Raw genomic sequence first — 56,651 nt, 5'->3', positions numbered from 1 at the left:
ATCGAGCGGGCGGCGCAGGAGGAATCCTGCGCCGCATCCGTTTGACGGCCACGCCCGCTCGGGCCTTAATTCGGACAAGGCGTAGGGGGACGCGGCCCAGATTCCCCACGCCATAAAAAGAGTGGGCTGGGAGAAAACACACATGACGAAAGCCGAACTCGTATCGGCTATGGCCGATCGCGCCGGTCTCAACAAGGCGCAGGCCAAGGAGGCGCTCGACGCCTTCATTGCCTCGGTATCCACCACCCTGAAGGCCGGCGACGAGGTCCGACTGGTCGGATTCGGCAGCTTCGTGCCGGTGAAGCGGGCGGCGGGCACAGCCCGCAATCCGCGCACGGGGGAAAAGGTCAAGCGTCCGGCCAGCCAGACCTGCCGTTTCAAGGTGGGCGATTCGTTGAAGAGCACGCTGAACAACTGACGCGTCTCATCGGGAGAGATGAAAGGGCGGCCGTACGCGACGGCCGCCCTTTTCATTGCCCCTCTTTTCCATTGCGCCGCTCCGGTGCGGCGGGGTAGGGCAGGGCTGTCTTCGGGGAGTAGCCGTCCGCACCACAGCGGAGCCCGCGTCAACAGACTTGCTCCTCCTGGGGCATGGCGCGAGCGGCGGACCTTTCGGGTCCGGATTGGCGAGACCGGCGATGCGGCCTCCTTAGCCCACGGGCGCGGCGGAGGTGTTGCGTCGTCGTCGTCTCTGCCGCGTCCCCATCGGTGTCACCTTGGAAGCCTTCCTCGTCTCCACTGGCCTCGTGGCTATCGCCGAGATCGGCGACAAGACCCAGCTCCTGGCGATCATGCTGGCCGCCCGCTTCCGCCGGCCGATCCCGATCATCCTGGGGATACTCGCCGCCACCCTGGCCAACCACGGCCTCGCCGCCGGCCTCGGCGTGCTCATCGCGCAGTGGCTGACCGGACCCGTCTTCCAGGCCGTCGTCGGCCTCGGCTTCATCGTGATGGCCGGCTGGGCGCTGATCCCGGACAAGGAGGACGAGGGCGCCGCGGCGGCGACGGCCGGCGGCGTGTTCCTCACCACGCTCGTCGCCTTCTTCCTCGTCGAGATCGGCGACAAGACGCAGATCGCCACAACCTTGCTGGGCGCCCGCTTCCACAACCTCCTGTTCGTCACCGCCGGGACCACCTTCGGCATGATGCTGGCCAACGTCCCGGCCGTCCTGCTCGGCGAGGCCGCGACGAAGGTCGTCCCACTGCGCTACGTCCGGATCGGCGCGGCGATCGTGTTCGCGCTCATCGGCCTGTCGGTGCTCGTCGCGGCCTTCCTCAAGCCGGGTTTTTCCTTCTAAGGTCCCGCGGGGTTTGGAGATTCCCATGACCGCAGCGACCGTCAAAGACGGCGATACCGCCTTCCTGGGCCATCCGAAGGCGCTGGGCTTCCTGGCCTTCACCGAGGCCTGGGAGCGGTTCTCCTACTACGGCATGAATACGCTGCTGGCCCTCTACATGGTCAACCAGTTGCTGCTGCCCGGCCACGTCGAGAACGTGGTCGGTCTGCCGGTCCTGCAAGGCATCCTGGAGAAGGGCGGGCCGCTCAGCCCGCAGGCGCTCGCGGTCGCCATCGCCGGCCTCTACGGCGCCTGCGTCTACCTGACCCCGCTGCTGGGCGGCCTCCTGGCCGACTGGCTCCTCGGCAGGACGCCGACCATCATCCTCGGCGCCCTGCTGATGGCGGCCGGCCACTTCCTGATGGCCTTCGAGCAGCCGTTCCTGCTGGCGCTGCTGTGCCTGATGCTCGGTTCCGGGTGCTTCAAGGGCAATATCGCCAGCCAGGTCGGGAGCCTCTACCCCGAGGGCGACACGCGCCGCGCCGACGCCTTCCAGATCTTCTACCTGGCGATCAATGCGGGGGTGATCGTGTCGCCCCTCGTCGTCGCCCGCCTGGCGCATGGCGTCGGCTGGCACTGGGGCTTCGGCGCCGCCGGCGTCGGCATGCTGATCTCGATCGTGATCTACCTGTCCGGCCGCCGCCTGTTCCCGTCCGACCCGCCGCTCCGCAAGCGCGGCGAGATGAAGGTCGACCGTCCGGCGATGGTGCGCAGCGACTGGAACCGCGTGCTCCTGTTGGCCTTGATGGTGCCGCTGCTCGCCGCCTCGGTGCTGGGCAACCAGCAGATCTTCGTCACCTACCTCGTCTGGGCCGAGAAGAGCGCCGACCTCCAGTTGTTCGGCATGAAGCTCCTGGCCGAGGACCTCGTCTCGGCGGACGCCTTCGTGTCGGTGGGCTGCCTGGCCGCCATGGTGGTGTTCTGGCGCCTCTGGGCCAAGCGCTTCAAGGAGCCGGACGAGTTCGGCAAGATCGTCATCGGCTGCCTGTTCGGCGCGGCCGGCGTCGCCTGCCTGGGCCTCGGTGCGATGCTCACCCCTGAGGGCGGCAAGGTCTCGGTCTGGTGGCTGCTGGCGTTCCATCTCTTGAACGACATTGGTTTCGCCAACGTCCTGCCGGTCAGCCTGGCGCTCTTCGCCCGCGCCGCGCCCAAGGCCATCGCGGGCTCGGTCATCGGCATCTACTACCTGTTCCTGTTCGCCGGGAACGCGACCGCAGGCTGGCTGGGCACCAAGCTGGAGGGTATGGGCTCGGTGAGCTTCTGGCTGATGCACGGGGTGATCGTGGCGGCCGCCGGCCTCGTGATCCTGGCGATCTCGCCCATCTTCCGACGCGTGCTGAACGCCGAGCCCACGCCGCGGCCCGCGACGGCCTGAGGGAGGTGGTGGGCGGCGACGGGTTCGAACCGCCGACCCTCTCGGTGTAAACGAGATGCTCTAACCAACTGAGCTAGCCGCCCATCGCGGCGGTTCTTAAGGAGCCCGGATTGCGTTGGCTAGTTGCGATCCTTGCGGTGCTGACCGCCATGCCGGCTGAGGCCGAGGCGGCGCGCGCGGTTGGCCGGCCCTGATGCGCCGCCGCCCGCTCGGCCGAACGGGCCTCACGGTCTCCGAGCTCGGCTTCGGCTGCGCGAGCTGGTGGGGCAAGCCGCGGTTCGAGGAACGCACCGCGCTGGGCCTGGTCCATGAGGCTATCGACCTCGGCGTCACCCTCTTCGACACCGGGGCCAGCTACTCGGCGGGCGAGGCCGAGCCCCGCCTGGGCCGCGCGCTCAAGGGCCGCGACACGTCGGGCCTCGTCGTCGCCACCAAGGCCGGCACCTTCCATGCGGGCGGCGGGCGCATCGCCCGCGACATGACCCCGGCCGCCGTCGTCGCCAGCGCCGAGCGCAGCCTGCGCAGCCTCGGACTCGAGGCCCTGGGCCTCCTGCAACTCCACGGCCCGTCTGCGGCCGAACTGAACGACAAGATGCTGGCCGCCCTCGAAAGCCTGAAGGCGAGGGGCCTTGCCCGCGCCATCGGCCTCAACAGCTTCGATCCCGCGGTGATCGGGCACGCCATCGGCCTGCCCGCCATCGACGTCGTCATGGTCGACTACAACGTGCTGCGCCCCGAGCGCGAGCCGCTGATCGCCCGCGCCGCGGCGGCAGGGAAGGGCGTGCTGGCCGGCATGCCGCTCGCCATGGGCCACACGCGCCCGCTGCTGGCCCGTCTGAAAGGCCCGCGGGACCTCTGGTACGCCGCCCGGGCGCTGGCGAACCACCGCGGCGAGCTCGCGCGCGGCCGCCGCTTCCGCTTCCTGCACGAGCTCCCGGACCTCACCGGCTCGCAGGCCGCCCTCGTCTACGTGCTGGCCAACGCGCACGTCAGCGCCGCGGTCTTCGGCGCCACGCGGCCTGAGCACCTGCGCGAGAACGCCGCCGCGTCCGGCCTCGCGCTCCCCGCCGACCTGATGGCCCGCATCCGCGCCGCCCAGGGCTGACGCCGCTTGGCGAGCCCCTGACGCCACGTGAGGACTTCCGCCGCCGCGCGCCGGGGTCCATTCTCCGCGGATAACGGAACAACGATAAGTCAGGGCAGGAGCGGATGCCGCAGACCGTCGCGCAGATCGAAGAGACCCTGAAGGACGCCCACCTGCCGGCGCTGATGTGCGCCATGGTCCAGATGACCGGCGACGCCGACTGGCTGAAGTCGGAGTGGACGCCCGTCTACAATCCGCTCTCCCGCGGCGACACCGGCATTCCCGAGGCCGAGCAGGCGAAGATCCGCAAGCGCGCCGCCGCGGCGATACACGCCCACCTCGAAGGCAGGCCGCTCGCCCTCCAGGCGCCGCCCACCGAGACGATCCGCCGGCAGATGGACTTCGTGGCCGGCGCCGAGATCCCCGAGCAGTACGTCGATTTCCTGGTCGACGAACTGGTCCTGAAGGGCCGCAGCTCCAAGGACCCGCATTTCGAGGCCCCGAAGCTCCAGGACGCCGCCCGCCGGCTGAAGGTGCTGGTGGTCGGCGCCGGCATGTCGGGCCTGCTCACCGGCATCCGCCTGGCCCAGGCCGGCGTGCCCTTCGAGATCGTGGACAAGAACGCCGACGTGGGCGGCACCTGGTACGAGAACACCTATCCCGGCTGCCGGGTCGACAACTCGAACCACATGTACAGCTACTCGTTCGAGCCTAACCACGCCTGGCCGCAGCACTTCTCGCCGCAACCCGTGCTGCTCCAGTACTTCCAGGGCATCGCCCAGAAGTACGACCTCAAGAAGCACATCCGCTTCGAGACCCTGGTCGAGACCGTGGCCTGGGACGAGGCCCGCAGCGTCTGGCGCGCCACGCTGAAGGGCAAGGACGGCAAGACCGAAGTGGTCGAGGCCAACGCCGTGGTCACCGCCGTCGGCCAGCTCAACCGCCCGCGCTTCCCCGACATCGAGGGCATGGGCAGCTTCGAAGGCCCCGCGTTCCACTCGGCCGAGTGGCGCCACGACGTCGACCTGAAGGGCAAGCGCGTGATCGTCATCGGCACGGGCGCCTCGGCCTACCAGTTCGTGCCCGAGATCGCCCCCGACGTGGCGAACCTGAAGGTGTTCCAGCGCAACCCGCCCTGGGCGCTGCCCGTGCCGCACTACCACGAGGACGTGCCCGAGGGCATGAAGTGGACGCTCGAGCACGTGCCCTACTACGACAAGTGGTACCGTTTCTGGCTGTTCTGGATGACCACCGAGGGCTTCCTGCCGATGGTGAAGTCCGATCCGCAGTGGAACGGCGGCCCGGGCGCGGTCAGCGAGATGAACGCCGGCCTGCGCGACATGGCCATCGCCGGCTTCGCCGCCCAGCTCGCCGAGCGCCCCGACCTGCTGCCCAAGGTCACGCCCGACTATCCCGTCGGCGGCAAGCGCGCGGTGCTGGACAACGGCGTCTGGTTGGGCGCGCTCAAGCGCGACAACGTCGAGCTCATCACCGACGGGATCGTCAGGATCACGCCGAAGGGTGTCGTCACCGCCGACGGCCAGGCGCACGAGGCCGACGTGCTGATCTACGGCACCGGTTTCCAGGCCTCGAACTTCCTGTCGTTCCTGAAGATCAGGGGCCGCGGCGGCCAGGATCTGCACGAGGCCTGGGGCGGCGACGCGCGCGCCTACCTCGGCATCACGCACCCGCGCTTCCCGAACCTCTTCACGATTTACGGGCCGAACACCAACATCGTCGTCAACGGCTCGATCATCTTCTTCTCCGAGTGCGCCGTCCGCTACATCGTGGGCGCCCTGAAGCTGCTGGCCGAGACCGGCGCGGCGGCCATGGAGCCGAAGCAGGCCGTCTACGACGACTTCAACAGGCGGGTCGACGAGGCCAACGCCGGCTGGGCCTGGGGCTCGCCGCACGTGTCGAGCTGGTACAAGAACCAGTTCGGCCGCGTCAGCCAGAACTGGCCCTTTGGCCTCATCGACTACTGGAAAGCCACCCTGGAGCCGAACCCGGACGACTTCGTCCTGGAGAAGGCGCACGAGGCGGCCTGAAGGAGAGGACCATGACCGAGATCACCGGCGGCTGCGCCTGCGGCAAGGTTCGGTTCGAGATCACGGCCGACCCGGTGGGTGGCGGCATCTGCCACTGCCGCGCCTGCCAGTACGCCGCGGGCGGCCCGCCGACGCACGTGCTGCTCGTGCCGCGGGCGGGCTTCAAGGTCACCAAGGGCAAGCCCAAGGTCTACACGACCAGGGGCGACTCCGGCGCCGACATCGGCCGCGCCTTCTGCACCGAGTGTGGCACGCCGCTCTACTCGATCCCCGGGCCTATGACGCCGTTCTACCCCGTGAAGGTTGGCGCCCTGGACGACCCCTCGACCTTCACGCCCAACCTGCACCTCTACATGGACGAAGCGCAGCCCTGGCACCTGACCCACGAGGGCCTGCCGCAGTTCCCGAAAATGCCGCCCATGGCCCCGCCGGCAGGCTAGCGAGCAGGCTAATGGGCTGGCGGCGCGTGCTCTTTCCGCCACGCAGCCTTCGCCGCGTCGATCTGGCCGCGGTTTGCGGCGGGCAGGGCGCCCAGCGCGCCGTCCAGGATCTTGCGCGCGTTCGGGTCACCGCCCTGTTCGGCGAGCTCGAGGTACGCCCGTCCGGTGGCGGGCTCGGCTGCGCCGCCTTCCCCTCGCGCCAGCATCGCGCCCAGCCCGCGCAGGGCGTGGACGGATCCCTTGTCCGCCGCGCGTCGGTACCAGGCTCGGGCCTGAACCGCATCGGCCGGGACGCCTTCGCCCAGAGCCAGCATCACGGCGATATCGATCATCGCGTCAACGTTGCCTTGCTGGGCGGCTGACCGGAAGGCGGCCATCGCCGCGACTTCGTCGCGCTCGACGCCATCGCCGTTCAGAAGCGCCATGCCGACATAGCGCTCAGCCCGGTTGTCACCCAGGCGGGCTCCTTCCTTGAGGTGGCTGTAGGCCTTCGCGGGATCGGGCGCCACGCCGCCCCATCCGTTCTGGTAGGCGCGTCCGACGAGGTACCAGGCATCAGCGCGGCCGGGGTCGACCTTCAGGCTCGTCTCCAGCGTCGCCACACCGGCCGGCATGTCCCGCGCCGTCCCGATGCCCAGGAGTTGGGCGCGCCCGAGGGGCCACAGGGTCAGCGGTTTCACCTTCTCGTCCGCAGAGGCCTTGCGCAGCAGGGCGTAGCCGCGGGCCTGCTCCGTCGGATCGTCGGAGAAGTGCAGCCGCACACCCAGGTTCAGTTCGGCGACGGGCAGCCCGGCGGCGGCCGCCTGCTCCAGCAGCGCCCTGGCGCGCGCCGGATCTCTCGGGCCGCCGACACCGTTGTCCAGCATGACCACTAGGTTGTTCAGCGCCATCGGGGCGCCGCTCTTGGCGGCCTCCTCACCCAGGCGGCGCGCCGTCGTCTTGTCGCCGCGTTTGAGCGCGGCCACGGACTCCTCGATTTGAGCGTCGAGCGCCGGCGAGCCCGTGGACTGAGCCCAGACGGGCGAGGTCAGGCTCAGCAGAAGGCCGACGGCCAGCACGGCGCGGATCATGCCGCAGCTTGAGCGCGTTCTCGTGCGGTCCGCAACCGCCTTAACCGGCCAGCAGCGCCAGCAGCGCGAACGAGGCCAGCCAGTGCTCGCCCATGTAGTCGCCGGCCACGTGGGGCAGGGCGGCGGCGAGGTGGGCGCGGGCGGCCTCCTGCACGATGGGGCGCGCCGGATCGTCGGAGTCCAGCTCGGCGGCGATCTCGCGCCAGCACCAGGCGCGCGACAGGTTCAGGCCGTCGAGGTGGGCGATCTTGCCGTCGGAGCGGTCGGTCGGGCTTGCGGGCGCGAACAGGCTGGCCGGTTGGCGCTGCGCCAGCCGCGGCAGGTAGGCCGCCAGCCATAGGCGGTACTCCGGCGGCGGCAACAGCCGGCGAAGGCACTCCGCCGTCATCAGCGTGGCCGACAGGAAGTCGTCCAGCGACGGCTCCCAGGCCTGGGCATCGCGATCCTCGGCGTACCAGCTCAGCGCCCGGTCGTGGAACAGCTTCAGCAGGGCCGCGTCGTCGGTGGCGCGCGCATAGTCCGCGGCCAGCGCCAGGGCAAACGCGGTCGAGGAGTGGACGCCCGTGCGGATCGGGTAGGCGGCGATCGGCAGGAAGTCGCGGAAGCGCTGCGCGAACACGTCGGCGAGCGGCTGGTGCGTTGCGGCCCAGGGCGCATCGTGCGCCAGCAGCTCGGCCTGGAGCTTCAGGAGCCACGCCCAGCCGTAGGGCCGTTCGAAGCCGCGCGAGGCGGGGCGGGCGGCGTAGGCGGTCTCGCCCGCCACGTTCGCCGCCGTGAAGCTCGCGTCGAAGAGCGCGCGGATCGCGTCCGCCTCGGGGATCTCCGGGTGCAGGCGCAGCACCGTCGCCAGCGTCCAGTAGCCGTGGACGCAGGAGTGCCAGTCGAAGCTGCCGAAGTAGATCGGGTGCTGCTGGCGCGGGCTCTTCACGTCGCCCGGCCCGGTCAGGACCGTGTCCATCTTGTTGGGATACTCGCGGCCGACGTGGCCCAGCGCGATGCGGGCGAACCGGGACGCGAGCTCGGGCGTCAGCCGATCAGAAGGCGAGGACATACATCAGCACCACATTGGCCACGAGCAGCGGCAGGGCCGTCGGGATCTGCGCCTTGATGACGGCGTAGCGGTCGGGCAGTTCCAGCAGCGCCGCCGGCACCAGGTTGAAGTTGGCCGCGAGCGGGGTCATCAGCGTGCCGCAGAAGCCCGAAAGCATGCCGATGGACGCCACCACGGCGGGGTCGCCGCCGAACCCGCGGATCAGGATCGGCAGGCCGATGCCGGCGGTCATCACCGGGAAGGCCGCGAAGGCGTTGCCCATGATCACGGTGAAGCCCGCCATGCCCAGGCAGTAGACGGCCACGGCGGTCAGCCGCGCGTCCATCGGGATGTGGCTCGTCACCAGCCTGCCGATCAGGTCGCCGACGCCCGCGAGCGCGAAGACCGCGCCCAGCGCCGCCAGCATCTGCGGCAGCAGCGCCGCCCAGCCGACGGTGTCCATCAGGCGGCGGCCCTCCTGCAGCGGGCTCATGAGCGGCTGGCGCAGCAGGATGAGCCCCGTGGCCGTGGCGACGACCGCCGCCAGCGCCAGCGAGATCAGCGTGGCCTGCTTCGGGTCGAGCAGTGGGGCGCCGGCGAGTTCGATGGGCTTCAGCACCAGCACGCCGAAGATCACGACCACGGGCAGGACCAGCGCCGGAACGAAGAGCTTGCCGCCGAATCGCTCGGCCAGCGCCTGGCGCTCTTCGGGCGAGGTGGTGGCGGGCTGCCCGCGGCCCAGCAGGCCGAAGCCGGCGATCAGCGCCAGGCCCAGCACCAGCACGCCGTTGCCGAGGTCGCCCAGGAGATCGCCGGCGAGGAAGCTCGTCGCGACCAGTCCCCAGAACACCGCATTGCCGAAGCGCTTGCTGTTGTTGCGATCCACCGCGCTCAGCACGGCGAAGGCCGCGAAGACGAGCCCGGCCAGGACGTAGACGGCGCCGATCCGGATCATGCGGCCGCCCCGCGCCGCCGCGCGCGGTCGAACAGCAGCAGCCGGGCCGCGTGCAGGAGGAAGGCGACGATGGCGGTGGGGATCGCCCAGAGCGACAGGTGGATCGGGTCGAGCGTGATGCCCGCCGTCGCCAGGAAGCCGACCATCAGCAGGATCGAGCCGATGGCGACGAAGATGTCCTCGCCGAAGAACAGGCCCACGTTGTCGGTCGCCGCGGCCATGGCCTTCACCCGCTGGCGCTCGGCGTCGTCCAGCGTCCCGCCGTGGCTCTCGACCGCGCCCTCGGCCATCGGCGCGACGATCGGGCGGATGCTCTGGGTCTGGCCGGCGATGGAGGTGAGACCCAGCGCCGACGTGCCCTGCCGGAACAGCAGGTAAGCGATCAGCAGCGGCCCGACCGAGACGCCCCTCAGGCGCAGCATCAGCTTCTTCGCCTGTTCCTGGATGCCCGCCCGCTCGACCACGCCCACCATCGGCAGGACGAGGTAGGCCACCGTGATCAGCCGGCTCTCGTTGAACGCCTTGCCGAACGCCTCCAGCACCGCGACGGGCGTCATGCCGGCGGCCAGCCCCGTGACGAACGCGGCGATCACCACGACCAGCAGCGGGTTCAGCCGCACCGCGAACCCCACCACCACCGCGGCCACGCCCAGCAGGGTCAGCATCGCGCGTCCTTCATCCACCCACCTTCAGAACGTCATGGCCGGGCTTGTCCCGGCCACCCATGAACACCGGATTCGGCGTGGCCAGCAGCGGCGTCGACGCTGCCCTATCTGCACCCCCGGCGTCTATTTTTAGCTCCGCTCATCTCCCTTCCTCCCCGCTCATCCCCACATCCGCTCATCCCCGCGAACTCAGGGGACCCAGACTTGTTTTTGGAGGCTGGAGCTCCCGCGAACGTCGCAAAGCATGAAGTCTGGGTCCCCGCATCCGCGGGGATGAGCGGTAGTGGGTGCGTGCCTAAGGGGCCGTGCGACGCGCAAGCCATGCGTCGGCGAGCGCCAGGAACCCCTCGACCGGGATCACTTCGGCCCGCGCCGTCGGATCGAGCCCGGCGGCGGCGATCAGGTCCTCGCCGCCCATCGCTTTCAGGCTGGAGCGCAGCATCTTCCGGCGCTGGCCGAACGCCGCGGCGGTGATGCGCTGGAGCGCGTCGAGGCGGTCCGACGACGGCCGGTCGGCGCGGGGCTCCAGGCGGACGACCGCGGAGTCCACCTTCGGCGGCGGGGTGAAGGCCCGCGCCGGGGCGTCCAGCACGCGGCGGCCCACGCAGGTCGCCTGCACGATCACGCCCAGCCGGCCATAGGCGTCCTCGCCCGGCCCTTCGGTGATCCGGTCCGCCACCTCCCGCTGGAACATCAGCGTCAGCGACGCCGGCGTCCACGGCCCCGTCAGCCACTTGATGAGCAGCGGCGTGCCCACGTTGTAGGGCAGGTTGGAGACGAGGTGCGCCGGCCGCCCCGCCGCGACCTGCGCCTCGTCGGCCTTCAGCGCGTCGCCGAACACGAGGGTCAGGTTCGGCGCGGCGTCCGCCACCTCCTGCAGCAGCGGCCGGAAGCGTTCGTCCTTCTCGATGGCGGTGACCCGCGCGCCGGTCTCCAGCAGGGCGCGGGTCAGGCCGCCGGGGCCAGGGCCGACCTCGATCACGTGGTCGCCTTCGCCGACCTCGGCCAGCCGCGCGATCTTCCGGGTGACGTTGAGGTCGAGCAGGAAGTGCTGGCCGAACGCCTTCTTGGCCCACAGGCCGTGCGCCTCCAGCGCCTCGCGCAGGCTGGGGAGGTCGTCGAGGCGGCTCACGCGCGGCGCCGCGCGATCTCGTCCGCCAGCCGGATGGCCGCGACCAGGCTGTCGGCCCGCGCGATCCCGCGGCCGGCGATGTCGAAGGCGGTGCCGTGGTCGGGCGAGGTGCGCACGATCGGCAGGCCCAGGGTGACGTTCACCCCGCCCCAGAAGTCGAGCATCTTCACCGGGATCAGCGCCTGGTCGTGATAGAGGCAGAGCGCCGCGTCATAGGTCGCGCGCACCTCGTCGGGGAACATCGTGTCGGCCGGGTAGGGCCCCTTGGCGTCGACGCCCAGGTCCTTCAGCGCCCGGATCGCCGGCTGCACGATCTCGACCTCTTCCCGCCCGATGGCGCCCGACTCGCCCGCATGCGGGTTCAGCCCCGCCACCGCGAGCCGGGGCCGCGCCACGCCGAAGTCGCGCCGCAGCGCCTGGGCGGTCACCAGGCCGGCGTTCACGACCGTTTCGATGGAGAGCTTGCCCGACACCTTCGCCAGCGGCTCATGCACGGTGACCAGCGTGACCCTGAGGTCGGCCGCCGTCAGCATCATGACCGGCCCGCGCGCGCCGTCGTAGGTCGTGGCCGCCGTCAGCTCGCCCAGGAATTCGGTGTGGCCGGGGAACCTGAAGCCCGCCTCGTAGAGCGGCGCCTTGGCGATCGGCGCGGTGACGACGCCGGCGACCGTCTTCGAGAGTGCGAGGCCCACCGCGGTCTCGATCCACTGGACGATGGCGCCCGCCGCCGACGGGGCCGGCTGGCCGGCCACCACGGGCGACTTGAGCGGCAGGTTCAGGACGGGGATCGCGTCCCTGAAGGCGGCGACCGCTTCGTCCGGCGTCGAGATCGTGCGCACCAGGCCCGCGGACGAGGTCGGGGCCGAAGCCACCGCGCCCGCGTCGCCGACCACGAAGAAGGCGGGGCCCCCCTCGGCGAACTCGTCCTTCAGCGCCCGCCACGCCTTGACGACGATCTCCGGGCCGATGCCGGCCGGGTCGCCGAGGGAGAGCGCGAGCGGGTTCCGCGTCACTTCTGCTCGATGGTCGCCGAGTTGCGCAGGTCGCGCATGTAGCGCCGCGCGATCATGCTGAGCTGCTGGCCACGGAGGCGACGCTCGATCTGGTCCTTGTCCATCTGCCCGCCGCTGGCGTTGCGGCGGCCGCAGACCGCCACCAGGTGCAGGCCCGCCGTCGTTCGGATCGGATCGGAGATCTCGCCCACCTGCAGCTTCTCGGCCGCTTCGCGGAACTGCGGGGCCAGATCGCTGACTTCGGCCTCGCCGAGGTCGCCGGCCACCACGCCCTGGACCTTGCCGGCCGTGGCCTCGAGGGTGGCGCAGTCCTTGATCTGCGGCTTCAGCGCCATCAGCTTCGTCCGCGCCGCCGCCTCGTCCTCCGCGCTCGCGCCCTGCGGCAGCGGCGCCGCCGCCTGCTTCAGGCTGACCAGGGTCGAGGTCCCGCCGGCGCGCTTGTCCTTCAGGTAGAGGATGTAGACGCCGTCCTTGACCGCGATCGGCTGCGAGAGCTGGCCCGGGCGCATCTGCTCCAGTACGCCGGCCACCTCGGCCGGCACCTCGCCGGGGCTCACCCAGCCGGCGTCGCCGCCCGTGGCCGCGGTGGGCAGCGACGAGAACTGGCGCGCGACGGCCGGGAAGGGCGCGCCCTGCTGCATCTGCGAGACCAGTTGCTGCGCGCCGGCCATGGCCTGCTGCATGCCGCCCACGCGGTTCGCGTCGATCAGCACCTCGGCGATGTTGTACTGCGGCTTGGAGGCCTGGGCGGCGAGCAGCGCCTGGGTCGCCGCGATCTGGTCGTCGCCGACCCGCAGGCGCGAGCCATAGCGGCCCTGGATCCAGCGGCTCCAGCTTATGTTGGCGCGGATCTGCTGCTTCAGCGTGTCGGCATTGATCCCGCGCGACGTGAGGTAGCCCAGGAACTGCTGGCGGCTCATGTTGTTGCCCTCCGCCATGCCGTCGATCTCTTCGTTCACCTCGTCCTCGTCGGCGAGGATGTCGATCTTCTGCTCCCGCTCGACGCGGCGCAGCTCCTGGAACTGCAGGCGCTCGTCGACCAGCGAGACCAGCGCCTCGTGCTGGAACTGGGGCAGGTTCTCCTGGGTGGGCTGGATGCCGGACGTGGCGATCAGCAGGCGCATGCGCTGCGCCAGGTCGTAGGTCGAGATGATGTCGTCGTTCACGACGGCGGCGACCGATTCGGAGAGGCCCGTCGGCGGCGGCGCGGACGGCAGGCGCGTCCCTTCCGGCGGCGCGGCGCCCGCGGGCCCCCCGGGCTGCTGCGCCCCGGCCGGAACCGCAGCCAGAACGGCGAGCGCGCAGGCGAGCGCTGTGTTCCGCGCCGTCGAGCCCGTCAGATAACGCATCATGGACGAGAGTCTCTTCCTTCGTAGGACCACGCACGGGTCCCCATATTACCTGCCATTGAATGACCCGCCCAATGTGGCGAGCGTTAGGCGCACGGAGACCGACTCGCTCGGTAGCAGACGGCCGATGATCGTGTCTTCGCGGCGATAGATCACATCCACCCGCAGGCAGTCGTCCCGATAGAACACGCCCAGGTCGCGGACGACCCAGCTATCCTGCTTCAGGTCGCGGCTGCCGAAGAAGCTGACGCCGTAGTTCCTGGCGAGGTAGACCTCGCCGCCGAGGTCCAGGTTCTCGCGCTTCGTGCCGTTGATGTCGAAATCGTCGGTCAGGTAGCGGACGAAGCCCGAGCCATGCTTGTTCGAGGCGTTCAGGCCCGCTTCCAGGCGGTGGATGTCGAGCGTGTCGTTGTCGAGGCGCGCGCGGGCGAACACGCTGAGGCCGCGGATCGGCTGGGCGTTGGCGGCCACGACCCAGTCCGACGCCTTGGAGCGCAGGCCCGAGCGGGCGGTGAAGACGTCGTTCTGCTCGGCGCGGAAGCTGCGGCCCAGCAGGAAGTTCGCGCGCCGCCCGTCGTCCCACATCACCGTCGCGCGGCCGGCGACGTTGAGGCGCACGCCGTCCTCGTAGAGGTCGTAGCCGGGGAACTTGTTCGAGCGGAACAGCGTGCTCTCGTCGAGCTCGAAGGCGATGGAATCCTCGTTCAGGTAGACCGGCGCGCCGGCGGCGGTGCGTCCGATCACCACCTGCTTGGCGTTGGGCGAGGCGGCGAGCTGGGCCACCGGCTCCAGGATGATCGTGGCGTCCCCGGTGCGCTTGAAGAACGGATAGCTGAAGTCGACGCCGGCGGTGGCCAGGCCGCGGGTCATCTCGTCCTTGCGGGTGCTGGAGCCCACGCCGGTCAGGATGTCCTGGATGCGGTAGGCGTCGGCGCGCGCGGTCAGGAACGGCGAGAAGCGCATGCCGTTGGCCGCGGTGAACGAGCGGCGCCAGTCGACCTCGCCGGTGATGCGGGCGCTGTCCAGGCCGGGCAGGCGCTGGGTGAGGTCGGTCTGCGATTGCTCGCGGCTCAGCACCACGGCGCTGGTGTGGACGCGCAGGCGGCCGCCCGCCACGGTCTGCACCGGCTCGTAGTGGCCCTCGACCAGCGGGCCGATCACCGGGAAGACGCGGTCGTTCTCGCCCGAGGCGAAGCCGGTCAGCGGGTCGATCGCGCCCGGGCGCAGGCCCTGGATGCTCATGGCCGCGACCGAGAAGTACGACCTCTGGTCCTGGCGGATCGTGTAGAGCTGGCTGATCAGCCGCCGGTCGTCGGCCACGTAGAGCCCGCGGGCCGCGCCCGTGTAGACCTTGCCCACCTCGTACTTGTCGAAGATCAGGTCGTCCGAGGTGCGCTCGGCCGTGAAGCCCCACAGCCACTTCTCGTCGATCTGGAACGCGCCGCGGCCCAGGACGTAGCTGCGGTCGGTCGAGGTGCCGCGCAGCTCGTTGCCCTTGCCGTCGAAGTCGCGGGCGTGGGTGTAGCCGAACCGCATGTCGACATCGCCGGAGTAGAAGCGCTTGCGCACCTGGCCGTTCAGGAACGGCGCGATCTTCGAGTTGATCTGCGGGCTGATCGTCAGGTCGGTCGAAGGCGAGATCACCCAGTAGTAGGGCTGCTCGTACGACACGCCGCGGCGGTCGGAGACCGAGGCCTTGGGCACCAGGAAGCCCGAGGTCCGCTCGGCGTCCGGATCGGCGTGCCAGAACAGCGGCAGGTAGATCGTCGAGACGCCGAACAGCCTGAACCGGGCGTTGCGGTAGTAGACGATCCGCCGCTTCTTGTCGCGCACCACCCGATCGGCCGCGATCGACCAGGTCGGCGTCTTCGGGCTGCCGTCCTTCGCGCAGATCTCGCAGGGCGTGTAGATCGCCTTGTTGAGTTCCTGGATGTTCTCGTTGCGCTTGGCGGCGCTGGCCGCCGCGATCTTCACGTTCTCCTGCAGGCGCGCCGAGAAGCCCAGCGCCACGCCGGCCTTCATCTCGTCGTCCAGCACGATCTCGTCGGCGTATTCGGTCGACCCGTCGGTCTCGACGATGACGACGTGGCCGTAGCCGCGGATGATGCCGCTCTTGTCGTCGTAGGTCAGCTTGTCGGCGCGCAGCGTGCGGCCGTTGTAGCGCACCTCGATGTTGCCGTTGGCGGTCGTCAGGCCCTTGTCGTCCTCACGGACGACCTCGTCGGCCTCCATGTACATCTCGTCTTTCTGGAGCCCGTCGGCGCTGGGGCCCGGAGCACGGGGGCCCGGAGCGCGGGGAGCAGCCGTCTGCGGGGCCTGGGCGTGCGCGCCGCAGGTCCACAGGAGGGCGACCGCGGCGCTCGCCAATAGGGCGCGCTTGCCTGCCGATCGCGCCGTACGCCGACGTACCATCAACCCTCGATCCCCAAAGCGCCGCCCGGTGTGTCTATTTGTTGCCGGCCCCGCGATGCATAGCCCCGCGGCCAAACGATTCAACCGTCTTCGGTGTAGCAAAGCAGGGTCACCCCGGCGAGCAGCGCGACGACCGCGGGCGCCCAGGCCGCGGCGAACAGCGGAATGATGTCGGCCTTGGCCAGCGCGCCGGCGAACTGGTTGAAGAAGAACATGATGAAGCCCAGCGCCACGCCCGCCCCCGCCAGCCCCGCGAGGCCCCCCAGGCGCGCGAGCCGCAGCGAGAAGGCGGCGGCCAGGATCGACATGGCGGCGAAGAGCAGGGGGGTCGCCAGCAGTTGCTGGAACCGCAGCCGGTAGCCGTTGGCCGAGAAGCCCGCCTGCTCGGTGAGCTGGATCGCCCTGGGCAGGCGCCAGAACGCGATCGCCTCGGGCGAGGCCAGCCGCTCCATCGCGGCCTCCTCGTCCAGCGTCGAGCGGATCGAGAGCGTGTCCGACCGGATCGACGAATCGCCCGCCGTCGCCTCGCGCACGTTCTTCAGCCGCCAGTAGCCGGGCTGCAGCGTCGCCTCGCCCGCCTCCAGCCGGCGGCGGAATTCCGGCTGCCCGCGCGCGTTCTTCTCGTAGATGAACAGCGACACGCCCTTCAGCGTGACCGTGCCGCGTTTCACGTCGCGGTCGCGGGCGTGGATGACGATCTGGGTCTTCTCGTCGCCCTGGCGCAGCCAGATGTCCTTGGGCCGGTCGCCCAGGTAGTTCTCCATCAGCCGCGCGCGCTGCAGCTCGAACTGTGCGTTCAGCGCCGCCGACAGCGGGTTGAGCCCGCCCACGGCCAGCAGCCCCAGCACGAACGCCCCGGCCGCCGACGGCAGGATGAACCGCCAGGCCGAGACGCCCGCCGCCCGCATCGCCACCAGCTCGCTGCGCCGGTTCAGCGCCACGAACGCCCCGATGCCGCCGAACAGGAAGCAGAACGGCAGGAGGATCTGGATGATCGACGGGACGCGCAGCAGCGTCAGCTCGAAGATCTGGTCGGCGCCGACGTCGGCCCGCGTGCCCACCTGGCTGGTCAGCTCCACGAACTGGATCAGGAGGATCACCGACGAGATGATCGCCAGCGCGCCGATCACCCCCAGCAGCATGTAGCTCAATACATAGCGCTCGATCCGGCCGGTCATGCGCGCGCCTCGGTGAGGCCCAGCGAGGTCCTGGTGATGTCGATGTAGCGGTTGACCTTCTGGCGGAAGATCTGCGCCAGCGCCGCCCAGGTCGCGGCGATCGGCACGAGGTACTGCAGGATGTTGAGCCAGGCGTTCTCCTCGCAGGCCGCCTGCACCTGGAAGCCGATCAGGCGCACCGCGGCCGCGATCGCGCCCATCGTCACGATCCGCCGCCCGTAGCCGAGGCGCGAGAAGCCGCCGCCGATGATGGCGTTCAGCGCCAGCGCCATGAAGGCGATGTTGTAGAGCGGCGAGGCGATGCGCGCGTTGCCCTCGGCCAGCAGGTCCAGGCGGTTGCGCCGCTCCCAGTCCTGCTGGAGGTCGGGGAAGAACAGCTCGTGCAGGTACCGGTCCGACGGCTTGAAGTGGATGAGCTCGTCCGAGCGGGCCAGCGGCTCCAGGTCGAAGATGTACTCGTCGAAGGTCAGGTAGTTGAGCACGCTGCGGCTCGACAGCTCCTGGTTCGAGCCGTTCCTCATGAACAGCACCGGCCGGCCCTGGGCGCGGCCGACGCGGCCCTGCTCGGCGGTGTAGGTGCTGGTCGACCCGTCCGGCTTCACCTGGTGGATGAAGAGGTTGCGCAGGTTGCCCTGCCCGTCGACGTTCTGGGCGTAGACGGTGAGGCCGGGCGCGGGCTCGGTGAACTCGCCCTCGCGCACCAGGGTGGCGGCCAGGTCCGTGCGAACCAGGAACAGCTCCTCGCGCAGGGCCCGGAACGAGGCCGGCTGCACGAAGACGTTCATCAAGAGCGCCAGGAACGCCACCGTGGCCGCCAGCCGCATCGCCGGGCTGATCACCCGCCAGCGGCTCATCCCGCCGGCGAAGCAGACCACGATCTCCTGCTCGGTGTGCAGCCGGTTCAGCGCCACCAGCGCGGCCACGAACACCGCGATCGGCAGGATCAGGTTGATGAGCTGCGGCATGTACAGCAGCGTCACCTTCAGGAACACGAGCGCGCTCTGGCGCTGGTTCACGATCAGGTCCAGGCCCGCCAGGCTCTGCGAGAGCAACGCGACCGACGTCAGCGCCAGGGTGGCCAGGACCACCGGCCCCGTGAGCTGGCGAAGGAGGTAGCGGTCGATCAGGCGCATTCTTTTGAAAATCGAGTAGCCCGGAGATTTAGATGCGCCCCGGCGGCGGACCTGTTCTAAACCATGCGTCGCTCCGCCACACAACCTGACGTGGGCGCGCCCCGAACACCTGACAAGAACACCTCGCGAGAAGAGACATGGATATCCAGTTCGTCGCGGCCGGCGCCGCTGTTCCCGCCAAGTCCGCGGTGGCCCGCATCGTCTTCGAGGGCGAGACGCAGTCGGGCGCGATCGGCCAGGCCGTGGCCGCCAGCCGCTTCACCGGCGGCAAGGGCCAGACGCTCGACATCCTGGCGCCGCAGGGCGTGGACGCCGCCCGCCTCGTCCTGGTGGGCGCGGGCAAGAAGGACGCCTTCGACGCCGCCGCGGCCGAGAACGCCGCCGCCGCCGGCTACAACGCCGTGAAGGCCTCGGGCCTGGAGACGCTGCGGGTGGAAGGCGCCGGCGCCTTCGCCGCCAACGCCGCCTTCGGCGTGCGCCTCGCCAGCTACCGCTTCGACAAGTACCGGACCAGGGAGCCGGCCGAGAAGAAGCCCTCGATCGCCCGCACCGAGGTGGTCGCGGAGAGCCCCGATGCGACCCTCGCGGGCTTCGCCGACTTCGCCGCCCTGGCCGACGCCATCAGCTTCACCCGCGACCTCGTCTCCGAGCCGCCGAACGTCCTCTTCCCGGCCGAGTTCGCGGCCCGCGTGAAGGAGCTGGAGGACATCGGCCTGGAGGTCGAGGTGCTGGGCGAGGCCGAGATGGCGAAGCTCGGCATGGGCTCGCTGCTGGCCGTGGGGCAGGGGAGCATCCGCGAAAGCCGGCTCGTGGTGATGAAGTGGACAGGCGCGGCCGACAGGTCCGCCCAGCCGGTCGCCTTCGTCGGCAAGGGCGTCTGCTTCGACACCGGCGGCATCTCGATCAAGCCCGCCGAGAACATGGAGGACATGAAGTGGGACATGGGCGGCGCCGGTGCGGTGGCCGGCGTCATGCATGCGCTCGCCGGCCGCAAGGCCAGGGTCAACGCCGTCGGCATCCTGGGCCTGGTCGAGAACATGCCCGACGGGAACAGCTACCGCCCCGGCGACGTGCTGACCTCCATGTCCGGCCAGACCATCGAGGTGGTGAACACCGACGCCGAGGGCCGCCTCGTGCTGGCCGACGCCCTCTGGTACTGCCAGGACCGCTTCAGGCCGAAGGTCATGGTCGACCTGGCGACGCTGACCGGCGCCATCATCATCGCGCTCGGGAACGACTACGCCGGCTGTTATTCCAACAACGAGGAGCTGGCCGCCAACCTCCTCGCGGCCGGCAAGGCCGAGGACGAGGGCCTGTGGCGCATGCCGCTGCCCGAGGCCTACAACAGGCAGATCGACTCCATGATCGCCGACATGAAGAACACCGGCGGCCGCCCCGGCGGCTCGATCACCGCCGCGCTCTTCCTCCAGCGCTACGTGAACAACGTGCCCTGGGCGCACCTCGACATCGCCTCGACCGCCTGGAAGAAGCCCTCGTCCGTCCCCACCATCCCGGACGGCGCCGTCGGCTTCGGCGTGCGGCTCCTCAACCGCATGGTGCGCGACAAGTACGAGGGGTGACCGCCCCCCAAGCATCGTCATCCCCGGGCTTGTCCCGGGGACCCATGAACACCGTCGTCGGTGGGAGGGCAGGACGGCGCCGCCTCGGTTCACGGGCGCGATCGGTGTTCATGGATGGCCGGGACAGGCCCGGCCATGACGTTCGGATGGGGTGGAATTGAGTATGCGCCTCGTCCTCCTGCACAGCCCGCTGCTGGGCCCGCTGTCCTGGCGGCGGGTGGCCGACGCCCTGCGCGACAAGGGCGCCGAGGCCGAGGCGCCCGCGTGGCCCCGGCTCTCGACGCTCGGCGACGACGCCTACGCCGCCCTCGCCAACAGCATGGCCGCCACCCTGGGCCGCGGCCGGCCGGCCATCGTGGTCGCCCACAGCGGCGCCGGCGCCCTGATCCCGTCGGTGGCCGCCCTGGCCAAAGGCGCGCTCGCGGGCGTCGTCTTCTGCGACGCGATCCTGCCGCACCCCGGCCAGTCGTGGTTCGACACCGCCCCGCCGAACCTCGCGGGCCAGCTCCTGGCGGGCGCGGTCGACGGCGCGCTGCCGTCCTGGGACCGCTGGTGGCCGCCGGGCGCGCTGGAACGCCTGCTGCCCGACCCGGCGCTGCGCGAGGACCTGATTGCCGAGCTGGAGCCGATCCCGGTCGGCTACTTCGAGGAACTCGCGCCCGAGCTGGAGCTCGACACGCCCACCGCCTACCTCCAGCTCAGCGGCGCCTATGTCGAGGAAGCGCAGATCGCCGGCCGAAAGGGCTGGCCCGTGGTGCGCCTGCCGCTGCATCATCTGGCCATGCTGACCCACGCCGAAGCCGTCGCCGGCGCCATCCTGTCGCTCGCCGGGCGCCTGGAGGGCCCGAATGGCTGACGCGGCCGCCTGCGAGGTCTGGTTCTACCACCTGGAGCGCACCGGCCTCGACCAGGCCCTGCCCGAACTGCTGGAGAAGACGCTGCAACGCGGCTGGAAGGCCATCGTGCGCTCGTCGGCCCGGGAGCGCATAGACCACCTCGACGGCTGGCTCTGGAGCTACCGGGACGAGAGCTTCCTGCCGCATGCGCCGGCCGACGAGCCCAATGCCGCCCGCCAGCCGATCCTGCTCACGACGCGGACGGAAAACCCGAACGCGGCCGACGCGCTGTTCCTCGTCGACGGCGCCGAGGCCGGCGACCTGGCGGGCTACCAGCGCTGCATCGTGATCTTCGACGGCGCGGACGACGGGCAGTTGCAGAACGCCCGCGCCCAGTTCCGGGAGGCCAAGGCCAGGGGCCACCCGGTCTCGTACTGGAAGCAGCAGGCGCGCGGATGGGAGAAGCAGGCATGAGGCGGGTTGCGCTGGCGGTGACGCTCATAGCCCTCGCGGGCTGTTCGACCCCGGCCCCGCCGGAACCCCCGCCGCCGCCGCCACTGGCTCTGGCGCCCGCGCCGCCCCCACCGCCGCCCCCGGACACCTGCGGCGCGCGCGAGCACCAGGACCTGGTCGGCCGTCCGCGCACCGAGATCCCGATCCCGCTGGATCCCGCCCGGCAGCGCGTCGCCTGCACCACCTGCCCGATGACCATGGACTTCCGCCCCGAGCGCCTGAACTTCTTCTTCGACGCCAAGACCGGCCTCATCCAGGACGTCCGCTGCGGGTGACTCCCTCCTGGAACGTCATCCCCCGGCTTGTCCGGGGGACCCATTGGGCTGTGCGCCTCCGATTGTGCGCGGCGTCGACGCTGCGATTCCTCGCCAACTCACAGCCCAATGGGTGGCCCGGACAAGCCGGGCCATGACGATCAGGGGTGAGGTGGAATCGCCACCCCGTGCTCGCGCAGCAGCGCCAGCCATGCCTCGCGGCCCTTGGCGCGGTCGAACTTCGCCACCGCCGTCTCGCGCGCGGCGGCCCGCAGCGGCGCGAAGGCCTCCGGCGCCCGGCACGCCGCGATCATCGCCGCCGACAGCGCGTCGACATCGAAGAACGGCAGCAGGGTCCCGTCGACCCCGTCGGTGATCGCGTCGTGCAGCGGCGCCGTGTCGGAGCCGATCACGTAGCAGCCGCTCGCCATCGCCTCGCTCAGCGACCACGAGAGCACGAACGGATAGGTGTAGTAGACGTGCGCCGCGCCCAGCCGCAGCGCCGCCAGCATCCGCGCGTGCGGCACGCGGCCGAGGAAGTGGACGCGGCTGCGGTCGAACGCCAGCGGCCCGAAGATCGCCGCCGTCCAGCTCCTCCCGTCCGGCGCCGCGCCGCCATAGGCCCGCTTCGACGAATCGCCGATCACGATCACCTGGGCGTCCGGAACCTCGGCCAGCAGGCGAGGCAGGGCGCGGGCGAAGATGTGCAGGCCCCGCAGCGGCTCCATGTTGTTGTTCACATAGGTGATCACCGGCGCGCCGGGCGCGATGATCCGGCCGTCCTCCAGCGCGAACGGCTCCGCCGGCGCGGGACGGATCGCGGCCACGTCGACGCCTTCGTGGATCACGCGGGTCCGCTCGCGGAACACCGGCGGCAGGGCGCCGGCCTGGAACGCCGTGGGCGCCACGATCGCATCCGCGGTCGCGTAGGCCAGCGCCATCACCGGGTTCTTCGAATGCACGCGGAAGATCTGCTCGTCCGTCTCGGGGAAGAACTCGGTGTCGAACCCCACGTCGTAGCCGCGCGCGTGGTACCAGAACTCGGCGAAGGCGATCTGCCGGGCCGCCGGGAACAGCTCGCCCAGGAACGTCGTCTCGCCCCAGCCGGGATGGCCCACGATCACCTGCGGATCCCATCCCTCGTGCTTCAGCGCCTTGGCGGCCTCGTAGGCGGCGCGGCCGCGGATCAGGTCGGCCTCGGCGCGCACGGCCAGCGGATAGATGCCCTCGGTCGTGCCGCGGGGCAGGGCGTAGCGCGCCAGCCGCACCCCCGGCAGCTCGCGCGAATGGGCCTGCCCCACCGCCATGCACGGCACGCCCCGCGCCGCCAGCGCCTCGGCCAGGTCCCGGAACTGGGCCGGGAAGTTGTTGTGGACGAAGAGGACGCCGGCGGGCATGCCGCGCCTTTAGCCCGGCCGGGAAGCCGCTGTCACGCGCCGCCCGCCCACGGCATGTCCGTGGCTGGCGGTCAGGCGGGTATCTCCATTTCGAAGGTCAGTCCCGCCGGCGTGAGCGCGCGCGAGAAGGTCCCCTTCAGTTGCCGTTCGATGGTCAGGGTCAGGAGCTTCGATCCGAACCCGCCGTTCCCGGCGGCCGGACGGGAGGCGGACACGCCCTCTTCCGACCATGACAGCATGATCCGCCCGCCGGCGCATCGGAAGCGCAGGGACAGCAGGCCGCCCTCGCAGGCCAGGGCCCCGTACTTCGCGGAGTTGGTCGCAAGCTCATGGAAGACCAGCGTGAGAGGTGTCACCAGATGCTCCTGGAGCAGGGCGTCGTCGCCCTGCACCACGATCCCCCTGCCGCCCTCGTAGGGCGCGAGGATGGCGCGGGCGAGCGACTGGAGGGACCTTGTCCCATCCGGAACCGTGTCACGGCTGCGGATGAACTCATGCGCCGTATGCAGGGCGGAGAGGCGGTGGCGAAGCTGATCGGCAAAGGGGCCGAAGGCGGCGTCTTCCCGGCCCGAGAGCACGACCAGGCCGTTCACGAGGGCGAACAGGTTCCTGATCCGATGCTCCAGCTCGTTGGCGACGAGCTCGCGTTCCATCTCGAGGGTCTTGTTCTCCTCGATGTCGGTGGCGGTCCCGTACCAGCGCGTGATCGCGCCGTCGGCGTCGCGAACCGGCAGCGCCATGACGCGGAGCCAGCGATATCGCCCCGAATGATGCAGGAAGCGGTATTCGATGTCGTAGGGCCGGCCGGTCGCGACGCATCCGCTCCAGTCTTCCGACACGCGGCGCCAATCGTCCGGGTGGACCAGCACCTCCCAGGTCGTCTCGTCCATGTCGGACACGTCCACGCCGGTGAACTCGTTCCAGCGCGAATTGAAATAGTCGTGCCGGCCGTGGACGTCGGTGCTCCAGACGATCTGGGGAACGGATTCGACCAGCCCCCGGAAACGCCTTTCGCTGTCGGCCAGGGCGTCTTCGGCGGCGATCTGGCTGGTCAGGTCGACGACGACTCCGCACAGCTTGACGACGGCGCCCTTTTCGTCCCGCACCGCGCGGCCCGCATCGAGATACCAGTGCGTCGCCCCGTCCGACGTCACGATGCGGTAGCGGCATTTGTAGTCGGCCCCGGTGCGGGCGGCTTGCGCCAGCACGTTCCGCCACCTCGCCCGGTCGTCCGGGTGTACGAGATGGGCGAACAGGTCGTTGTCTATGCTGGCGCGGCCGTCCTGCGCGCTCATGCCGAAGAGCCGGGCGAAGCGCCCGTCGCACGTCAGCCGGTTCGTCGCCAGGTCCAGGTCCCACGTTCCGACGATGCCGCCCGCGTCGAGCGCGATCTCGATGCGCTCCTGCGAGCGCCGGAGGTCGCGCAGGGCCATGACGCGCTCGGTCGTTTCGCTGATGACCAGGAACACGCCGGCCACGTTGCCGTCCACGTCGGCGATCGGGGTGCAGGCCAGGTGGAACCACGCGGGGTTCCATTCGCCGTTGCGGCAGACCTGGAACGACTCGTCCCGGAAGCTGCGGCCCAGGCCCGCGAAGCACCGGTCGATCCCCTCGCGGCACAGGGCGGCGGCCTGCGGGAACACCTCCTCGACCGGCCTTCCCAGCGACCCGGCATAGTACATGCCGAACAGGTCGCGTGCGGCGTCGTTATGGGCGAGCAGGCCCTCTCGTCCGATGAACACCGCCATGGGCGCGGGCGACAGGAGCATCAGCCGCACCGCATACTTCAACGGGTCGGGCCATTGCTCGATCGCGCCCGCCGACGTGGAGGCCCAGTCGAACTGGCGCGTCGCCTCCGCCATGGGGATATGGCCGGGGGCATCGGCGTCCGCGGGGCTCAATCCGCTGAAGATGTGTTCGGGCATCCGCGCTCTCCCCATCGCTGGAGGCGAGCGTCGGCCTCTCGTTGCCCCCACCGATCCTCGCCGCTTCCTCTTGGATGTCGGGAAGCGATCTTGCCCGAGCCTATCCGAATTCCCCGGATTGTGCAGCGTCCGTGTCCACCGCCGGGCGGACCGGGCAGGGCGCGCCCGGGGCGGCCTCAGGCGGTGAGTTGGCGCGCCCCGGCCCGCCCGCTATACACGCCCCATTGCGGGCGTGGCGGAACTGGTAGACGCACCTGGTTTAGGTCCAGACGCTTCGGCGTGGGGGTTCGAGTCCCTCCGCCCGCACCAAGGCGGGGAGGCGGCCGGAAGGACGCGCCTTGGGCCGCCTAACGGGACCGCGGATTCTGCGGGTTGGTCCAGCGATAGCGGTAGGCGTCTTCCGGATGGCCCGGCTCGGGCGCGACGACGCGGCGCAGGGGCCGATACCCCGGGCCCGGGTCCCCCATCCTGTCGAGCGCCGTGCGCGCGGCGGGGTTTCCGTTGAACACCCAGTCGGCAAGCGCATCGAAGGGGCGCGAAACGGCATATTGCTTCTGCAGCGCCGACGGGTTGCGCCCCGGCGTGGCGTGGTCGGCCTCGAAGCCGCAGGCGGCGTCGGACGCCACCAGGGCATAGAAGCGGTCCGTGGCGCGGCTGGCCTTGTAGAGGTCGATCGCCATGCGGTGGTCGTTCACGTCGTCGTCGTCATAGACCTCGATGAACTGGACCGCCTGCGCGGGCAGCGCGGCGACCTTCGCGTCGGTGATCTGGTACGAATACCAGGGGGCGAGCGCCATCAGGAAGGCGCCGTTCTTCCCCCATCCCTTTTCGACCAGGCCCTCGTAGGCCATCGCGGGGACGGCGCCGCCGCCGAAGGAATGCCCGACGAAGGCGACGCGGCTCAGGTCCATTCGCCCGCCGAACCGCGCGGCGGCGGCCGCGAACCCCTGCCACAGGCTGTCGTAGCGCTGATCCACCGTGACGCCGCGCATGGGATAGGTCGAGAACACGACGATGTGGCCCGTGCTGACCATGTGCCGGATGACGTCGGCGTAGGTCGAGGCGAGCCCCAGCCCGAATCCGTGTGCGAAGAAGACGACGGGGCTGGGCGCCGTCGCGCCCTTGGGGAAGTAGATCGTCATCTCGTCGCCGGCGTCGCCCGGATTGGCGAGCTGTTCGGTCTCGACGCCATAGGCGCCGTCGGCGCCATAGCCCGCGGCGATGGGTTGCGCGGCGCAGCCCGCGCCGTCGGCGGCGTTCGCGCAGGACGCGTACATCGCGAGCGCTGCGGCAAGCGTGAGAAGAGGCTTCACGGTGCTCCCCCTTTTCCTTCCGGCATGTCGGCCGCGCGTCCGGCGCGGCCCGGCGGCGTGCCATCGCGGGCGGCGCCCGCGCCGTCAAGGGGCAGGGGGCTTTCACCGCCCGCGGCGCCGTGACATAAGGGCGCCTTCGCGCCGCCGGGGTCACTTCGGCGGCTACTCCCGCTTGTCGTGAAAGGGCGGATCCGGCGCGGCGCCACGCGCGGTCCAGGAATCTGAGAATGTCGATGCAGATCGTTGAGAAGTCTGGTGAAGGCCTGAGCCGCGTTTACGGCGTGACGGTGCCGCAGAAGGACCTGTCCGAGCGCCTGGAGGCCCGGATCAAGGAGATCGCCCCGACCCTCAACGTGAAGGGCTTCCGCCCCGGCAAGGTGCCGCCGGCCCACGTGAAGCGCCTCTATGGCAAGGCGCTGATGAGCGAAGTGGTGCAGCAGACGCTGACCGAGAGCACCCAGAAGGTGCTCGACGACAACAACATCCGCCCGGCCGGCGACCCCGACCTGAAGCCCGAAGGCGACATCGAGGCCGTCATGGACGGCAAGGCCGACCTCGCCTACGAGATCTCGCTCGACATCATGCCCGAGTTCCAGCCGGTCGAGGCCGAGACGCTCAGCCTCTCGAAGCCGGTCTACACGCCCACCGACAAGGAGGTGGACGAGGCCGTCGCCGAACTCGCGAGCCAGAACCGCACCTATGAGCCGCGCACGGGCAAGGCCGTGAAGGCCAAGGACGGCGACCAGCTCGTCATCGACTTCATCGGCCGCGTGGACGGCGAGGCCTTCGAAGGCGGCACGGCCGAGGACGTGCCCCTGGTGCTGGGTTCGGGCCAGTTCATCCCGGGCTTCGAGGAGCAGCTCGTCGGCGCCAAGCCCGACAGCGACGTGACCGTGAAGGTGACCTTCCCGGCCGACTACCAGGCGGCCAACCTCGCCGGCAAGGACGCCGAGTTCGAGACCAAGGTGAAGGAGGTCCGCGCCCCGGTGGAATCGGCCGCCGACGACGCCCTGGCCGAGCGCCTGGGCCTCGAAAGCCTCGAGAAGCTCAAGGAGCTGGTGAAGGGCAACCTCGAGGAGCAGTACGCCAGCGCCTCGCGCTTCAAGCTGAAGCGTGCGCTGCTCGACCAGCTCGACGAGAAGCACGACTTCCCGCTGCCGCCGAAGATGGTCGACGCCGAGTTCGCCGCGATCTGGAGCCAGGTCCAGCAGGACAAGGAATCGGGCCAGCTCCCCGAGGACGACGCCAAGAAGACCGACGACCAGCTCGAGAAGGAATACCGCAAGATCGCCGAGCGCCGGGTGCGCCTGGGCCTGGTGCTGGCCGAGATCGGCCGCGCCAACAACGTCACGGTGACCGAGCAGGAGCTGGCCGAGGCCATCCGCCGCGAGGCCATCAAGTACGGCCCGCAGGCCCAGCAGGTCTTCAACCTGCTCCGCGAGAACCAGAACGCCCAGGCGCAGCTCCGCGCGCCCATCTTCGAGGACAAGGTCGTCGACCTCATCGTCTCCAAGGCCAAGGTCAAGGACAAGAAGGTCTCGAAGGACGAACTGATGAAGGAAGACGACCTGCCCGCGGGCTACGAGGAGTAGCCCTCCCACGGGTTGTCATCCCGGTTTTCGCGCAGCGAAAGACCGGGACCCATAAGCGCAAGCGGCGCCGTCCCTGGCTGGACGGCGCCGTTTCCGATTCAACGTCCTAATCCCGCTCATCCCCGCGCATGCGGGGACCCAGACTTGCCTCTTGGTTCGGCGCAGCGAGGCGCACCCCGGCAACGCGGGCGATCACAAAAGGGAAGCCTGGGTCCCCGCATGCGCGGGGATGAGCGGAGGGGGGATGAGCGGGTTTACAGCGACCGCAGATGCCGCAGCTTCTCGGCGTTCTCGACGGAGGCGCGGCGTTCGTTGATGGCGCGGTGCAGGTCGAGCGCCTCGGCGGCGTCGAGCGGCGACATCGCGGCGATCATGTCGCCCATGGAGTCGGGGGCGGACTCGGGCGCGCGATTCGTCGGCATGTCCGTCGGCATGTCCATGGACAACTCTCCCAAACCTGCCGGGCGGCAGGGCCTCTCCCAACGGTTAAGGTATCATTCACCTCCCGCGTCGGCCAGCGCCGCCCCGGTTGAATCGGGCCTGTGGGCGATCACACTCTGGTGTGGACGGCGTCGCGAGGCCCGCTTCAGGAGCCCGCCGGGCCGGCACACGCACCGTTACAGAAATCGGTGAACCGTGATCAGGAATCGGTTGGCTTCCGCCGGACGCGGGGCCTAGTCTGCCCTGTGTCAACGCCGCGTCGGGGTGGCGGGGCCATCTCTGCGGGGGCAGGGCATGACTTCGGCGCCTCGGGAGTAGAGCGATCCCGGAAGGAAGCGAGTTTTGCAGCGCACGCGTGAGCTTGGTCCCGACTACTTCCACAAGGTCGTCGATTGCCAGTGGGCCTGCCCCGCGCACACGCCGGTTCCCGAATACATCCGATTGATCGCCGACGGCCGCTACGGCGACGCCTACATGATCAACTGGAAGTCCAACGTCTTCCCGGGCGTGCTGGGCCGCACCTGCGACCGCCCCTGCGAGCCGGCCTGCCGCCGCGGCCGCGTCGAGGACGAGCCGGTGGCCATCTGCCGGCTGAAGCGCGTCGCCGCCGACAACAAGGGCGACGTCGCCGCCCGGATGCCGCCGGTCACGACCGCCCGCAACGGCAAGCGCGTCGCCCTCGTCGGCTGCGGCCCCGCCTCCCTGACCGTGGCGCGCGACCTGGCCCCGCTCGGCTACGAGCTCACCGTCTTCGACGGCGACACCCGCTCGGCCGGCATGATCCGCAGCCAGATCCCCCGCTTCCGCCTGCCGGAGGAGGTGATCGACGAGGAGGTGGGCTTCATCACGGCCTTGGGCGGCATCGAGCTGCGCCTGGGCCAGCGGGTCGACAGCCTGAAGGCCCTGCTCGACGACGGCTACGACGCGGTGTTCGTCGGCTCCGGCGCCCCGCGCGGCCGCGACCTCGACATCCCCGGCCGCCGGGAGGCGGCGGCCAACATCCACATCGGCATCGACTGGCTCTCCAACGTCTCGTTCGGCCACACCGAGAAGATCGGCAAGCGCGTCATCGTGCTGGGCGGCGGCAACACCGCCATGGACTGCTGCCGCACGTCGCGCCGCCTCGGCGGGACCGACGTGAAGGTCATCGTCCGCTCCGGCTTCGAGGAGATGAAGGCGTCCCCCTGGGAGAAGGAGGACGCCATGCACGAGGACATCCCGATCATCAACATGCGGGTCCCCAAGGCCTTCACCCACGAGAACGGCAAGCTCACGGGCGTGCTGTTCGAAGTCGTCGAGGCAGTGATCGACGACAAGGGCCGCCGCAAGCTGGTCCCCACCGGCGACCTCGACGAGCACTACGCCTGCGACGACGTCCTGGTCGCGGTCGGCCAGGAGAACGCCTTTCCCTGGATCGAGGACGACATCGGCCTGGAGTTCGACGAGTGGCACATGCCCAGGGTCGACGCCGCCAGCTTCCAGTCGACGCTCCCCAACGTCTTCTTCGGCGGCGACGCCGCGTTCGGGCCGAAGAACATCATCTGGGCCGTCGCCCACGGCCACGACGCCGCCGTCTCGATCCACAAGTTCTGCCAGGGCGAGGACGTCGCCGTCCGCCCGCCGCCGGGCGCGACCCTGGTCTCCCAGAAGATGGGCATCCACGAGTGGAGCTACGACAACGACGTCTCCAACGACCAGCGCTACCGCGTGCCGCTGCGCGACAAGCATGAGGCGCTGAAGGACATCCGCGTCGAGGTCGAGCTCGGCTTCGACCGCGAGCTGGCGCTCGGCGAGGCCCAGCGCTGCCTGAACTGCGACGTCCAGACGGTGTTCGCCGACAAGCTCTGCATCGAGTGCGACGCCTGCGTCGACATCTGTCCGATGGACTGCATCACCTTCACCGAAGACGGTGACGAGGCCGACCTGCGCGGCCGCCTCAAGGCGCCGGCCACGAACCTGACCCAGGACCTCTACGTCTCGGGCAAGCTGCCCACCGGCCGCGTGATGGCCAAGGACGAGGACGTCTGCCTGCACTGCGGCCTCTGCGCCGAGCGGTGCCCGACCGGCGCCTGGGACATGCAGAAGTTCTACCTCGAAATGACCCACGCAGGGGGCCTCCGTGGCTGATGCCGCCGTCTCGCAGCAGGCCCCGTCCGCCGCCCTGAAGGGCGCGCGGATCAACGACTTCGTCGTCAAGTTCGCCAACGTCAACGGCTCGGGTTCGGCCAGCGCCAACGGCATGTTCGCCCGCAGCGTGATGCGCATGGGCGTGCCCGTGGCGGCCCGCAACATCTTCCCGTCGAACATCCAGGGCCTGCCCACCTGGTACGAGGTGCGCATCACCGAGGCCGGCCATCTCGGCCGCCGCGGCGGCGTCGACCTGATGGTCGCCATGAACCCGCAGACCTGGGACCGCGACATCGCCGAGATCGAGCCCGGCGGCTTCCTGTTCTACGACTCCACCAAGGCGATGCCGCCGCAGAAGTTCCGCGACGACATCACGGTCATCGGCGTGCCGCTGACGGCCATGTGCAACGAGGCCTACGAGCTTCCGCGCGAACGCCAGCTCTTCAAGAACATCATCTACGTCGGCGCGCTGGCCGGCCTGCTGGGCATCGAGCCCGAGGCGGTCGAGAGCCTGATCCGCGACGACTTCGCGGGCAAGGACCGGCTGATCAAGGCCAACTTCGAGGCCCTGCACATGGGCTACGGCTACGTCCGCGACCACCTGAAGCCGCTGCCGTTGCAAGTCCGCCGCGCCGACGCGGTCGGCGACCGCATCTACGTCGAGGGCAACCAGGCCGCCGCGCTGGGCGCCGTCTACGGCGGCGCCACCGTCTGCGCCTGGTATCCGATCACGCCGTCCACCAGTCTGGCCGAGGCCTTCACCGGTTATTGCCAGGATCTGAGAGTCGACCCGCAGACGGGCAAGGCGCGCTACGCCATCATCCAGGGCGAGGACGAGATCGCCTCGATCGGCATGGTCGTCGGCGCCGGCTGGAACGGTTGCCGCGCCTTCACCGCCACCTCCGGCCCCGGCGTAAGCCTGATGACCGAATTCATCGGCCTTTCCTACTTCGCCGAGATCCCCGCGGTGATCTTCGACGTCCAGCGCGGCGGCCCGTCCACCGGCATGCCCACCCGTACGCAGCAGGCCGATCTGCTCGCCGCCGCCTATTCCGGCCACGGCGACACCAAGCACCCGATGCTGCTGCCCGCCGACCCCGGCGAATGCTTCGAGATGGGCGCGCTCGCCTTCGACCTGGCCGACCGGCTGCAGACCACCGTCTTCGTCATGCTCGACCTCGACATCGGCATGAACGAGTGGCTGACCAGGCCCTTCCAGTGGGACGACAGCCGCCGCATGGATCGCGGCAAGGTGATGACCGCCGAGGAGCTCGAGGCCGGCGCCGACTTCGGCCGCTACAAGGAGGTCGACGGCGACGGCATCCCGTACCGCACCTATCCCGGCACGCACCCCACCAAGGGCGGCTATTTCACCCGCGGCACCTCGCGCAACCCCTACGCCCGCTATTCGGAGGAGGGGGCCGTCTACGTCGACAACATGGAGCGCCTGCTCCGCAAGTTCGAGACGGCCAAGGCGCTCGTTCCGGCCCCCATCCTGCGCAGCGCCCAAGGCAAGGGAGGAGGGGGCAAGACCCGCGACGGCGTCATCTACTTCGGCTCCACGGCGCCCGCCATGCACGAGGCGCTCGACATGCTGGAGGCGCAGGGGCGCAGGCTGAACGCACTGCGCGTCCGCGGCTTTCCCTTCGCCGACGCGGTGACGGACTTCATCGCCGCCCATGACCGCGTCTTCCTGGTAGAGCAGAACCGCGACGCGCAGCTCCGCACCCTCATCATGACCGAGGGCGACGTCGACCCGGCCCGGCTCGTCTCCATCCTGCACTACGACGGCACGCCCATCACCGCCCGGTTCATCGCTGGCGCGATCGCGCAGCGCATGGCCCAGGGGCACACGGACGCGGGCCACATCGAGGCGGCGGAATGACCTACATCCTGAAGCCCCAGTTGCATCACCCGGCGCTGGCGAAGAACAGCCTGGGCTACACGCGGCGCGACTACGAGGGCTCGGTCTCCACCCTGTGCGCCGGCTGCGGCCACGACTCCATCAGCGCCTCGATCATCCAGGCCTGCTTCGAGCTGGAGCTGCCGCCCCACCGCGTGGCCAAGCTCTCCGGCATCGGCTGCTCCTCCAAGACCCCCGACTACTTCCTGGGCAACTCCCACGGCTTCAACACCGTCCACGGCCGCATGCCCTCGGTGCTCACCGGCGCCAACCTCGCCAACCGCGACCTGATCTACCTCGGCGTCTCGGGCGACGGCGACTCGGCCTCCATCGGCCTCGGCCAGTTCGCCCACGCCATCCGGCGCGGCGTGAACATGCTCTACATCGTCGAGAACAACGGCGTGTACGGCCTCACCAAGGGCCAGTTCTCCGCCACCTCCGACAAGGGCTCCAAGTCCAAGCGCGGCGTGGTCAACACCGACGCCGGCATCGACATGGTCAGCCTCGCGCTCCAGATGGGCGCCACCTTCGTCGGCCGCTCCTTCTCCGGCGACAAGGACCAGCTCGTCCCGCTCATCAAGGCCGGCCTCGCCCACAAGGGCGCCGCCTTCATCGACTGCGTCTCCCCGTGCGTGCAGTTCAACAACCACACGGGCTCCACCAAGAGCTTCGACTACGTGCGCGAGCACAACGAGGCCGTGAACCGCCTCGACGTCATCACCCCGCGCGACGAGATCAGGGTCGACTACAAGCCCGGCGAGACCGTGAAGGTCCAGCAGCACGACGGCTCCATCCTCTCCCTCCACAAACTCAACGACCTCTACAACCCCGCCAGCCGCGCCCAGGCGTTGGGATATTTGCAAGCGCGGCAGGCGAGGGGCCAGATCGTGACGGGCCTGCTGTTCGTGGACCCGAACGCGGGGGATTTGCACGATGCGGTGGGGACTGTGGAGACCCCGCTGAATGCGCTCGGCGAGGCGGAGCTAGTGCCGGGGGCGGGAGCGCTGGAGCGGATCAACGCGGCGTTGAGGTAGCCTGCTGCCTCGGCGAGAGCACGCCGGAGCGGATAGAGATGCGACTACCTGCGACGCATTACTTTGTTCCAATCAACTTCGTAGCCAGCGGCGTCGAGTTCTTGGGCTAGTGACTGGCGCCACGCGCCGGCAGGATCGAACTCCGTGTAGACGACCCCCGCGAAATCCGATGGGATTTCTACGCCACCCTTACGCAGTGCGCAGACCCGCTCGCGGCCTAGAAGCCCTACGAAGTAACCGAGTTCCAAGATCACGTTCTGTCGCGCTCTCGGCCTTAGATCTGTATCCACATTGGCTCGGCCCGTGTCATCTGGCGTTAGCAGCACGACCGAAAAACCAACGTTTGCGTTTGCCTGAAGCTTCTCAACAACAGTCATTCCACGATTTGCCTGCTCGTGGAGAATGACCGGTTCTAGGCCAACATCCGACAAGAAGCGCGCAACCATCTCACGCGGCGCTTCCTCGTGCCCGTGAACGATGAATACGCGATGCTTGTCATTCGGTGCCGAGCGCATCGGGCGATCAGTTCCCGCAGAGCTCAAGTGCGCCTCCACGTACTTCTTGTAGTCACGACCGAAGGGAATGATCACCGCCGCCGTGATCTTCCGAATGGCCGCTGCGTGCTTTGACCCCGCATCGTACCAGTGGTGAGCGAAGCTCAAGAACCAGTGAGGATCGGCTGCGCCTCGTTCGATTAGTATCATAGCCAGGCCGAGTTCCTTCTCACGCTTCTCAGGCCAAGTGAGACGTGCGCTGCCCACCATGCTGCCGCCTTGGTGCGAGCCGGAAACGAACGCGTCAAAGTCCACGCCCCCCTTCAGCGACTCTGCAATGGGCGCGAGTTTTCCGGCTCCTATAGATGCCGCTAGGCGCTTCAGCGGGCGCTCATAGGTGTTGTAGTCAGCGGACTGAAGATCGAGGATGGCATTGTTGACGTCATCCAATTCAGGTGGAGCTGCCACGCTACTCGCCCTTCTCAAGGCGCGCAGAAGCAGCGCGATTTATTATCGCTTCGCGTCCATTTTCCTTGAGTTGCTCTCCCATATTCTTTACCAGTTCGTTCTCCCGATACGGTGCCAATCGCTGGTCTACGGCAGCGTTGAGCTGCTGGATCGCCTCCTCAATGCTGGCCGGATCAAACGGATCGAACTTCAGGCTAGCGAGATCACCGTCTAACTCCTGGGCAGCCTCCTGCGCTTCGTTCAGTTTCCTCACTAGGGAATCTAAGCCATTGATCTTCATGCTTGGACGCGCTTCCGGCTGAGGTGATCCTGACGAATCACTGATTCGCTCTTCTACTCCAAGCTGTGCAGCGTGGCTTGGCGGTGCCTCTCGCCGGACCCTGCTCGCGCTCAAGCGGGCCTCAGTCGCTCGTCGGCCGCTAGACCGCGCCGCATGGCCTGGCCCTGGCGCGGGACTTCGCGTCGACTGCCTGCTACGGTGCTGAGGCCAGCAGCCGGTGCGGCTGCCCCCTCACCGCCGCGGTGACTCCTGGATCGGCACCTCCAGCCGCGTCAGGTTCTGGCGGCGCATCGCTTCTTCCAGGCTGCGGATCGGCTCGCCGGCGGTGGTCTTGAAGCTGAGCGTCACCGGCCTGGCGCGGCGCTCGGAGAGGTTCTGGAAGCCGCCTTCCGCGTCCGGCTGAGCGTTGAACGCCAGTTCGTAGCTGCGGCCCGGCAGGGCGGTGCACAGCAGCACGAAGGTCTTGCCGTCGTTCAGCAGGCGAGGGGTCTTCACGCAGGACGGCGCCTCGGCGCCCGTGGCCGCGGTGATGTCGAAGCCGGTCGCGGTCATCCGCTGGTCGAAGGTGAGCTTCAGGATCAGCACGCCCGGCGGCACGGCCTCCCCCTCGGTCGGATAGCTGGCGACCAGGTTGGGCGGCGGGGTCAGGGGGCTGACGCGCAGCTCCGAGACCTCGTGCGGCGGCGACGGTGGGGGCGGCGCGGCAGCCATCATCATCCCCCGAGACTGCGCCCCGGACCCCACGCCCGCAAGAGAACCACGGATTTCACGGATGACCCCGGACGGCCCGCGCCGCCGGCGCATCCATCCGTGCAATCCGTGAAATCCGTGGTTCCTCTCGCCAGACGCTGGCGGTGAAAGTGCGGCTGAAGCGCGACCTCGCCGCGGCCGCCCGGATGCAGACCGCCACGCCCCGGCCCAGGCCCGGCGGCGTGGCTGTCGCGCGCCGTATCGGCGAGCTGCGCACGCCGCGTTCATGGGTGGCCGGGACAAGCCCGGCCATGACGTTCGTGGAGGGGGATGAGTGCGCCGCTCCTCCGCGTCCGTCCGTGTCTTCCGCGGCTCAATCCTGCCGCGCCCTCAGGCCGGCGACAGTTCGCCGATGACGAAGGCGTCCTCGTTGTCGCGCACCAGCCCCTCCAGCACGTCGGCCACGTCGTGCGGGTCGACGATCAGCATCAGGCCCACGCCGCAGTTGAAGGTGCGGCGCATCTCGGCCTCGGCCACGCCGCCCGCCTCCTGCAGCCAGGCGAACACCGGCGGCAGCGCCCAGGCGTCGTCGTCGAACCGCGCCACGAGGCCCTCGGCCACCGCGCGCGGCGGGTTCTCCACCAGGCCGCCGCCGGTGATGTGGGCCAGGCCCTTCACGCGGCCGGCCTTCAGATGAGGCAGGACGCTGCGCACATAGATCCGCGTCGGCTCCAGCAGCACGTCCGCGAGCGAACGGCCGGAATCGAACGGCGCCGGCGCATCCCACGTCACGCCTGAGCGCTCCACGATCCGGCGGATCAGGGAGTATCCATTGGAGTGCGGTCCGGACGAGCCCAACCCGATCAGGACGTCGCCGGCTTTCTGGTCCGCCAGCCTGGGGAGCACCTTGTCGCGGTCGACGGCGCCGACGCAGAAGCCCGCCATATCGTAGTCGCCCTCGGAATACATCCCGGGCATCTCGGCCGTCTCGCCGCCCACCAGCGCGCAGTTCGCCTGCCGGCACCCCTCGGCGATCCCGGCCACCACGGCGGCCGCGGCCTCCACGTCGAGCTTCCCGGTGGCGTAGTAGTCGAGGAACATCAGCGGCTCGGCGCCCTGGGCCAGGAGGTCGTTGACGCACATGCCCACGAGGTCGATCCCGACCGTGCCGTGCCGGCCCGTCTCGATGGCCACCTTCAGCTTGGTGCCCACCCCGTCGGTCGTGGTGACCAGCAGCGGGTCGTCGTAGCCCGCGGCCTTCAGGTCGAAGAGGGCGCCGAACCCGCCCAGCGCGGGCTCCGAGCCCGACCGGCGGGTCGATTTCGCGAGCGGCTTGATGCGCTCCACCAGTTCGGCGCCGGCGTCGATGGAGACGCCCGCCTGCGCATAGGTGAGACCGTTTGGCCGTTCGGACATTTACGAACCCGGTTTGGAAGTGCGAGAGAGACGCGCGATTTCGCGGCCCCGAGATGGAGTCGGCCGCGCGCGGGGCTATAGCTGATTTATGACGCCGATCACCACCACTGCCGAACTCGCGGCCTTCTGCGACAAGATCAAGGGGCAGCCGTTCGTCGCGGTCGACACCGAGTTCATGCGTGAGACCACCTACTGGCCGAAGCTGTGCCTGATCCAGGCCGCGGCGCCGTCGGCCGAGGCGACCATCGACCCGCTGGCCGAGGGCATCGACCTGGAGCCGTTCCTGGCGATCCTGCGCGACGAGGCGATCCTGAAGGTGTTCCACGCCGCCCGCCAGGACGTGGAGATCTTCAACAACCTGCAGGCGATGCCCAGGCCGCTGTTCGACACCCAGGTCGCCGGCATGGCGGCGGGCTTCGGCGAGCAGATCGCCTATGACGCCCTGGTGCGCCAGATGCTGAAGATCGAGCTCGACAAGTCGAGCCGCTTCACCGACTGGGCGCGCCGCCCGCTGTCGGACAACCAGCTCACCTATGCGCTGGCCGACGTGACGCACCTGGCCGCGCTCTATCCCATGCTGCGCGAGCGGCTGGAGCGGGAAGGGCGCCTCGCCTGGGTCACCGACGAGATGGCCGACCTCACCGATGCGGCCAACTACGACGTCGAGCCCGAGAACGCCTGGAAACGGCTGCGCCCGCGCCGGCACACGGCCAAGTACCTCGCCGTCTACCGCGCCGTCGCCGCCTGGCGCGAGCGCACCGCCCAGCTCCGCGACCAGCCCCGCGGCCGCATCCTGAAGGACGAGGCGATCGACGAGATCGCGACCCAGGCCCCCACCGACGCCGACGGCCTCGACCGCCTGCGCTCGGTGCCCAAGGGCTTTTCCGGCTCGCGCTTCGGCCCCGACCTCGTCACCGCCATCCGCGAGGCGCTGAAGGACCCGGAGGGCTACGCCCCGGTCGTCGAGAAACCCCGCCACCAGGCTTCGCCCGCCGCCGGCGCCGTGGTCGAGCTCCTGAAGGTCCTGCTGAAGGCCCGCGCCGAGGAGGCCGGCGTGGCCTCGAAGCTGATCGCCACCGTCTCCGACCTGGAGCAGATCGCCAACGACGACCGCGCCGACGTGGGCGCGCTGAAGGGCTGGCGCTACGAGGCCTTCGGCGAGGACGCCCTGAAGCTGAAGCGCGGCGAACTGGCCCTGGTGCTGGACGGCGCCCGCGTGCGGGTGGTGGAGGTGCGGCGCGCCCCGCGGGCGGCGGCGGCGGGCTGACCCTCCCTCAACCCCTTGAGGAACGTCATGGCCGGGCCTGTCCCGGCCATCCATGAACTCAGGCGCCAGGCGTTGGAACGCAGCGGCGCCCGCCCGCCGCCCTCGATGTCGCCGATAGGGTTCGGGCTCACGCGGGCTCTCCCATCACGCGGTCCCAGGCCTCCTGGGTGAACGCTTCGGCGGGCAGCGTCTCGGGGCCGGCCATCACGGCGAAGCCCTGGACCTTGAACGACGGATCGGCGGCCGACCCGGCGGAGACCCGGGCGCGCCGCGCCCTGGCCGCCTCGCCGAACTCCATGTCGAGCGCCGCCTGCATCTTCGCCGCGAACCGCAGCCGGCGCATGCGCTCGCTCCGCTCCTCGGCGTAGGCGGCGAACGACAGGCGGGTCCAGTCGTCCGTGCCCTTCAGCAGCTCGCTGACGATGCGGACGTCGCGGTAGGTGATCGAGAGGCCGAGCCCGATGATCGGGTCGTTCCACCCGGCCGCGTCGCCCACCAGCACCACGCCCGGCGCGAACGGCGCGTCGGTCCAGGAGTCGTTGTTGAAGTAGCTGTGGAGCGGCCCGGCCGGCTCGCCCGCCACCAGGCGCCGGTTCAGCGGCGCGCAGCTCATGGCGAAGGCGTCCAGGAACCGCCGCGCGCCGTCCGGCCCCTTGAACCGTTGGGCCTGGTCCAGCGCGTAGCCGCCGTAGACCCGCACCTTCCCGCCGCCTTGCGGGAAGGCCAGGAACGCGAAGTCGCCCTCGGTCCCGATGGCCTGCAGGTCCGCCGGCCAGGCCTCGGCCCCGTCGATGAGGAGCCCCCCGAACCAGTGATGCGGCTTGTCCTGATGCAGCGGGATGCCGGCGGCCTCGCGCACCATCGAGGTCCGCCCGTCCGCGCCGACCAGCAGCCGGCCGATCGCCTCGACGGTCGCGCCGTCGTGCTCGTAGACGACGCGCGGCGACGCGCCGCCGGCGGCCTCGACGACCCGGACGCTCCGCAGCGCCGTCACGCCCGCGGCCTTCGCCGCGTCGAACAGCGTCTGGCAGTGATGCGGATGGCCGATGCACAGCGGCCCGGGCACGCCGGGCCGGAAGATGCCGAGCGGCAGCGTCCTGGCCTCCGCCGCGGCCGGCTCCAACGTCTCGTCGTAGGTGACGTGCCGCGTCAGGTGATGGCCGCCGGCGCCCATCAGGAGGTCGTAGAGCCCGACCCGCTTCACCTCGTCGACGCCCCAGGGCGCGATCCACTCGCCGCGGACGCGGTCCTCGTAGACCTCGGACTGCTCCAGCAGGAGCACCGACTTGCCCGCCCGCGCCATCACCGTCGCCAGGGCCGAGCCGCCGATGCCGCCGCCCACGATGATCAGGTCGTACGTCGCCACATGAGGACCCCGTCGCCGAAATGACGCCGATGATTCACCCGCCTTCCGCGAGGGCCGGCAAGCCCGGCGTCTCACGATCGTGGAACGCGTTCCTGAGGATAACCCCAACCGTCGGAAAGGACTGGCGTTCGCCGGACGAGTCCCCGTCTCTCCACAGGCTGTCCACCCAGATCGCCACAAAGCCTCCACAAGGCCCGCGCGCCGCGCCGTTGTGTCCCGGCCGGACCTGCGAGACCCTGAACTTGCCGAGAGGGACTGCGGCGCGGCGGACCGGGCGACCGGGAGGCCAGGCGGGCAGGAGGTCTCCGGACTGGAGGGTTCTCCCGGGGGCGACCCCGGAATTCCTGACAGGTTCGGAAGGCACGGCGGGACGGTCGAGGCCGAGCTGGGTTCGCCCAGCGGAGCGGAGGCTCCCCTCCACCTCGAAGGCTCAGGTCCCCCAACGGATCTGGATCAGAGGGCGGTGTTCCGGGCGACCGGTGCGCCGCCCTCTTCATTTGGGCCCCACGGCCGCGCGTCCCGTTCAGTTGAGCACGAGCTTCAGCTTGAGCGCCTGCGCCAGGCTCTGGCCGCGCCGCGTCGTCTGCTCGCCCAGCAGCATGTCCTCCCAGCCGGCCAGGGCGTTCAGCTCCAGCCTGTCGCCCTTCACCGTGATGCTCGACTTCTCCAGCAGCCGCGGATTGTGGCCCGAGAGGTCGCAGCCGAGGCGGATGGCCGACCCCAGGGCGCGGGCGCGCTGGCGTCGGTCCGGACTGAGGACGCGGGCCACGGACGCGTCCGGCGGCTGTGGCGTCGCCGTGTGGCGCGAGAAGGCGACCGAGGCCAGGTAGACCCGCTCCGGATGGTTCATGCCGGCCAGCGGCGCGCGCAGCACCTGCTGGAAGGCGAGGTCCGCGCGATGGTCCGGGTGCAGCCGCGCGCCGAGGTCGGCGAGGCGGCATGCGGCCGCGGTCAGCACCGCGTCGCGATCGCCGAACAGCGGCGGCAGCTTCTCGAACAGCGGCGCGACCCAGGCCTCCAGCGCGTGGCCGAGTTCGGGCGAGATGCCGCGCTGGGCCGTCAGGGCCTCGCAGCCCTCGATCAGCGGATCGAGCTGGCGCACCTCGGGCGGCATCGCCTCCAGCAACATGCCTTCGCGCACGCCGTAGGCCGAGACGATCATCCGTTCGACGCCCAGGCGCTCGACCAGCCGCTCCAGCACCAGCGCCGAATAGGGCAGGGTGTCGAAGCGCTTTTTGGAGAGCCCCTCGATGCCCTCCAGCGACGAGCGCGACTGGCGCTGGACGAAGCGGACGAGCTCCAGGGCGTCGCTGCGGCCAATCTCGTACTGGTGGGCCACATGCAGCGGATAGTCGGCGAGCTGCATGTGCAGCAGCGCCAGGTTCCGCCAGGCCCCGCCGACGGCATGGAACTCAGGGCTCGCGTAGCGGCTGGCGAGCGGCGCGAGGTTCTCGTCGATCACGCGCTTCATGCGTTCGGCGTTCAGCGGCTTGGGCGCGCCCAGCGAGAACGGGCCCAGCGGCAGCGTGACGCCCTCGACGTGGGCCATGCCGTTCAGGCGCACGAGTTCCAGGCTGGAGCCGCCCAGGTCGCCCACGACGCCCTCGGCGTCCGGCTGGCCGCAGATGACGCCGAGCGCCGCGTAGCGGGCCTCCTCCTCGCCGGAGAGGGTGCGGACCTGCAGGCCGGTCTCGGCCTCGATGCGCTTCAGGAAGGCCTTGCCGTCGGCGGCCTCGCGCACGGCCGCCGTCGCCGCCGCCATCACCTCGTCGGCCCGCCAGCCGTCCAGCACGGAGCGGAAGCGGCGCAGCGCCGAGATCGCCGCCTCGACGCCCTCGGCGTTCAGGCGGCCGGTCGCGGGCAGGTCCCGGCCCAGGCCCGCCACCACCTTCTCGTTGTAGATCGTCCAGAGCGCACGGCCGTCGACCCGGTAGATCACCAGGCGCACGGAGTTGGACCCGACGTCGATGACCGCCGCCTGGCGGCCCTCGGCGCGCCCGGCGCTATCCCCGCGTGGCCACATTTTCGATCGCGCGCGGCATGTCCTTCACTTTCTGCCCGCGACCGGAGAGGCTCGGATTGGTCATGAAATACTCGTGCGCCGAGAAGGCGTTCGGGTGGTCCCAGGCAGGATCACGCCTATAGCGGCCGTCGGCGTCGAGGGTCCAGCTTTGTGCTTCGTCCTTGAGGTTCGCCAGCATGATCTGCTGGAGGACCTGCTGATGCACCGTCGGGTTCTCGATGGGCGTCATCACCTCGACGCGGCGGTCCAGGTTGCGCGGCATCCAGTCGGCCGAGGACATGAAGAGCCGCGCGTGCGGCGACGGCATCGCATGACCGTTGGCGAAGGCGACGATGCGGCCGTGCTCCAGGTAGCGGCCGACGATCGACTTGACGCGGATGTTGTCCGAGAGGCCCGGCAGGCCCGGCCGCAGGCAGCAGATGCCGCGGATCACCAGGTCGATGGAGACCCCGGCCTGGCTGGCCGCGTAGAGCCCGTCGATGATCTCGGAGTCGACCAGCGAGTTCATCTTGGCCCAGATGGCCGCCGGCTTGCCCGTGCGGGCGTTGTCGGCCTCCTCGCCGATCATCCGCAGCAGGTCGCGCTTCATCGTGACCGGCGAGAACGACAGGCGCTCCAGGCCCACCGGCTGCGCATAGCCGGTGATGAAGTTGAAGAGCTTGGCCGCGTCGCGACCGAAGGGCGCCTCGGTGGTGAAGAGCGAGAGGTCGGTGTAGATGCGCGCCGTCTGCGGGTGGTAGTTGCCCGTGCCGAAGTGGCAGTAGGTGCGCAGCGCCTCGCCCTCCTTGCGCACGACAGTCGAGAGCTTGGCGTGGGTCTTCCACTCGATGAAGCCGTAGACGACGTGGACGCCGGCGCGCTCCAGGTCGCGGGCCCACTTCAGGTTCGCCTCCTCGTCGAACCGCGCCTTGATCTCGATGAGGGCGGTGACGTTCTTGCCGTTCTCGGCCGCCTCGATGAGGGCGGCCACGATCGGGCTGTCCTTCGAGGTGCGGTAGAGCGTCTGCTTGATCGCCAGCACGTTCGGATCGCGGGCGGCCTGGCGCAGGAACTGGACCACCACGTCGAAGCTCTCGAACGGGTGGTGGACCAGGATGTCCTTCTCGCGGATCGCGGCGAAGCAGTCGCCGCCGTGGTCGCGGATCCGCTCGGGGAAGCGGGCTTCGAAGGGCTTGAACTTCAGGTCCGCCCGGTCCGACGGGATCAACTGGCTGAGCTCGTCCAGGCCCAGCAGGCCCTCCATCACGATGATGTCCTCGGGATTGGCGTGCAGGCTCCCGGAGATGAAGTTCCGCAGTTCCTCGGGCGTCGAGGCTTCGAGCTCCACGCGGACGACGGAGCCCAGGCGGCGCTGCTTCAGGCGCGCCTCGAACTCGCGCACGAGGTCTTCGGCCTCTTCCTCGATCTCGACGTCGCTGTCGCGGATCAGGCGGAAGACGCCTTGTCCCTCGATCTCGCAGCCGGGGAACAGGTGGTCGAGGAAGAGCGTGACCATGCTCTCCATCGAGATCACGCGTCGCGACTTGCGGCGCGAGCCCTTGGCGGGGGCGACCTCGAAGAACCGGGGCACCTGCGCCGGCAACGGGGCCAGGGCGTAGAGCTGGCGGCCGTCCGAGATGCGGCGGATCCGCAGCACCAGGGAGAACGCCAGGTTCGGGATGAACGGGAAGGGATGGGCCGGGTCGATCGCCAGCGGCGTCAGCACCGGGAACAGCTCGGACAGGAACACCTGCTCCAGGATCGTCCGCTCGGCCTCGGTGACCTCGGCCGGCTCGACGTAGCTCAGGCCTTCGCCGGCCAGCTCGGCGCGCAACTCCTGCCACCGCTTCTGCTGGTCGCGCATCAGCTCGGCGGCGGCCTCGTTCACCCGGACCAGGGCTTCGGCGGCCGTCAGGCCGTCCTGCGAGACCGCGCGCACCCCTTCGCGCACCTGCGCCTTCAGGCCGGCGACCCGGACCATGTAGAATTCGTCCAGGTTGTTCGCGCTGATGGCCAGGAACCGCAGCCGCTCCAGCAGCGGGTGGCGCGGGTTCATGCTCTCGGCCAGCACACGGCGATTGAAGGCCAGCCACGAGATCTCGCGGTTGAAGAACCGGCCCGGGCTCGACGCGAGGTCCTCGACGTCCGCGCAGTCGGCGGCGGTCGGCGTGGAAGCGCTGATGGGGGCGACGTCGTTGGGCATCTCTCGTCTCGGGGCGGCGTCAGACGCTGCGTAAGCGTGGGCGCAAAAGGTTAAGGTCGTCCCCTTCCGGAGCCGACCAGAAGGGCTTCACCTTCCGATACGCCTTGAATGTGTCATTCGCCGCATCCAGCAGCGAGTCCTCGCCCTTCGTGAGCCGGCCCACCTCCAGGCCGGCCGCGAACGCCAGCTCGCCGGACCGCCGGCCGACGGCGCGCGCGGCCACCGCGCGGGCGACGGCCATGTCGTTCAGCTCGCCCAGGCGGTCCTGCAGCGCTTTCAGGGCGGCGATGAAGCCCGCGCGGCGCCTGGGATGCTTCGGGAAGGCGTCGCCGAAGAAGGCCGCGGCGTAGCGCAGCTTCTTGGCCTGCTTGCGCAGGTCGTGCCGCGCGCCGGCGTCGAGCTTCATGAACTTCCGCGAGCGCCGGCGCAGGCGACGGTCCAGCCTGTCCATCACCGGCGCGGCCAGCGCGGTCACGGGGCCTTCGCGCAGCGCCTGTCGCCGATCGCCGGCGAGCCGCAGCCAGTCGCCCACCTCCAGCCACTCGCCGAGCGACAGGAGGAGGGTGCGGAAGCGCGGCGAGCGCACCGCCGACAGGGCCCTCTCGTAGGCCTCGGCCTGGGCGTGGCGCAGCGCCCGGAAGAAGGCGGCGCGGCCGGCGTTCTCCTCGATCTCGTCCTCAACCGAGGCATTCTGCAGGAAGACGTCGATGTCGCGCGCTTCGGAAAGCTCGCCCGCGAGCCACCGGGTCTCGGCGCGGGCGGTGTTCAGGCCGTCGGCGTCGAGCATGTCCTTGAAGACCGACAGCGCGGCGCGGAAACGGCGCAGGCCGACGCGGAGCTGGTGCAGGACGTCCGGGTTGTGTGCCCGCCGCAGCAGCCGCGCGTTGCCCGCGATCTGCACCAGCGCGTCGCGGGCGATGAGCTGGAAGGCCTCCGCACCGGACGTCTCCGGTCCCACGGCCGTGTTCTGCGCCTTCAGGGCCGCGACGCCGTCGTGGCCGACCAGGCGATAGCCGCGCTCGGCCTTGCTCTCGAACGACAGGGTGAGGTCGGCCTTGGCGAGCAGCTCGCGGGCCAGGTCGAACAGCGCCTCGGGCGGGCCGGACAGGAGCTCCAGCTCCATCTCGGTCACCGGCTCGCTGCGGTCGCCCGCGGTGATGAGGCCGGTGTCGAAGCTGACCTCGATCCGCGCGGCTCCTTGCGCGTGGACGTGAACGCGCCGTTCGACCTCGACGGTGAACACCGGCGCGAGGCGGGCGTCGCCGATCGCGGCCTCGGCGGGCGTGCCCGCGAGCGCGGCAAGGTCCAGGTCCGGTCCGGCGACTGGGGTTTCCCACTCGTCGCGCTCGAAAAGGCCCCCGCCGTTGCGATGCTTCAGGGTCTGGATGGCGTCGCCGCCCTTCGTCCGCACGCGCAGGCTGAAGCCGCCGTCGCGCAGCACGTGGCCGGCGGTGTCGAAATAGGTCGCATGCATCTGCGCGACCTGGGCCTTGTCGAGAGGGAACAGCTCCGCCTGCAACGCCTCCAGAGCGTCGCTTCCAAGCTGAAACTTGAGCTCCAGTTCCGGCTTCGCCGTCGCTGGACCAGGGGCGAGCATCCAGGTTTCCCGCTGCGCGCGGCCGCTCCGCCACGCCGGGGCAACCAGTGGACGAAAACGAATCAATTTGTCTATCGCGGGCGCAGATTTATTTCCGTGGCCGAAGCGCGGCCTCGGAATCGGGCCCCTGGCGCGATTCCAGGATCTGGCGCGCCAGGACGCGGGTCACCGGCCGGAAGCCCTCGTCGCCCGCCTCGTCCAGCTTGCGCACGATCGCCTCCGCGTCGGGGATCGAGCGGCGCATGCGGGCCAGCAGGTAAGGATAGACCTCCTCCGGCGGCCGGATGTTGCGGTCGCGGAAGAAGCGCCGGAGCACCCCCTCCAGCACCACGTCGTCGGGCGGGTCGATTTCGGCGACCGGGAAGGCGTTGAGGCGCGAACGCAGGTCGGGCAGGGCCGTCGGCCAGGTCGAGGGGCGCGTGCGGGCCGTGAGCAGCAGGCCGCCGCCCTCGCGGGCCGCCAGGTTGATCAGGTGGAACAGCCCTTCGGTCGAGACCCCGCGGTCGGCGTTCTCCAGCAGCACCGGGCGTCCGGCGGCGGCGTCGAGGTCGGGGGTCTCGCGGTCGACGATCACGGCCTGGACGGCGTCGGCCCAGGCCCGGGCGAGGTGCGACTTGCCCACGCCCTTCGGCCCCAGGATGGCCAGGCAGCCGCCCCGCCACGCCGGCCACGCCTCCAGCGCGGCGACGGCCGAGGCGTTGGACGGCCCGCGCACGAACACGTCGAACGACGGTGGCCCGTCGCGGTCCAGGTTCAGCCGAAGCTGCCGCGCCATGCGTCTGGTCGAGGTGTTGCGTTCACGCCGTTGAATCTAGGGTGCGTCGCGGCGCGGCGCCAGCGAAGCCGACGGCTTGTCCACGGCGCCGGCGGCTCAGTCCCCGGCCGGCGTCTTCAGGTCGCGCGACGCGGCCAGCGTCCAGCCGTCGGGCTTCAAGAGCTCTATGGGCGAGAAGCGGACCTTGTAGTCCATCTTCTCCGAACCGCGGACCCAGTAGCCGAGGTACACGTAGGGCAGGGTGGTCAGGCAGGCCTGGATCACGTGGTCGAGGATCACGAACGAGCCCAGGCTGCGCCGCGCCAGCGTCGGGTCGTAGAAGCTGTAGACGAGGCTCAGGCCGTCGCCCATCAGGTCGACGAGGGCGCAGGCGATCAGGTCGCCGGGGCCGCCTTCCTTCGATTTCACCCGGTACTCGATGATGTGGGTGCGGACGGCCGTATCCTCGACCATGGCGACGTAGTCGGGCCAGGTCATCTCGGCCATGCCGCCGTCGGCGTGGCGGGCCAGGAGGTAGCGGCGGAGCAGGTCGAACTGCTCCATCGTGGCTTCGGCCTCGACCAGGTGGCGCTCGACGTCCTCGTTGCGGGCCAGCAGCTTCCGCTCGGAGCGGGAGAAGACGTAGTCGGCCGCCGGGATCCGCGCCGAGACGCAGGCCGAGCAGGCTTCGCAGGCCGGGCGGTAGGCGATGTTCTGCGAGCGGCGGAAGCCCACCTGGGTCAGGCTGTCGTTGACCTGCGCCCCGTCCGACAGGGGCAGGTGGGCGAAGACCTTCCGCTCGAACCGCTCGGGCAGGTACGGACACGGCGACGGCGCGGTCAGGAAGAACCGGAGCTGTCGGGTCGGGAAGTGCTGCGTCACGGACCTTGGGTCGCCTTCGTCTGGAGCGGCTGGCGCCGATTAGGCGTCATGCCGCGCCTCCGCGCAAGGACTACGCTAGAGTCCCGGCGACGGAGGCAGGACGGGCGCCTCGCGCAACAGTACGATCGCGATGCGGCGGTTGCCCGGAAGGGTCGGGTCGTCGGGATAGAGCGGCTCGGAGCCCGCCTTGCCCGAGACCTGGTAGACGCGGTCGGCGTCGACGCCCGATCCCTGCAGGACCTTGCGCGAGGCGTCGGCGCGGGCCTGCGAGAGCGACCAGTCCGTGTCGGGCCTGGCGCCGTTCGAGCTGGCCGAGGTGTGGCCGTAGATCGAGATCCGGTTCGGGAGCTGGTTGATCACCTTCGACACGGCGCGGAGCAGGAGCTTGGCGCGATCGTTGGGCGCCGCGGCGCCCTGGTTGAACATCGAGCGGCCTTCCTGGTCGACCAACTGGATGCGCAGGCCCTCGGGCGTCTCGTCGATGATGATGTTCTTCGAGAGCTCGGCCAGTTCCGGCATCGACTGCATGGCCTGGCGCAGCGACTGGGCGGCCGAGGCGAAGGCGGCCTCCTCCTGCTTGGCCGCGGCGGCCTGGGCCTGGGCGGCAGCCGCCTCTTCGGCGGTCATGGGCTTGGCGCCGTCCTTGGCGTCGCCGTCGTTGGGGTTGCGCGACGAGGGCGCGAGTTCCTCGATCACGTCCGACGCGCCGGCGCTCTTGGAGCCGTCGCTGCCCAGCGCAGAGCCGCCGAGGATGCCGCCGGCGCCCGACGTCGTCTCCGAGACGCTGGCCGGGGCGAAGTAGTCGGCGATGCCGCGCTTCTGCTCGGGCGACGTGGTGTTGATCAGCCACATGAGCAGGAAGAAGGCCATCATGGCGGTCACGAAGTCGGCGTAGGCCACCTTCCACGCCCCGCCGTGGTGGCCGCCGCCGCCGCCCTTCTTGATCTTCTTGATAAGGATCGGCTGGTCGCCACCGACGGCCATGGTTACACCCGGATTCACCCTGAATTCGGGGCAAGTTGCGCAGCCGCCCGTTAAGATGGCGTTGCGCGCAATCGGGAGGGCGTCGTGGGCGTGGTGCTGGAGACCGAGCGGCTGGTCCTGCGCGAGGTCGAGGACGGCGATGCGCCGTTCCTGGTCGAACTTCTGAACTCGCCCGGCTTCCTGGAGAACATCGGCGACCGCGGCGTGCGCGACGTCGAGGGCGCGCGGGACTATGTCGAGGAGCGCGTGCGCAAGAGCTACCGCGAGCACGGCTTCGGCATGTGGATCGCGGTCCAGAAGCGCGACATGACCCCGGTCGGCATGGCGGGCCTGGTGAAGCGCGACGGGCTCGACGTCCCCGACCTGGGCTACGCCTTCGTCCAGCGCGCCTGGGGCCAGGGCTACGCCCAGGAGGCCGCCGCGGCGGTCCTGGCGCACGCCCGGGGGCCGCTCGGCATCCCGGAGCTCGCGGCGGTCACGACGCTGGAGAACTTCGCCTCCATGGCGGTGCTGCGGAAGATCGGCTTCACCTACCGCGGCGTCATCCAGCTACCCGGCGTCGACCGGGAGAGCACCCACTTCACGGTGGGCGACGAGGGCTGAGGGCTACAGCAGATGACCATCACCACCCGCACCGTCGAGGCCAACGGCTTCCGCTTCGCCGTGGACGAGGCGGGCGGGGGCGATCACCTGGCGCTCTGCCTGCACGGGTTTCCGGAGAGCCGGTTCTCGTGGCGCTTCCAACTGCCGCTGCTGGCCGCCATGGGCTACCGCGCCTGGGCGCCGGACCTGCGCGGCTACGGCGAGACCGAGCCCAAGCCCAAGGCGGTGAAGGCCTACCTCATCGACCGGCTGATGGAGGACGTGGGCGCGATCATCGACGCCAGCGGCGCGAAGAGGGTCACCCTGATCGGCCACGACTGGGGCGCGGGGCTCGCCTGGGCGTTCGCGGCCAATGCGGTGCGGCCGCTGGAGCGGCTGGTGATCATGAACGTGCCGCACCCGGCGGTGATGAGCGCGCACCTCGCCAAGGGCAACCTGCGCCAGCTTCGCCGCTCCTGGTACATGTTCTTCTTCCAGATCCCGGGCCTGCCCGAGGCGATGATGACCGCCCGCGGCGCGCGGGCGATCCGCAACGCCTTCCACGGCATGGCCGTCGACAAGACCAACTTCAGCGACGACGTGCTGGACCGCTACGCCGCCGACGCGCAGCGGCCGGGCGCGATGACCGGCATGATCAACTGGTACCGCGCGGCCTTCCAGTTGGGCGGCAAGATGCGCGGACCCTGGCCGGTCATCGAGCCGCCGACGCTGATCGTCTGGGGCGAGGAGGACGCCGCCCTCGGCGTCGAGCTGCTGGACGGGACCGAGGCGTATGTGCGCGACCTGACGATCCGCCGGCTGCCGGGCGTGTCGCACTGGGTGCAGCAGGAGGCGCCGGAGAAGGTCAACGCGATCCTGCGCGAGTGGCTTCCCGGCGCCTGAGCCCCTACGGTCGGCAGCAACGAGAAAGCGGGAGGACCACATGGGACGGGCGACGCGCGAACTGGCGGGCGGCATCTACTTCGGTGAGGGTCCACGCTGGCGCGACGGCCGGCTCTGGTTCAGCGACTTCTACGCCCATGCGGTGAAGTCCGTGTCGCCGGCGGGCGACCTGCGCACCGAATTCGAGATCGACGACCAGCCCTCCGGCCTCGGCTTGCAACCCGACGGCTCGATGCTGATCGTCTCGATGACCAAACGCCAGCTCCTGCGCCGCACGCCGGACGGCAGGATCGGCGTCCACGCCGACCTGGGCCACATCGCGACCTTCCACTGCAACGACATGGTCGTGGACGCGGCCGGCGGCGCCTATGTCGGCAACTTCGGCTTCAACCTCGACGAGGCGATCCACGCGCGCGGCGTCGAGGGCGTGCTGGCCGACCACACCAAGGCGAAGCTGGCCTATGTGACGCCCGACGGGCAGGCGCGCGTCGCGGCCGAGGGCCTGAGCTTCCCGAACGGCCCGGTCATCACCCCCGACGGCAAGACGCTGATCCTGGGCGAGACGCTGGCGGCCTGCCTCACCGCCTTCGACATCGGCGCGGACGGCGTGCTCTCCAACCGCCGGGTGTGGGCCGACATCGGGCCGCGCGTGCCGGACGGCATCTGCCTCGACGCGGACGGCGCGATCTGGGTCGCCAACCCGGTCGCGCCGGAGTGCGTGCGGGTGGGCGAGGGCGGCGAGATCCTGGAGGTGATCGACACCGGCCAGCCCTGCTATGCCTGCATGCTGGGCGGCGACGACGGGAAGCTGCTCTTCATGCTGACGGCGTCGAGTTCCGACCACGATGCGGCGGCCGCGGCGACGACCGGGAAGATCGTGGTGGCGCAGGTCGACAGCCCGCGGGCCGGGCGACCCTAGGCGCCCAGCATCCGCGCGGCGCGGGGCGCGAAGTAGGTGATGATCCCGGCGGCGCCGGCGCGCTTGAAGGCGCCCAGGCTCTCCAGGATCGAGCGCTCCTCGTCCAGCCAGCCGTTCCGGGCGGCGGCCATGATCATCGCGTACTCGCCCGAGACCTGGAACGCGTAGGTGGGCAGGGCGAAGGCGTCGACCACCTGGCGGACGATGTCGAGGTAGGGCATCCCCGGCTTCACCATCACCATGTCGGCGCCCTCGGCGATGTCGAGGGCCACCTCGCGCAGGGCCTCGGCGTGGTTGGCCGAGTCCATCTGGTAGGTCTTCTTGTCGCCGGGGTTGTCGACCGAGCCGGTCCCGAGCTTCCCCGAGCCGATGGCCTCGCGGTAGGGGCCGTAGAAGGCCGAGGCGTACTTCGCCGCGTAGGACATGATCATCACGTCCTGCAGGCCCTCGGCCTCCAGCGCCGCGCGGATCGCCCCGACGCGACCGTCCATCATGTCGCTGGGCGCGAGGATGTCGCAGCCGGCGCGGGCCTGGACCAGCGCCTGCCGCACCAGCGCCTCGATGGTGGCGTCGTTGACGATGCGCCCGTTCTCCAGGAGCCCGTCGTGGCCGTGGTCGGTGAAGGGGTCGAGCGCCACGTCGCACATGATCCCGACCTCGGGCGCGGCGTCCTTCATCGCCTTGACCGCCCGGCAGACGACGCCGTCCGGATCGGCGGCCAGCTTGCCCGCGGCGTCCTTCTTGGCGCCGTCGATGTGCGGGAAGACGGCGATGGCCGGGATGCCCAGGGCCTTGGCCTCCTTGGCGGCCTTGGCCGCGTCCTGCACCGACAGTCGGTCGATCCCGGGCATGGAGCCCACGGGGACGAGACCTTCGCCCTCATGCACCACCATCGACCAGATCAGGTCGGACGGCGTCAGCACGCTCTCGCGCACCAGCCGGCGGATCCAGTCGGCCTGGCGCAGGCGGCGCATGCGGAGGGCGGGGTAGGGCGCGAGCGGGGCCTTGGTCATGGGGCGGCGTTTGACCCTGACCGAGCCTCCGAGGCAAGCCCGATGAGCAGACGCTGCTGGCGACGACGCGGAGCGCGGCTCATGTCCGGCGCGAAAAAGCGGAACCATTCTTCCGCTTTCATGCTACAGCTCCGGCAAGCCGTACAGACAGGGGAAACGGGATGACGCTCAGCTACGATCTCTACTGGTCCTTCCGCTCGCCCTATTCGTACATGATCACGCCGCGGCTCCTCGAGCTCGAGGCCGGGTACGACGTGCGGTGCAATGTGCGGCCGGTCTATCCGCTGGCGGTGCGCACGCCGGAGTTCTTCGAGCAGCAGGATCCGCTCTGGGTCCGCTACTTCATGACCGACGTGTTCCGCGAGGCCGCGTTCCTGGGCCTGCCGTTCCGCTGGCCGCGCCCGGACCCCGTGCAGCAGAGCGCCGACAGGGGCTATCGGATGGAGCAGCCCTACATCCATCGCCTGACCCACCTGGGCGTGGCGGCGGCTGAGCGGGGCAAGGGGTTGCCCTTCCTCCGCGAGGTCAGCCACATCATCTGGAGCGGCGAGGTGCAGGGCTGGAACGAGGGCGATCACCTCGCGAAGGCGGCGGAGCGCGCGGGCCTCGACCTGGCCGAACTGGACGCCGCCGTCGCCGCCGACGGCGCGGCCTATGTCGCCGTGGTCGAGCAGAACCAGGTCGACCAGCGCGCGGCCGGCCACTGGGGCGTGCCGATGACGGTCTTCAACAACGAAGCCTTCTTCGGCCAGGACCGCTTCGACCAGCTCGTCTTCCGCTTGAAGCAGCAGGGTCTCGCGAAGCGGGGCTGATACGCGCCCGTTGACTCTCCCTGCGTCGGGCGTTCAACCCCAGCGCATGGATTTCGCCCTGACCGAGGACCAGCGCGCGATCGAGGACGCCGCCCGCGCCTTCGCCGCCGCCGAGCTCGCGCCGCATTCGGCCAAGTGGGATGAGGAGAAGGTCTTCCCAGTCGATGTGCTGCGGAAGGCGGCCGAGCTGGGTTTCGCCGGCCTCTACGTCCGCGAGGATGTGGGCGGCTCAGCCCTGTCGCGCCTCGACGCCTCGATCGTGTTCGAGCAGCTCAGCTACGGCGACGTGGCGACCGCGGCCTTCATCTCGATCCACAACATGGCCTCGTGGATGATCGACCGGTTCGGCTCTGACGAGCTGCGCCACCGGTTCCTGCCCAAGCTGACCACAATGGAGGCCATCGCTTCCTACTGCCTGACCGAGCCGGGCTCGGGCTCGGACGCGGCGGCGCTGAAGACCACGGCCGCGCTCGACGGCGATCACTACGTCCTGAACGGCTCCAAGGCCTTCATCTCGGGCGCCGGGGTCTCGGACGTCTACGTCGTCATGGTCCGCACCGGCGGGGAGGGCGCGAAGGGCGTCTCGACGCTGGTCGTGGAGAACGGGACGCCGGGGCTGTCGTTCGGGGCCCAGGAGAGGAAGATGGGCTGGAACGCCCAGCCCACGGCGCAGGTGAACTTCGACGACTGCCGCGTCCCCGTGGCCAACCGCGTGGGCGCCGAGGGCGAGGGCTTCCGCATCGCCATGGCCGGCCTCGACGGCGGGCGGATCAACATCGCCTCCTGCTCGCTGGGCGGCGCGGGCCTCGCGCTCGACACCGCCAAGGCCTACCTCGAACAGCGCAAGCAGTTCGGGCAGCCGCTGAAGGACTTCCAGGGCCTGCAATGGCGCCTCGCCGACATGGCGACCGACCTCGACGCGGCCCGCCTGATGGTCCGCCGCGCGGCGCACGCCCTCGACAACAAGGACCCCGCCGCCACCCGATACTGCGCCATGGCCAAGCGGTTCGCCACCGACGCGGGCTTCGAGGTCGCCAACCAGGCGCTGCAACTGCATGGCGGCTACGGCTACCTGCGCGACTTCCCGCTGGAGCGCATCGTCCGCGACCTGCGCGTCCACCAGATCCTCGAAGGCACGAACGAGATCATGCGCGTGATCACCGCGCGGGAGTTGTTGAAGTCATGACCGGGGTGTTAGTCTGACCACACTGGTCAGAATTGGAGCGGGCCATGCGCGAAGTCGGCGTCCTCGAAGCCAAGACCAACCTGTCGGCCCTGATCGACGCCGTCGAACGCGGCGGCGAGGAGATCGTGATCACCCGGCACGGCAAGCGGGTCGCGCGGCTCGTCGCGGACACGACGCGCCCCCGAAAGCTTTCCGGCGAGGAACTCGCCGAGCGGTTCAGGCTCCTCAGGGAACGCATCGCGCGCGAGAATCCCGAGTCCGACAATCTCACCTGGGAAGACCTGCGGCGGCTGAAGGAAGGCGGCTACGATTGACCGGGGTCGTCGTGGACGCCTCGGCGGCCCTGGCCTGGATTCTTCGATCGCAATCGACACCGGCCTCGGCCGCCTTCGTCGCGGGCCGTGGGGAGCGCCGATTCGTTGCGCCGTACATATTCCATTGGGAAGTCGGCAATGTGCTGACAGGCCTGCGGCGACGGGGCGTGCTGTCGGACGGAGCGCATGAGCAGGCGATGCTTGACCTGGACGCCCTACGGTTCGAGTTCGAAGAGCCATTGACGCCGGACCATATTCGCTTGCTCGGGCCGTTGGCCCTCGCATGGAGACTGACCTTGTTCGATACGGCGTATGTCGCCCTCGCGCTGGAGCGTGAGTTCCCCCTGGCGTCCCGGGACGACCGCTTGCTCGCGGCCGGCGCTTCGGCCGGCATCCGCTGCATCGACCTGCGGGGAGACCGCCTCAATTGACCGCCGAACCCGAAGTCCTCTGCCGCGTCGAAGGCCGCGTGGGGCGGATCACGCTGAACCGGCCCCAGGCGATCCATGCGCTGACGACCAACATGTGCCGGTTGATGACCGAGGCGCTGCTCGCGTGGCGCAACGATCCGAACGTCGAGCTGGTGCTGCTGGACCACTCGGGCGAGCGCGGATTCTGCGCCGGCGGCGACATCCGGATGCTGGCCGAGAGCGGGGCCGGCGACGGGCGGCTGGCGCGGGAGTTCTTCTTCACCGAGTACCGGCTGAACCACCTGCTGTTCCACTATCCCAAGCCGCGCGTCGCGATCATGGACGGCATCACCATGGGCGGCGGCGTCGGCCTGTCGCGGCCGTGCCGGTTCCGGGTCGCCACCGAGCGGACCACCTTCGCCATGCCCGAGACCGGGATCGGCCTGTTCCCGGACGTCGGCGGCGGCTGGTATCTTTCCCGCATGCCCGACCACATCGGGCTGTGGCTGGCGCTGACCGGCGCGCGGATCAAGGCGGCGGACTGCGAGCTGCTGCAAATCGCCACCGACTTCGTCGAGAGCGCGAAGATCCCGAACCTGAAGGCCGCGATCCTGGCCGAGCCGCACCGGGTCGAGGCGATCCTCACGGAGTTCGAGGGCGACGCCGGACGTCCCGCGCTGGCCCAGCATCAGGACGAGATCGCGCGGCTGTTCGCCGGCGACAGCGTCGAGGCGATCTACGCCAACCTGGAGGCGGCCGGCACGGACTGGGCGAACGAGCAACTGAAGCTGCTGGCCACCAAGTCGCCGCAGACGATGAAGGTCGCCTTCCGCCAGCTCCAACTCGGCGGCAAGGCCAGGGACTTCGCCGAGAACATGGCCATGGAGTACCGGATCGGCGCGCGCGTGGTGCAGCGGCACGACTTCATCGAGGGCGTCCGCGCCGTGATCGTCGAGAAGGACAACGCCCCCAGGTGGAGCGAGGCCCGGCCGCACGACGTCTCCGACGCCACGCTCGACGCCATTTTCGCCCCGCTCCCTTCCGATCAGGCGTGGTCGCCTCTACCTTGACGGGAAAGCCGGCCAAGAACGGCTGGCGGGAGGATTTCCGATGAAGACGAAGCTGTTCCTGGCCGTCAGCGCCGTGGCCGCGCTCGCGGTCTCGGGCGTCGCGGCCGCCAAGCCGACGCCCGCGCAACTCGCCGCCGTCGCCGACAAGGCCCGGCCCGAGGCCGACGTCCAGCGCGACGCCGCCCGCAAGCCGGCCGAGATGCTGGAGTTCGCCGGCGTGAAGCCCGGCCAGGCGGTCGCCGACTTCATCCCGGGCGGCGGCTACTTCACCCGCATCTTCGCCAAGGCCGTGGGACCGAAGGGCAAGGTCTATGCGGTGATCAACGCCCCGCCGGCGGGCGCGGCGCCGCCGGCCAGCCCGCCGCCGATCCTCGCGGTGGCGGCCGACCCCGCCTACGGCAACATCGAGGTGGTGCAGGTTCCGCTCACCGAGATGAAGCTGCCGGCGCAGGTCGACCTGCTCTGGACCTCGCAGAACTACCACGACGTCTACGTCCGCAACCCCGAGAACGGGCGCAAGGCGACGAAGGCCATCTACGACGCCCTGAAGCCCGGCGGCGTCTTCGTGGTGCTGGACCATGCCGCGGCTGCCGGCACGGCGCCCGACCCGCAGGATCGCCTGCACCGGATCGACCCGGCGCTGGTGAAGAAGGAAGTCGAGGCCGTGGGCTTCAGGTTCGTGGGCGAGAGCAAGGTGCTGGCGAACCCGGACGACGACCACACCAAGGCGGTGTTCGACCCCTCGATCCGCGGCCACACCGACCAGTTCATCTACAAGTTCCAGAAGCCCAGATGAGGATGAGACACCCATGACCCGCGTTGCGTTCATCGGCCTGGGCAACATGGGCGGCGGGATGGCCGCCAACCAGGCGAAGGCGGGGCGCGAGGTCAGGGCCTTCGACCTCTCGGCCGCGGCCCTCGACAAGGCCGCAGCCGCCGGCTGCGCGAAGACGGCCTCGGTCGCCGAGGCGGTGACGGGCGCCGACGCCATCGTCACCATGCTGCCGGCCGGGCCGCACGTCCGCAGCGTCTACGCCGAGCAGATCCTGCCGAACGCGCCGAAGTCGGCGCTGCTGATCGACTGCTCCACCATCGACGTGGAGAGCGCGCGCGCCGTGGCCGCCCAGGCCAAGGCCGCGGGCTTCCGATTCGCCGATGCGCCGGTCTCGGGCGGCACGGCGGCGGCCGATGCGGGCGCGCTGGCGTTCATGGTCGGCTGCGACGAGGCGGACTTCGCGGCCGTCGAGGACATCATCGGGCCGATGTCGCGGGTCACGCTGCGCGCGGGCGACCACGGGGCGGGGCAGGCGGCCAAGATCTGCAACAACATGGTCCTCGGCATCTCGATGATCGGGGTCTGCGAGGCGCTGGCGCTCGCCGAGAAGCTGGGCCTGGACCCGGTGAAGTTCCACGAGATCTCGTCGCAGTCGTCGGGCCAGTGCTGGAGCCTGACCAGCTATTGCCCGTGGCCCGGCCCGGTGCCGACGGCGCCCTCCAACCGCAACTACGAGGGCGGCTTTGCCACCGCCATGATGCTGAAGGACCTCAAGCTGGCGCAGGAAGCCGCGGCCAAGGCCGGCGCGTCCACGCCGCTCGGCGCGACGGCGGAAGGGCTCTATGCGCTCTACGACCGCCTGGGCGGCGGCGGCCGCGACTTCTCGGCGATTCTCGAACTGCTGCGGGGAAAAGCGCCCTGAGCGGCATCTACATATGTGAACAGTGGTAAGTTCAACCGTGCGCCACTCACGAATTGTGCCTATCCGTTCACGAAAGTTGGCCGACCTGCGACATCCGTATTTGTGGACAAGGTGAAATCACGGCGCCAAAACGCAGGCAGATAAAAGGGGCCGGGACAGCGCGCTCTCGAGAACGTGCGACCGGGGAAGAGTCGATGGATTACAGG

The 56,651-nt window shown here is 70.0% G+C and carries 50 protein-coding genes, 2 tRNA genes, 1 pseudogene and 1 riboswitch; of the genes and pseudogenes, 26 read left to right on the top strand and 27 right to left on the bottom strand.

The window, feature by feature from the left end; all coding sequences use genetic code 11:
- Positions 1–142 precede the first annotated feature (142 nt).
- The 3 genes from KF737_RS08240 (at position 143) to KF737_RS08230 (ending at position 2,712) form a co-directional block, all read left to right on the top strand.
- Positions 143–418: an HU family DNA-binding protein gene (locus tag KF737_RS08240; RefSeq protein WP_296452802.1), complete on the top strand. Its 276-nt coding sequence runs from the start codon at positions 143–145 to the stop codon at positions 416–418.
- A gap of 100 nt (positions 419–518) precedes the next feature.
- Positions 519–624: riboswitch (yybP-ykoY riboswitch) on the top strand.
- Between the two features lie 92 nt (positions 625–716).
- Positions 717–1,298, top strand: a complete 582-nt coding sequence (locus KF737_RS08235; protein ID WP_296452799.1) for a TMEM165/GDT1 family protein — start codon at positions 717–719, stop codon at positions 1,296–1,298.
- Positions 1,299–1,323: 25 nt separating this feature from the next.
- Complete coding sequence (locus KF737_RS08230; protein ID WP_296452795.1) at positions 1,324–2,712, top strand: peptide MFS transporter; 1,389 nt, start codon at positions 1,324–1,326, stop codon at positions 2,710–2,712.
- 6 nt (positions 2,713–2,718) lie between these two features.
- Here KF737_RS08230 and KF737_RS08225 read toward each other — a convergent pair.
- Positions 2,719–2,795 (bottom strand) — tRNA-Val (locus KF737_RS08225).
- Between the two features lie 110 nt (positions 2,796–2,905).
- On the opposite strand from KF737_RS08225, the gene KF737_RS08220 reads away from it, so the two are divergent.
- The 3 genes from KF737_RS08220 (at position 2,906) to KF737_RS08210 (ending at position 6,284) form a co-directional block, all read left to right on the top strand.
- On the top strand, positions 2,906–3,817 hold the full coding sequence (locus tag KF737_RS08220; RefSeq protein WP_296452792.1) for an aldo/keto reductase: 912 nt from the start codon (positions 2,906–2,908) through the stop codon (positions 3,815–3,817).
- Positions 3,818–3,921: 104 nt separating this feature from the next.
- Entirely contained in the window at positions 3,922–5,844 is a 1,923-nt protein-coding gene (locus KF737_RS08215; protein ID WP_296452789.1) for an NAD(P)/FAD-dependent oxidoreductase, read from the top strand.
- An 11-nt stretch (positions 5,845–5,855) separates the two neighbouring features.
- Positions 5,856–6,284, top strand: a complete 429-nt coding sequence (locus KF737_RS08210; protein WP_296452785.1) for a GFA family protein — start codon at positions 5,856–5,858, stop codon at positions 6,282–6,284.
- Positions 6,285–6,292: 8 nt separating this feature from the next.
- Here KF737_RS08210 and KF737_RS08205 read toward each other — a convergent pair whose 3' ends face one another.
- From KF737_RS08205 to lptF, 10 genes are all read right to left on the bottom strand, one after another.
- Entirely contained in the window at positions 6,293–7,354 is a 1,062-nt protein-coding gene (locus KF737_RS08205; protein ID WP_296452782.1) for a hypothetical protein, read from the bottom strand.
- A 40-nt stretch (positions 7,355–7,394) separates the two neighbouring features.
- Positions 7,395–8,405 (bottom strand): DUF2891 domain-containing protein, encoded by a 1,011-nt coding sequence (locus KF737_RS08200; RefSeq protein WP_296452779.1) that lies wholly within the window; start codon positions 8,403–8,405, stop codon positions 7,395–7,397.
- Entirely contained in the window at positions 8,389–9,339 is a 951-nt protein-coding gene (locus tag KF737_RS08195; protein ID WP_296452776.1) for a DUF979 domain-containing protein, read from the bottom strand. The genes KF737_RS08200 and KF737_RS08195 overlap by 17 nt, the downstream gene beginning before the upstream one ends.
- A complete protein-coding gene (locus KF737_RS08190; protein ID WP_296452773.1) occupies positions 9,336–10,004 on the bottom strand; it encodes a DUF969 domain-containing protein in 669 nt (222 codons plus the stop codon). Before KF737_RS08190 ends, KF737_RS08195 begins: the two co-directional genes overlap by 4 nt.
- Positions 10,005–10,299: 295 nt before the next feature.
- A complete protein-coding gene (gene rsmA / locus KF737_RS08185; RefSeq protein ID WP_296452770.1) occupies positions 10,300–11,136 on the bottom strand; it encodes a 16S rRNA (adenine(1518)-N(6)/adenine(1519)-N(6))-dimethyltransferase RsmA in 837 nt (278 codons plus the stop codon).
- The gene (pdxA, locus tag KF737_RS08180) at positions 11,133–12,149 is read right to left on the bottom strand and encodes a 4-hydroxythreonine-4-phosphate dehydrogenase PdxA (protein WP_296452768.1); all 1,017 of its coding nucleotides are present in this window, start codon (positions 12,147–12,149) and stop codon (positions 11,133–11,135) included. Before pdxA ends, rsmA begins: the two co-directional genes overlap by 4 nt.
- Entirely contained in the window at positions 12,146–13,501 is a 1,356-nt protein-coding gene (locus KF737_RS08175) for a peptidylprolyl isomerase (protein ID WP_296452765.1), read from the bottom strand. The genes pdxA and KF737_RS08175 overlap by 4 nt, the downstream gene beginning before the upstream one ends.
- A 45-nt stretch (positions 13,502–13,546) precedes the next feature.
- Positions 13,547–15,736, bottom strand: coding sequence for an LPS-assembly protein LptD (locus KF737_RS08170; protein ID WP_296452762.1), 2,190 nt, complete (start codon positions 15,734–15,736; stop codon positions 13,547–13,549).
- Between the two features lie 254 nt (positions 15,737–15,990).
- Complete coding sequence (gene lptG, locus KF737_RS08165; protein ID WP_296452760.1) at positions 15,991–17,088, bottom strand: LPS export ABC transporter permease LptG; 1,098 nt, start codon at positions 17,086–17,088, stop codon at positions 15,991–15,993.
- Positions 17,085–18,221, bottom strand: coding sequence for an LPS export ABC transporter permease LptF (gene lptF, locus KF737_RS08160; protein ID WP_296452757.1), 1,137 nt, complete (start codon positions 18,219–18,221; stop codon positions 17,085–17,087). Before lptF ends, lptG begins: the two co-directional genes overlap by 4 nt.
- 137 nt (positions 18,222–18,358) lie before the next feature.
- Between lptF and KF737_RS08155 the strand changes: the two genes are divergently transcribed.
- The 4 genes from KF737_RS08155 (at position 18,359) to KF737_RS08140 (ending at position 21,425) form a co-directional block, all read left to right on the top strand.
- A complete protein-coding gene (locus tag KF737_RS08155) occupies positions 18,359–19,801 on the top strand; it encodes a leucyl aminopeptidase (protein ID WP_296452755.1) in 1,443 nt (480 codons plus the stop codon).
- Between the two features lie 163 nt (positions 19,802–19,964).
- Positions 19,965–20,657 carry an alpha/beta fold hydrolase gene (locus KF737_RS08150; RefSeq protein WP_296452752.1) on the top strand — a complete coding sequence of 231 codons (693 nt, stop codon included), beginning with the start codon at positions 19,965–19,967 and terminating at the stop codon, positions 20,655–20,657.
- Entirely contained in the window at positions 20,650–21,111 is a 462-nt protein-coding gene (locus tag KF737_RS08145) for a DNA polymerase III subunit chi (RefSeq protein WP_296452748.1), read from the top strand. The genes KF737_RS08150 and KF737_RS08145 overlap by 8 nt, the downstream gene beginning before the upstream one ends.
- Complete coding sequence (locus KF737_RS08140; protein WP_296452744.1) at positions 21,108–21,425, top strand: peptidase inhibitor I78; 318 nt, start codon at positions 21,108–21,110, stop codon at positions 21,423–21,425. Before KF737_RS08145 ends, KF737_RS08140 begins: the two co-directional genes overlap by 4 nt.
- Before the next feature lie 140 nt (positions 21,426–21,565).
- Here KF737_RS08140 and KF737_RS08135 read toward each other — a convergent pair whose 3' ends face one another.
- The gene (locus KF737_RS08135) at positions 21,566–22,801 is read right to left on the bottom strand and encodes a glycosyltransferase (protein WP_296452741.1); all 1,236 of its coding nucleotides are present in this window, start codon (positions 22,799–22,801) and stop codon (positions 21,566–21,568) included.
- A 71-nt stretch (positions 22,802–22,872) separates the two neighbouring features.
- A complete protein-coding gene (locus KF737_RS08130; RefSeq protein WP_296452738.1) occupies positions 22,873–24,726 on the bottom strand; it encodes a PAS domain-containing protein in 1,854 nt (617 codons plus the stop codon).
- 226 nt (positions 24,727–24,952) lie between these two features.
- Between KF737_RS08130 and KF737_RS08125 the strand changes: the two genes are divergently transcribed.
- Positions 24,953–25,035, top strand: a tRNA-Leu gene (locus KF737_RS08125).
- A gap of 38 nt (positions 25,036–25,073) precedes the next feature.
- Here the strand turns inward: KF737_RS08125 and KF737_RS08120 are convergent.
- Positions 25,074–26,039 (bottom strand): hypothetical protein, encoded by a 966-nt coding sequence (locus KF737_RS08120; RefSeq protein ID WP_296452732.1) that lies wholly within the window; start codon positions 26,037–26,039, stop codon positions 25,074–25,076.
- A gap of 233 nt (positions 26,040–26,272) precedes the next feature.
- Between KF737_RS08120 and tig the strand changes: the two genes are divergently transcribed.
- Positions 26,273–27,631: a trigger factor gene (gene tig / locus KF737_RS08115; RefSeq protein ID WP_296453099.1), complete on the top strand. Its 1,359-nt coding sequence runs from the start codon at positions 26,273–26,275 to the stop codon at positions 27,629–27,631.
- A gap of 254 nt (positions 27,632–27,885) precedes the next feature.
- Here the strand turns inward: tig and KF737_RS08110 are convergent, their stop codons facing one another.
- Complete coding sequence (locus KF737_RS08110; protein ID WP_296452729.1) at positions 27,886–28,071, bottom strand: hypothetical protein; 186 nt, start codon at positions 28,069–28,071, stop codon at positions 27,886–27,888.
- Positions 28,072–28,414: 343 nt separating this feature from the next.
- Here KF737_RS08110 and KF737_RS08105 point away from each other — a divergent pair, with 343 nt between their 5' ends.
- The 3 genes from KF737_RS08105 to KF737_RS08095 are packed head-to-tail and all read left to right on the top strand — an operon-like array spanning position 28,415 to position 33,136.
- Positions 28,415–30,199 carry an FAD-dependent oxidoreductase gene (locus KF737_RS08105; protein WP_296452725.1) on the top strand — a complete coding sequence of 595 codons (1,785 nt, stop codon included), beginning with the start codon at positions 28,415–28,417 and terminating at the stop codon, positions 30,197–30,199.
- The gene (locus tag KF737_RS08100) at positions 30,192–32,084 is read left to right on the top strand and encodes a 2-oxoacid:acceptor oxidoreductase subunit alpha (protein WP_296452722.1); all 1,893 of its coding nucleotides are present in this window, start codon (positions 30,192–30,194) and stop codon (positions 32,082–32,084) included. Before KF737_RS08105 ends, KF737_RS08100 begins: the two co-directional genes overlap by 8 nt.
- Positions 32,081–33,136: a 2-oxoacid:ferredoxin oxidoreductase subunit beta gene (locus KF737_RS08095; RefSeq protein WP_296452719.1), complete on the top strand. Its 1,056-nt coding sequence runs from the start codon at positions 32,081–32,083 to the stop codon at positions 33,134–33,136. Before KF737_RS08100 ends, KF737_RS08095 begins: the two co-directional genes overlap by 4 nt.
- Before the next feature lie 44 nt (positions 33,137–33,180).
- Here the strand turns inward: KF737_RS08095 and KF737_RS08090 are convergent, their stop codons facing one another.
- The 4 genes from KF737_RS08090 to purM all read right to left on the bottom strand — a co-directional run bounded on the left by KF737_RS08090 (position 33,181) and on the right by purM (position 36,484).
- The gene (locus tag KF737_RS08090) at positions 33,181–34,080 is read right to left on the bottom strand and encodes a nucleotide-binding protein (protein WP_296452716.1); all 900 of its coding nucleotides are present in this window, start codon (positions 34,078–34,080) and stop codon (positions 33,181–33,183) included.
- A gap of 19 nt (positions 34,081–34,099) precedes the next feature.
- A complete protein-coding gene (locus tag KF737_RS08085) occupies positions 34,100–34,378 on the bottom strand; it encodes a hypothetical protein (protein WP_296452713.1) in 279 nt (92 codons plus the stop codon).
- A 231-nt stretch (positions 34,379–34,609) separates the two neighbouring features.
- A complete protein-coding gene (locus KF737_RS08080; RefSeq protein ID WP_296452710.1) occupies positions 34,610–35,095 on the bottom strand; it encodes a hypothetical protein in 486 nt (161 codons plus the stop codon).
- Between the two features lie 363 nt (positions 35,096–35,458).
- Positions 35,459–36,484: a phosphoribosylformylglycinamidine cyclo-ligase gene (purM, locus tag KF737_RS08075; protein WP_296452707.1), complete on the bottom strand. Its 1,026-nt coding sequence runs from the start codon at positions 36,482–36,484 to the stop codon at positions 35,459–35,461.
- A gap of 88 nt (positions 36,485–36,572) precedes the next feature.
- On the opposite strand from purM, the gene rnd reads away from it, so the two are divergent.
- Positions 36,573–37,751, top strand: a complete 1,179-nt coding sequence (rnd, locus tag KF737_RS08070; RefSeq protein WP_296452704.1) for a ribonuclease D — start codon at positions 36,573–36,575, stop codon at positions 37,749–37,751.
- A gap of 127 nt (positions 37,752–37,878) precedes the next feature.
- Here the strand turns inward: rnd and KF737_RS08065 are convergent, their stop codons facing one another.
- The 7 genes from KF737_RS08065 to KF737_RS08035 all read right to left on the bottom strand — a co-directional run bounded on the left by KF737_RS08065 (position 37,879) and on the right by KF737_RS08035 (position 47,539).
- Positions 37,879–39,117, bottom strand: a complete 1,239-nt coding sequence (locus tag KF737_RS08065) for an FAD-dependent monooxygenase (protein ID WP_296452701.1) — start codon at positions 39,115–39,117, stop codon at positions 37,879–37,881.
- 523 nt (positions 39,118–39,640) lie between these two features.
- Positions 39,641–41,140 (bottom strand): Ppx/GppA phosphatase family protein, encoded by a 1,500-nt coding sequence (locus KF737_RS08060; RefSeq protein WP_296452698.1) that lies wholly within the window; start codon positions 41,138–41,140, stop codon positions 39,641–39,643.
- Positions 41,121–43,322 (bottom strand): RNA degradosome polyphosphate kinase, encoded by a 2,202-nt coding sequence (locus KF737_RS08055; RefSeq protein ID WP_296452696.1) that lies wholly within the window; start codon positions 43,320–43,322, stop codon positions 41,121–41,123. The genes KF737_RS08060 and KF737_RS08055 overlap by 20 nt, the downstream gene beginning before the upstream one ends.
- Before the next feature lie 19 nt (positions 43,323–43,341).
- Positions 43,342–44,919, bottom strand: a complete 1,578-nt coding sequence (locus KF737_RS08050; RefSeq protein ID WP_296452693.1) for a CYTH and CHAD domain-containing protein — start codon at positions 44,917–44,919, stop codon at positions 43,342–43,344.
- Positions 44,920–45,007: 88 nt separating this feature from the next.
- Entirely contained in the window at positions 45,008–45,694 is a 687-nt protein-coding gene (locus KF737_RS08045; RefSeq protein ID WP_296452690.1) for a DnaA/Hda family protein, read from the bottom strand.
- Between the two features lie 96 nt (positions 45,695–45,790).
- Positions 45,791–46,555 (bottom strand): arginyltransferase, encoded by a 765-nt coding sequence (locus KF737_RS08040; protein ID WP_296452687.1) that lies wholly within the window; start codon positions 46,553–46,555, stop codon positions 45,791–45,793.
- Between the two features lie 75 nt (positions 46,556–46,630).
- On the bottom strand, positions 46,631–47,539 hold the full coding sequence (locus KF737_RS08035) for a flagellar motor protein MotB (protein WP_296452684.1): 909 nt from the start codon (positions 47,537–47,539) through the stop codon (positions 46,631–46,633).
- Positions 47,540–47,623: 84 nt separating this feature from the next.
- Here KF737_RS08035 and KF737_RS08030 point away from each other — a divergent pair, with 84 nt between their 5' ends.
- Genes KF737_RS08030 through KF737_RS08020 form a run of 3 tightly spaced genes read left to right on the top strand, consistent with a single transcriptional unit; the run spans position 47,624 to position 49,943 of the window.
- Entirely contained in the window at positions 47,624–48,142 is a 519-nt protein-coding gene (locus tag KF737_RS08030; protein ID WP_296452681.1) for a GNAT family N-acetyltransferase, read from the top strand.
- Positions 48,143–48,154: 12 nt separating this feature from the next.
- Positions 48,155–49,024: an alpha/beta hydrolase gene (locus tag KF737_RS08025; protein WP_296452677.1), complete on the top strand. Its 870-nt coding sequence runs from the start codon at positions 48,155–48,157 to the stop codon at positions 49,022–49,024.
- Between the two features lie 40 nt (positions 49,025–49,064).
- Complete coding sequence (locus KF737_RS08020; protein WP_296452674.1) at positions 49,065–49,943, top strand: SMP-30/gluconolactonase/LRE family protein; 879 nt, start codon at positions 49,065–49,067, stop codon at positions 49,941–49,943.
- On the opposite strand, the gene hemB is transcribed toward KF737_RS08020, so the two are convergent.
- The gene (gene hemB, locus KF737_RS08015) at positions 49,940–50,956 is read right to left on the bottom strand and encodes a porphobilinogen synthase (RefSeq protein WP_296452670.1); all 1,017 of its coding nucleotides are present in this window, start codon (positions 50,954–50,956) and stop codon (positions 49,940–49,942) included. The two genes, KF737_RS08020 and hemB, sit on opposite strands and share 4 nt — an antisense overlap.
- Positions 50,957–51,117: 161 nt before the next feature.
- Here hemB and KF737_RS08010 point away from each other — a divergent pair, with 161 nt between their 5' ends.
- The 7 genes and pseudogenes from KF737_RS08010 to mmsB form a co-directional block, all read left to right on the top strand.
- Positions 51,118–51,768, top strand: coding sequence for a 2-hydroxychromene-2-carboxylate isomerase (locus KF737_RS08010; RefSeq protein ID WP_296452667.1), 651 nt, complete (start codon positions 51,118–51,120; stop codon positions 51,766–51,768).
- 46 nt (positions 51,769–51,814) lie between these two features.
- Positions 51,815–52,954 carry an isobutyryl-CoA dehydrogenase gene (locus KF737_RS08005; RefSeq protein ID WP_296452665.1) on the top strand — a complete coding sequence of 380 codons (1,140 nt, stop codon included), beginning with the start codon at positions 51,815–51,817 and terminating at the stop codon, positions 52,952–52,954.
- A gap of 44 nt (positions 52,955–52,998) precedes the next feature.
- Positions 52,999–53,268 (top strand): type II toxin-antitoxin system Phd/YefM family antitoxin, encoded by a 270-nt coding sequence (locus KF737_RS08000; RefSeq protein WP_296452661.1) that lies wholly within the window; start codon positions 52,999–53,001, stop codon positions 53,266–53,268.
- Positions 53,265–53,699: a type II toxin-antitoxin system VapC family toxin gene (locus KF737_RS07995; protein WP_296452658.1), complete on the top strand. Its 435-nt coding sequence runs from the start codon at positions 53,265–53,267 to the stop codon at positions 53,697–53,699. Before KF737_RS08000 ends, KF737_RS07995 begins: the two co-directional genes overlap by 4 nt.
- Positions 53,696–54,748 carry an enoyl-CoA hydratase/isomerase family protein gene (locus tag KF737_RS07990; protein WP_296452655.1) on the top strand — a complete coding sequence of 351 codons (1,053 nt, stop codon included), beginning with the start codon at positions 53,696–53,698 and terminating at the stop codon, positions 54,746–54,748. The genes KF737_RS07995 and KF737_RS07990 overlap by 4 nt, the downstream gene beginning before the upstream one ends.
- A gap of 40 nt (positions 54,749–54,788) precedes the next feature.
- Complete coding sequence (locus tag KF737_RS07985; RefSeq protein ID WP_296452652.1) at positions 54,789–55,544, top strand: methyltransferase; 756 nt, start codon at positions 54,789–54,791, stop codon at positions 55,542–55,544.
- A 10-nt stretch (positions 55,545–55,554) separates the two neighbouring features.
- Positions 55,555–56,445 (top strand): annotated as a pseudogene (gene mmsB, locus KF737_RS07980) (3-hydroxyisobutyrate dehydrogenase); the annotation flags it as partial.
- Positions 56,446–56,651: the final 206 nt, after the last annotated feature.

It is taken from the genome of Phenylobacterium sp. (assembly GCF_019636135.1).
Taxonomy (GTDB): domain Bacteria; phylum Pseudomonadota; class Alphaproteobacteria; order Caulobacterales; family Caulobacteraceae; genus Phenylobacterium.
This window is presented reverse-complemented; position numbering and strand designations above follow the sequence as displayed.

Bases quoted from the DNA above. Each gene is read 5' to 3' on its own strand.
- KF737_RS08085 (WP_296452713.1), bottom strand. From the start codon at position 34,378: ATGAAGATCAATGGCTTAGATTCCCTAGTGAGGAAACTGAACGAAGCG.
- KF737_RS08045 (WP_296452690.1), bottom strand. From the start codon at position 45,694: ATGGCGCGGCAGCTTCGGCTGAACCTGGACCGCGACGGGCCACCGTCG.
- KF737_RS08110 (WP_296452729.1), bottom strand. From the start codon at position 28,071: ATGGACATGCCGACGGACATGCCGACGAATCGCGCGCCCGAGTCCGCC.
- KF737_RS08215 (WP_296452789.1), top strand. From the start codon at position 3,922: ATGCCGCAGACCGTCGCGCAGATCGAAGAGACCCTGAAGGACGCCCAC.
- lptF (WP_296452757.1), bottom strand. From the start codon at position 18,221: ATGCGCCTGATCGACCGCTACCTCCTTCGCCAGCTCACGGGGCCGGTG.
- KF737_RS08200 (WP_296452779.1), bottom strand. From the start codon at position 8,405: ATGTCCTCGCCTTCTGATCGGCTGACGCCCGAGCTCGCGTCCCGGTTC.
- KF737_RS08055 (WP_296452696.1), bottom strand. From the start codon at position 43,322: ATGCCCAACGACGTCGCCCCCATCAGCGCTTCCACGCCGACCGCCGCC.
- KF737_RS07985 (WP_296452652.1), top strand. From the start codon at position 54,789: ATGAAGACGAAGCTGTTCCTGGCCGTCAGCGCCGTGGCCGCGCTCGCG.
- KF737_RS08135 (WP_296452741.1), bottom strand. From the start codon at position 22,801: ATGCCCGCCGGCGTCCTCTTCGTCCACAACAACTTCCCGGCCCAGTTC.
- KF737_RS08240 (WP_296452802.1), top strand. From the start codon at position 143: ATGACGAAAGCCGAACTCGTATCGGCTATGGCCGATCGCGCCGGTCTC.
- KF737_RS08035 (WP_296452684.1), bottom strand. From the start codon at position 47,539: ATGGCCGTCGGTGGCGACCAGCCGATCCTTATCAAGAAGATCAAGAAG.
- lptG (WP_296452760.1), bottom strand. From the start codon at position 17,088: ATGACCGGCCGGATCGAGCGCTATGTATTGAGCTACATGCTGCTGGGG.
- KF737_RS08010 (WP_296452667.1), top strand. From the start codon at position 51,118: ATGACGCTCAGCTACGATCTCTACTGGTCCTTCCGCTCGCCCTATTCG.
- KF737_RS08175 (WP_296452765.1), bottom strand. From the start codon at position 13,501: ATGATGCGTTATCTGACGGGCTCGACGGCGCGGAACACAGCGCTCGCC.
- KF737_RS08005 (WP_296452665.1), top strand. From the start codon at position 51,815: ATGGATTTCGCCCTGACCGAGGACCAGCGCGCGATCGAGGACGCCGCC.
- KF737_RS08210 (WP_296452785.1), top strand. From the start codon at position 5,856: ATGACCGAGATCACCGGCGGCTGCGCCTGCGGCAAGGTTCGGTTCGAG.
- purM (WP_296452707.1), bottom strand. From the start codon at position 36,484: ATGTCCGAACGGCCAAACGGTCTCACCTATGCGCAGGCGGGCGTCTCC.
- KF737_RS08150 (WP_296452752.1), top strand. From the start codon at position 19,965: ATGCGCCTCGTCCTCCTGCACAGCCCGCTGCTGGGCCCGCTGTCCTGG.
- KF737_RS08060 (WP_296452698.1), bottom strand. From the start codon at position 41,140: ATGTGGCCACGCGGGGATAGCGCCGGGCGCGCCGAGGGCCGCCAGGCG.
- hemB (WP_296452670.1), bottom strand. From the start codon at position 50,956: ATGACCAAGGCCCCGCTCGCGCCCTACCCCGCCCTCCGCATGCGCCGC.
- KF737_RS08170 (WP_296452762.1), bottom strand. From the start codon at position 15,736: ATGTACATGGAGGCCGACGAGGTCGTCCGTGAGGACGACAAGGGCCTG.
- KF737_RS08000 (WP_296452661.1), top strand. From the start codon at position 52,999: ATGCGCGAAGTCGGCGTCCTCGAAGCCAAGACCAACCTGTCGGCCCTG.
- KF737_RS08155 (WP_296452755.1), top strand. From the start codon at position 18,359: ATGGATATCCAGTTCGTCGCGGCCGGCGCCGCTGTTCCCGCCAAGTCC.
- rnd (WP_296452704.1), top strand. From the start codon at position 36,573: ATGACGCCGATCACCACCACTGCCGAACTCGCGGCCTTCTGCGACAAG.
- KF737_RS08050 (WP_296452693.1), bottom strand. From the start codon at position 44,919: ATGCTCGCCCCTGGTCCAGCGACGGCGAAGCCGGAACTGGAGCTCAAG.
- KF737_RS08195 (WP_296452776.1), bottom strand. From the start codon at position 9,339: ATGATCCGGATCGGCGCCGTCTACGTCCTGGCCGGGCTCGTCTTCGCG.
- KF737_RS08025 (WP_296452677.1), top strand. From the start codon at position 48,155: ATGACCATCACCACCCGCACCGTCGAGGCCAACGGCTTCCGCTTCGCC.
- KF737_RS08220 (WP_296452792.1), top strand. From the start codon at position 2,906: ATGCGCCGCCGCCCGCTCGGCCGAACGGGCCTCACGGTCTCCGAGCTC.
- KF737_RS08205 (WP_296452782.1), bottom strand. From the start codon at position 7,354: ATGATCCGCGCCGTGCTGGCCGTCGGCCTTCTGCTGAGCCTGACCTCG.
- KF737_RS08130 (WP_296452738.1), bottom strand. From the start codon at position 24,726: ATGCCCGAACACATCTTCAGCGGATTGAGCCCCGCGGACGCCGATGCC.
- KF737_RS08190 (WP_296452773.1), bottom strand. From the start codon at position 10,004: ATGCTGACCCTGCTGGGCGTGGCCGCGGTGGTGGTGGGGTTCGCGGTG.
- KF737_RS08095 (WP_296452719.1), top strand. From the start codon at position 32,081: ATGACCTACATCCTGAAGCCCCAGTTGCATCACCCGGCGCTGGCGAAG.
- tig (WP_296453099.1), top strand. From the start codon at position 26,273: ATGCAGATCGTTGAGAAGTCTGGTGAAGGCCTGAGCCGCGTTTACGGC.
- KF737_RS08020 (WP_296452674.1), top strand. From the start codon at position 49,065: ATGGGACGGGCGACGCGCGAACTGGCGGGCGGCATCTACTTCGGTGAG.
- KF737_RS08140 (WP_296452744.1), top strand. From the start codon at position 21,108: ATGAGGCGGGTTGCGCTGGCGGTGACGCTCATAGCCCTCGCGGGCTGT.
- KF737_RS08080 (WP_296452710.1), bottom strand. From the start codon at position 35,095: ATGATGATGGCTGCCGCGCCGCCCCCACCGTCGCCGCCGCACGAGGTC.
- KF737_RS08145 (WP_296452748.1), top strand. From the start codon at position 20,650: ATGGCTGACGCGGCCGCCTGCGAGGTCTGGTTCTACCACCTGGAGCGC.
- KF737_RS08230 (WP_296452795.1), top strand. From the start codon at position 1,324: ATGACCGCAGCGACCGTCAAAGACGGCGATACCGCCTTCCTGGGCCAT.